Origin of the sequence: Pontibaca salina (assembly GCF_016307205.1) — a bacterium.
Classification (GTDB): Bacteria; Pseudomonadota; Alphaproteobacteria; order Rhodobacterales; family Rhodobacteraceae; genus Pontibaca; species Pontibaca salina.
The window spans coordinates 55439-113109 of record NZ_JAEIJD010000007.1 but is presented as its reverse complement, the minus strand read 5'-3'; the positions used below and the strand labels follow the sequence as shown (position 1 = coordinate 113109).

Here is a 57671-nt window from a genome sequence, read left to right as displayed (position 1 = left end):
TCCGCGATCTTGGGCACCTTGGACATCGTGTTCGGAGAGATCGACCGATGAACATAACGCCCTTGCTTCTTCTTGCCCAAAATATCCCCGCCGGAGGCTCTCACGCCTGCCGCGCGCACAGAGAGACAATCTGATGCTCCGTCGTTTGCACCCCGATCAACCCGATAGCTTTGCCTTTACCCCGGCCAATCGCAAATGGGCCGAGGCCGAAATTACCAAATTTCCCGAAGGGCGGCAGGCCAGTGCGATCATCCCGCTCTTGTGGCGTGCTCACGAGCAGGAGGGATGGCTGACACGTCCGGCAATAGAATACGTGGCCGATATGCTTGGCATGGCCTATATTCGGGCCTTGGAAGTCGCCACATTCTACTTTCAGTTTCAGCTGCAACCCGTCGGAAGCGTTGCAAATATTCAGGTTTGTGGCACCACGACCTGCATGATCTGCGGTGCCGAGGATCTGATCGCGGTCTGTCGCGATAAAATTGCACCAACGCCCCATACCGTAAGTGCTGATGGCAAGTTTTCGTGGGAAGAGGTCGAGTGTCAGGGGGCCTGCGCCAATGCGCCCATGGCGATGATCGGCAAGGATTATTACGAAGATCTGACCGCTGATCGGCTGGCCGAAATCATTGACGAGTTGGCCGCCGGAGCCGTGCCGGTGCCGGGCCCACAGAACGGGCGGTTTTCCTGCGAATCGCTGGGCGGGCCAAGCAATCTGACCGGCCATGTTGAAAACCGCATGGAACATAACGGCTCGGTCGCCCGCGCTGTGGAACTGGGCGATACCGTCAAACGAATCGATGGCACCGAAGTGCCGCTCCTTGCGAAGTGGATCGCCCGGCCAGAGGGTGGCGACAACACGCAGGGCAACGCGGCCCAGCCTGACCGCTCGGAAGGGCGTGCGCCCGACCATACCGGGGCAACCAAACAGGAGGCACCGGAGCAGCCCAAGGGTCATCCGGTGTCCAAAGCAACCCCGGCACCAGACGGGGAAAAGCCGGTAACGCTGGAGCGCGCCCGTGGCGGAACACCTGATAACCTGAAACTGATAAAAGGCATCGGTCCTAAAATCGAGGCGATGCTGAATCAGATGGGCATCTATCATTACGACCAGATCGCCGCTTGGAGTGACGCCGAAATCGCTTGGGTCGATCAAAACCTCGAAGGTTTCAGGGGCCGGATCAGCCGCGACAGCTGGATCGCGCAGGCGGCCAAACTGGCCAGCGGCGAAGAGACTGAATTTGCAAAACGGGCTGGAGAAGACGGCCTTTACGACAAGGATTGACCATAGGCACAAGCGCGTCATGACAGCCGATCAAGATATTGCCATCACCCGAAAGGGACGCCATGTGGCGCTGGTCATTGCGGTGACCATGCTCGTTTGGCTGGTGGCGACGCTGTGGCTGGGGCCAGCGATGGGTCTGGCGGGGCGATACGCGCTGTTGTTTGATCTGGCCGCGCTGGCGGCGCTGGTCTATGCGATGGTCAACATTTATCAACTCTGGCGGATGCGCCGGGACAGACGAGGGTAGCCGCGATGCTGAAGGACGAGGACCGGATCTTTACCAACCTTTACGGGATGAATGATCGTTCACTGCGTGGCGCTCAGGCGCGAGGCCATTGGGATGGCACAGCCGACATTCTCCAGAAGGGTCGCGACTGGATCATTCAGGAGATGAAAGATTCCGGTCTGCGCGGGCGCGGTGGTGCAGGTTTTCCAACGGGTCTGAAGTGGTCGTTCATGCCCAAGGAAAGCGACGGGCGTCCATCCTATCTGGTGGTGAACGCGGATGAATCCGAGCCCGCCACCTGTAAGGACCGTGAGATCATGCGCCACGATCCGCACACCTTGGTTGAGGGGTGCTTGATCGCCAGTTTCGCGATGGGTGCCCATGCGGCCTATATCTATATCCGTGGCGAGTTCATCCGCGAGCGCGAGGCGCTTCAGGCCGCCATTGACGAGGCTTATGATGCCGGGCTGATCGGACGCAACGCCGCCGGATCGGGCTGGAATTTCGACCTTTATCTCAGTCATGGGGCCGGTGCTTATATCTGCGGCGAGGAAACCGCGCTGCTTGAAAGCCTTGAAGGCAAGAAAGGCATGCCGCGCATGAAGCCGCCCTTTCCGGCAGGGGCGGGCCTCTATGGCTGCCCAACGACGGTGAACAACGTCGAATCTATCGCGGTGGTTCCCACAATCCTACGGCGCGGGGCCGACTGGTTTGCCAGCTTTGGCCGCCCGAACAACTCGGGCACAAAGCTGTTCGCCCTGACTGGCCATGTGAACACGCCCTGCGTGTTCGAGGACGAGATGAGCCTGCCGGTGCGCGAGTTGATCGAGAAACATGGCGGCGGCGTGCGCGGTGGCTGGGACAATCTCAAGGCGATCATCCCCGGCGGCGCGTCCTGTCCGGTCCTGTCCAAGGAGGCGCTGGAGGGGGCGATCATGGATTTCGATTGGATGCGCGATAATCACTCATCCCTCGGCACCGGCTGCATGATCGTGATGGACAATGATACCGATGTCATCAAAGCGGTTTGGCGGCTCTCGAAATTCTTCAAACACGAAAGTTGCGGCCAGTGCACGCCGTGCCGCGAGGGCACCGGCTGGATGATGCGGGTGATGGACCGTTTGGTGACCGGCGATGCCGAGGTCGAGGAAATCGACATGTTGCTGGATGTGACCAAACAGGTTGAGGGACACACGATTTGTGCGCTTGGCGACGCTGCCGCGTGGCCAATTCAGGGATTGATCCGACATTTCCGGGACGAAATCGAGGAACGCATCAAACATAAGCGCACGGGACGGGGCGCGAGCGTATTGGCGGCGCAATAGGCGAACCGAACAGGGGAGAGGGCAGCAAAATGAAAAAGACGCTCCGACCGGTGTTGGCGCTGACGATTTTCGGCGCGCTTGTCGCATGTGCTGGCAGCGCGCCCAAGACCTATCCGTTCGACGGGGTCTATTTCAAAGCCAAGGCAGCGGCTGTGAACAAGACGGTGACGCGATCTGTCTTTATCGTGCAGGTGGCCGACGCATCGCAATCGATTACCGGGGCGCGGGAGGCCGGTCGCTATGAGGGCACGCGCTACTGTATTGAGAACTATGGTACATCCGACATCATCTGGGAGATTGGTCCTGACAACCCCGAACTGGTATTGGCCGATGACACGCTGACCCTGAAAGGAATGTGTGACGCATGAGGGGAGATCGGTGGACCCGCGGGGGTAAAGAGATCAAGCGAATTAAGGCCGTTGCAATAGTTGCGACATTCTGCGTGGCCGTGCCAGCGAGCGTCGCAATGGCCAATCCGCCTTTGCGTGAAGTACCCGAGATCGAAGACACCTTGTTCATCGTGGCCATTGCCGATGAGGTTTCCAAAAAATGCGACAGCATTTCGGGGCGTCGCCTCAAGGGGCTCAGCATTTTGCTGAACCTGCGTGCGCACGCCAATCGGCTCGGCTATTCCGACGCCGAGATCCGGAACCAAGTTGAATCGGATGCCGAGAAGAAGCGGATGCGGGCAAAGGGCGAGGCGTATTTGAAGTCACAAGGTGTGGCGATCGGCGAGTCCGAAACCTACTGCGCGTTCGGACGCGCGGAAATCAAGAAATCTAGCGCCATCGGTGCGCTGTTGAAGGCGAAGTGAGTGCCATGTCTGACCTGCGCAAGATCAATATAGACGGAACTGAAATCGAAGTGGACGGGGCCATGACCCTGATCCAAGCCTGTGACGAAGCGGGCATCGAGATCCCGCGTTTCTGCTATCACGAACGCCTCTCGATCGCGGGGAACTGCCGCATGTGTTTGGTCGAGGTGGTGGGCGGCCCGCCCAAACCTGCCGCGTCCTGCGCAATGCAGGTGCGCGACCTGCGCCCCGGACCCGAGGGCGAGCCGCCGATGGTGCGCACCAACAGCCCCATGGTCAAGAAAGCGCGCGAAGGGGTGATGGAGTTCCTGTTGATCAACCACCCGCTGGACTGTCCGATTTGTGATCAGGGCGGCGAGTGTGATCTGCAGGATCAGGCGATGGCGTATGGCGTAGACTTCTCACGCTACCGCGAACCCAAGCGGGCCGTCCAGCCGCTCGATCTGGGGCCATTGGTCGCGACCCATATGACCCGGTGCATTCACTGCACCCGCTGCGTGCGTTTCATGACCGAGATCGGGGGCAGCCCGGAAATGGGCGCGACAGGCCGCGGTGAGGATATGCGCATCGTCACCTATGGCAACGAAATCACGGAATCCGGCGACGATGCGGTCGCCTCTGCCCTGCGCGCCAGCCTGAGTTCTAATATGCAAGGGAATATCGTCGATCTGTGCCCGGTCGGGGCGCTGACATCTAAGCCCTACGCCTTTACCGCCCGTCCGTGGGAATTGACCAAGACCGAAAGCATCGACGTGATGGATGCACTTGGGTCGTCAATCCGTGTCGATACAAAGGGGCGTGAGGTGATGCGCTTCCTGCCACGCAACCACGACGGCACCAATGAAGAATGGATTTCGGACAAGACGCGGTATGTGTGGGACGGGCTGCGCCGCCAGCGGCTGGACACGCCCTATATCCGTGAAGGTGGTAAGCTGCGCAAAGCCAGCTGGCCCGAGGCGCTGACAGCGGCGGCCAAGGCATTGAAAGGCAGCGAGAAAATCGCCGGGATCATCGGCGATTTGACCCCGGTCGAGGCCGCCTTTGCGCTCAAGCAATTGATCGAAGGGCAGGGCGGAATCGTCGAATGCCGCACCGACGGGGCGAAACTGCCCGCCGGTAATCGGTCCGGCTATGTCGGCACCGCCCGGATTGAGGATCTGGATGATGCCGAGATGATTCAGATCATCGGCGCGAACCCCGCCATCGAAGCGCCGGTTCTGAACGCACGTATCCGCAAGGCCTGGCTGCATGGTGCGCAAGTCGGATTGATCGGTGAAAAAGCCGATCTGACCTACGATTACGAATATCTCGGTGCAGATCGCGCGGCCTTGGAAAAACTGTCCTCGCAAACAATTTCGGATGAGGCCAAGGACACGAAATCAGTCGTGATTGTTGGGCAGGGCGCCCTGCAAGAGGCCGATGGCGCCGCCGTACTCGGGCATGCCATGAAGCTTGCGGAGAACTCGAATTCGCTATTCATGGTGTTGCATACCGCCGCCTCGCGGGCGGGTGCGATGGACATCGGTGCCACCTGCGAGGGCGGCATGGAAGCCGTGGGCGCCGCCGAAGTAATCTTCAACCTTGGCGCTGATGAAGTGGATATCGCCGAGGGGCCGTTCGTGATCTATCAAGGCAGCCACGGTGATCGGGGCGCGCACCGGGCCGATGTGATCCTGCCGGGCGCCGCCTATACCGAGGAACGCGGACTGTTCGTAAATACCGAAGGGCGCCCGCAACTGGCGCTGCGCGCCGGCTTCGCGCCCGGAGAAGCCAAGGAAAATTGGGCGATCCTGCGCGCATTGTCGGCCGAAATGGACGCGACGCTGCCTTATGATACGCTGATTCAGTTGCGCAACGCGCTGGTCGAGATGGTACCTTATCTGGCCGATATCGACGAGGTTCCTGAAAACGACTGGCAGCCAGTCGCCGCCGGGGAACTTGGACAGGCGACATTCCGCACCGCAATCCGTGATTTCTGGCTGACCAACCCGATCGCCCGTGCCTCGGAGTTGATGGCCGAAATGTCGGCGCGCGCGCGTGCTCGCGACGAGGCGGGAATCGCGGCAGAATGATGCGCACCGCGCTCATACCGCCCTTGATGCTGATGGCTTGCAGCCCGCAGTCTGCGACGACGGCGTTCGAGCCCGAGTATTTGAGGGCCGAAGCTACGGCGCTTGATGGCGATCTGGTTCAGGTCGATGCGGCCATGCGCGGAGCCCGCACGGTTGCCGATTTGGAAACCTATGTCGAATGCGCGCTGTCGCAGTATGCGCTCAAGCAAGACTATGGTTTCGCCCGACATTTGCGCACGAAAATCAAGGAACGGGGTGGTGTATTGAGCGCAGATGCTGTTTACACCATCTCGCCATCACTGCCCCGCGGGCTGGCGACCATCGACGTAAAAATCGAGGCTGAAAATTGCGCGGAAAACGGAATACCCACGGTGTGAGGACTTATGGCTGATTTCTTTTTCACCAACCCGCTGGGCATTGGTCTGCTGATTGTCGGTCAGATCATGCTGCTGGTGGTGCCATTGCTGCTGGCACTGGCATTCTTGATGTATGCGGATCGCAAGATCTGGGCGGCTGTGCAGTTGCGCCGCGGACCCAACGTGGTCGGCGTATTCGGCCTGCTGCAAAGTTTTGCGGATTTCTTGAAATACATCGTGAAAGAGGTGGTGTTCCCCGCCGGAGCCGACAAGGCGGTATTCCTGCTCGCACCAATGGTCACATTGGTCATGGCATTGGTGGCTTGGGCGGTAATTCCGTTCAACGACGGCTGGGTACTGAGCGATATCAACGTCGCGATCCTTTACGTTTTCGCGGTTTCCTCACTAGAGGTTTACGGCGTCATCATGGGCGGGTGGGCCAGTAACTCGAAATATCCGTTCCTCGGCAGTTTGCGGTCGGCGGCGCAGATGATTTCCTACGAGGTCAGCATCGGCCTGATCATCATTGGCATCATCATTTCGACCGGCAGTCTGAACTTTGGGGATATCGTCGACGCGCAAAGAGGCGATTGGGGTATCTTCAATTGGTATTGGATCCCGCATTTCCCGATGCTGTTCCTGTTCTTCATATCGTCGCTGGCGGAAACCAACCGACCGCCCTTTGATCTGCCCGAAGCCGAAGCGGAACTCGTCGCGGGTTATCAAGTGGAATACTCGAGCACGCCATTTCTGCTGTTCATGATCGGTGAACTGGTCGCGGTGGTGCTGATGTGCGCGCTGGTGGTCCTGATGTTCTTCGGCGGCTGGCTATCGCCGGTGCCGTTTTTGCCGGACGGGATCTTCTGGATGATCCTTAAGATGCTGCTGGTGTTCTTCATGTTCGCGATGGTCAAGGCGATCACGCCTCGCTACCGCTATGATCAGCTGATGCGGGTCGGTTGGAAGGTATTCCTGCCGCTGTCGCTGGGCTGGGTGGTGTTCGTGTCCTTTGCCGCGAAATTCGACTGGTTCTGGGGCGGTTTCGCCCGCTGGACCACAGGAGGCTGACAATGACGCAGATCGACTATGGCCGCGCCGCGAAGTATTTTTTGCTCTGGGATTATTATCTCGGCATGAAGGTCGGGCTGAAATACTTCTTCAAGCGCAAGGTAACGGTGAATTACCCGCACGAAAAAGGGCCGCTGTCGCCGCGCTTTCGAGGCGAACACGCGCTGCGTCGCTATCCCAATGGCGAAGAGCGCTGCATTGCGTGTAAGCTCTGCGAAGCGATCTGCCCGGCCCAGGCAATCACCATCGACGCCGAACCGCGTGAAGATGGCTCGCGCCGCACCACGCGCTATGACATCGATATGACGAAATGCATCTATTGCGGTTTTTGCCAGGAGGCCTGCCCGGTCGACGCCATCGTCGAGGGGCCGAATTTCGAGTTTTCGACGGAAACCCGTGAAGAACTTTACTACGACAAGGCCAAGCTTCTGGACAACGGCGATCGCTGGGAAGCCGAGATCGCGCGCAATCTGGAAATGGACGCGCCTTACCGATGACCGATGATACTCCGCGTAATCCGTTCGATGTGATGATGCAGCAGGCCCAGCAAATGGCCAAGACGCTGAATCCGGCGCTGGAATCTTTCTCGCCCAAGGGCTTTGAAGGGCTGTGGCCCACCATGCCCAAAGAAGCGATGGAGATGATGTTTGGCAATCTGGTCAACAAAGAAGGGCTGGATGCCAAAACGCGGCTGTTGCTTGTTATTGCAGGCTTGACGATGCAGGGCGCCCAGGCCGATACGGCGCTGCGCCAGACCATTCGCCATGCGCTGGCGGCGGGGGCCAAGAAACAGGAGATCGTGGAAACGATCGGCCAGATGTCGGTTTTCGCCGGCCTTCCCGCTATGAACCGTGCGCTGGAACTGGCGCAAGATGTCATGGGCGAGACAAAGGATGAAGAGTCATGATCGCATTTGCCTTTTACCTTTTCGCAGTCAGTGCGATCACCGGTGGCTTATTCACCGTGATTAGCCGCCAGCCGGTGCATTCAGTGCTGTGGCTGATCTTGGCGTTTCTGTCTTCGGCGGGTCTGTTCGTGCTGCTGGGGGCCGAGTTCGTCGCCATGTTGCTGGTCATCGTCTATGTCGGCGCGGTCATGGTGTTGTTCGTGTTTGTGGTGATGATGCTGGATGTGGATTTCGCCGCACTTAAGGCCGAGATGGCCAGATATATGCCGTTGGCATTGTTGATCGGCCTGATCCTTTTGATGCAGTTCGTGATGGTCTTTGGCGTTTGGGAAAGCAATGCCGCTGCAGAAAGCTTGCGGGCGCAGGTGATGCCGGAAGATCGGCACAATATCGAAGCCTTGGGCCTGATCCTTTATGACCATTATTTTCTGCTGTTCCAACTCGCCGGGCTGATCCTGTTGGTGGCGATGATCGGGGCGATTGTGCTTACCCTGCGCCACCGCTCTGACGTCCGGCGCCAGGATGTGCTGGCGCAGATGTGGCGGGATCCGGCGAAGGCAATGGAATTGAAAGACGTGAAACCGGGGCAGGGTCTGTGATGCGGGCACTGGTGAAAAATTTTCCGGGAGGCAAGGAAGTAAGCAATGATCGGACTTGAGCATTATCTGACGGTGGCGGCGATTATGTTCGTCATCGGCATTTTCGGGCTGTTCCTGAACCGCAAGAACGTGATCATCCTGCTGATGAGCATCGAGCTGATCCTGTTATCGGTGAACATCAATCTTGTCGCCTTTTCCAGTTTCCTGAATGATCTGACCGGGCAGGTCTTTACGCTATTCGTGCTGACTGTAGCCGCTGCAGAAGCGGCAATCGGGTTGGCGATCCTTGTGTGTTTCTTCCGCAACCGTGGCTCTATCGCGGTGGAAGACGTCAACCTGATGAAGGGCTAGCGACATGGAAACCATTATCCTTTTCGCGCCGCTTGTCGGCGCCCTGATCTGCGGCTTTGGGTGGAAGCTGATTGGCGAAACCGCCGCGCTTTGGATTTCGACGGGACTGCTGTTCCTGTCGGCGCTCCTGTCTTGGGTCGTGTTCTTTGGGTTTGACGGTGTCACCGAAAAAATCCAGATCCTGCGCTTTATTGAAAGCGGCGCGCTGGCGACAGAATGGGCGATCCGGATGGACCGCTTGACGGCGATCATGTTGATCGTCATCACCAGCGTTTCTGCGCTCGTTCATCTGTATTCGTTTGGTTACATGGCCGACGACCCCCAGTGGAAAGAGGGCGAAAGCTATAAGCCGCGTTTCTTTGCCTATCTGTCGTTTTTCACCTTTGCCATGCTGGCGCTGGTTACTGCCGACAACCTGATTCAGATGTTCTTTGGCTGGGAAGGGGTAGGTGTCGCATCATATCTGCTGATCGGCTTCTATTATCGCAAGCCCAGTGCCAATGCCGCCGCGATCAAGGCGTTCGTGGTCAACCGGGTCGGGGATTTCGGCTTCGCACTGGCGATGTTTGCCATTTTCTTTCTTGTCGACAGCATCAAGTTTGATGACGTGTTCGCCTATGCGCCGACGCTGGCGGAAACCCAGCTAACCTTTCTGTGGACCGAATGGAGCGCGGCGAACCTGATCGCCTTCTTGCTGTTCATCGGTGCGATGGGAAAATCGGCGCAATTGTTCCTGCACACATGGTTGCCCGATGCGATGGAAGGCCCGACGCCTGTTTCGGCCCTGATCCACGCGGCAACAATGGTGACGGCGGGGGTTTTCCTGGTGTCGCGCATGTCGCCGCTCATGGAATTCGCGCCAGAAGCGATGATGTTCGTCACCGTGATCGGGGCCAGCACGGCGTTCTTTGCAGCGACCGTGGGGCTGGTGCAGACCGACATCAAACGGGTGATTGCCTATTCGACCTGTAGCCAGCTGGGATACATGTTCGTTGCCGCGGGCGTCGGTATGTATTCGGCGGCCATGTTCCACCTGTTCACGCATGCGTTCTTCAAGGCACTGTTGTTCCTTGGCGCGGGCTCGGTGATCCATGCGATGCATCACGAGCAGGACATGATGAACTATGGCGGATTGCGCAAGAAGATCCCTTACACCTTCTGGGCGATGATGATTGGCACGCTGGCGATAACCGGTGTCGGAATCCCGCTGACACAGATTGGTTTCGCTGGGTTTCTCTCGAAGGATGCGATCATCGAAAGCGCTTGGGCCGGGGGGAGCGGTTACGGGTTCTGGCTGCTGGTATCGGCAGCGGCGCTGACCAGTTTCTATTCGTGGCGTCTGATCTTCCTGACCTTCTTTGGCAAGCCGCGCGGCGATCAGGAAACCCATGATAATGCGCATGAAAGCCCGATGACGATGCTGATTCCGCTGGGCGCTTTGTCGGTGGGCGCGGTGTTTGCCGGTATGATCTGGTATGGCAGTTTCTTTGGCCACGCGGATCAGGTCGGCAAGTTCTACGGCATCCCGATGGCTGAGGCGGTGGCCGAGGACGGCGCCGGCGCTGCGGATGGGGCGCATCACTACGTCTTTGCCGGTCAACCGGGCGAGGGCGCGCTGTACATCGCTCAGGATAACCACGTTCTGGAAGAGGCGCATGCGGCACCGGTCTGGGTTAAAGTATCGCCCTTTGTCGCGATGCTGGGCGGGCTGATCATGGCGGTCTGGTTCTACATCGTAAATCCGTCGCTGCCGGGCCGTCTGGCCGCAACACAGCGCCCACTATATCTGTTCTTCAAGAACAAGTGGTATTTTGACGAGCTTTACGACGTGATTTTTGTTCGCCCCGCCATTGGCGTAGGTCGCCTGTTCTGGCGGCGCGGTGATGGCAACGTGATCGATGGTTTCCTGAACGGAGTCGCCATGGGGATCGTGCCGTTCTTCACCAAACTTGCCGGGCGGGCACAATCCGGGTTCATCTTTACCTATGCTTTCTGGATGGTGCTGGGCATCGTTGCCCTGGTCACCTGGATGTCGATCGGCGGAGGCGTTCAGTAATGGACAACCTACTTTCCATTGTTACTTTTCTGCCGACGCTAGCGGCATTAATCCTTGCGGTGTTCCTGCGCGGGAATGACGAAGCGGCGAACCAGAACGCTCGCTGGGTGGCGCTGTTCGCGACCACGGCGACTTTCCTGATCTCGCTGCTTATCCTGTTTGGCTTTGACCCCGAAAATACCGGGTTTCAGTTTGTCGAGCAGGCCGACTGGCTGCTGGGACTGCAGTACAAGCTGGGTGTCGATGGCATCAGCGTTCTGTTCGTGATGCTGACCACTTTCATCATGCCGCTGACAATCTTGGCCAGTTGGAAGATCACCGATCGCGTCAAGGAATATATGATCGCATTCCTAGTGCTGGAGACGCTGTTGATCGGCGTGTTCGCGGCACTGGATCTGGTGCTGTTTTACCTGTTCTTCGAGGGCGGGCTGATCCCGATGTTCCTGATCATTGGAATTTGGGGCGGCAAGAACCGGATTTATGCGTCGTTCAAGTTTTTCCTCTATACGTTTCTTGGCTCGGTCCTGATGCTGGTGGCGCTGGTGGGCATGTTTGCGGATGCCGGCACAACCGATATCGAGACATTGCTGAGCCATCAGTTCGGCAGCGAGACCTTCAGCCTGCTGGGTCTGCAGATCATTGGCGGCATGCAAACAATTCTGTTCCTGGCATTTTTTGCCAGTTTTGCAGTCAAACTGCCGATGTGGCCGGTGCACACCTGGCTGCCTGACGCCCACGTCGAGGCCCCCACTGCAGGGTCGGTGGTGCTGGCGGCGGTCCTGTTGAAACTGGGCGGCTATGGCTTCCTGCGCTTTTCTCTGCCGATGTTTCCGGTAGGCAGCGACGTATTGGGGCCGCTGATGCTGTGGCTGGGTGCGATTGCAATTGTCTACACTTCGCTTGTGGCGCTGGTTCAAGAGGACATGAAAAAGCTGATCGCTTATACCTCGGTCGCGCATATGGGCTTCGTGACCATCGGGATCTTCGCGGCCAACCAGCAGGGGATTGATGGGGCCATTTTCCAGATGCTCAGCCACGGATTTATTTCTGCGGCCCTTTTTCTGGTCGTTGGTGTGCTTTATGACCGAATGAAGACACGCGAGATTGAAGCCTATGGTGGGCTTGCCATCCGGATGCCCGCCTTTGCGCTGATCTTTATGTTGTTCACCATGGCCAATCTGGGCTTGCCCGGTACCAGCGGGTTCATCGGCGAATTTCTGACCATGTTTGGTGTCTTTCAGGTCAATACTTGGGTCGCGTTTGTGTCCGCTACTGGCGTTATCCTCAGCGCGTCCTATGCGCTCTGGCTCTATCGCCGTTTGGTGTTTGGGGATCTGACCAAGGCAAGTTTGAAAACCATTGCCGATATGTCAGCCCGTGAGAAGGCGATTTTTGCGCCATTGGTGGCGATGACCGTGCTCTTGGGTGTCTACCCATCCTTGGTCACCGACATCATCGGGCCTTCAACAGCCGCCTTGGTCGCCAATTATGATACTGCGTTGAACGCGGCGGAAACCGCCCTGCAGCACGCTTCGAATTAAGGGATTTTACGGATCATGGACATGTCGATACAGGCCGATCTGAACGTCATTCTCCCCGAAATCGTTCTGGCTATCTTTGCAATGCTGGCGCTGCTGGGCGGAGTCTATACCCGCAAGGATGGCGCGGCACCGATTTTGGTCTGGCTGACCGGTTTGGTAATGGTTGTGCTTGCGGCTTGGATTGCTGCGAACGGAGAGGGCACAAGAATCGCCTTTAACGGAATGTTCATCGATGACGGGTTTGCACGGTTTTCCAAAGTTGCAATCCTGATCGCGGCGGCAATCGTTCTGGTGATGAGCCAGGATTACATGCAGCGGCGCGGATTGCTGCGCTTCGAATTCCCGATATTGGTGGCGCTTGGCACGGTTGGCATGATGATGATGGTCAGTGCCGGCGACCTGATGGCGCTGTATATGGGGCTCGAGCTGCAATCTCTGTCGCTTTACGTGATCGCGGCCTTGCGCCGGGACAGCGTCAAATCGACCGAAGCGGGGCTGAAATATTTCGTCCTGGGCGCGCTCAGCTCGGGGATGTTGCTGTATGGCGCGTCGCTGGTCTATGGCTATGCCGGAACAACATTGTTCAGCGGCATCATCCAGACCGCGCTTGAAGGCGAGGTGTCGATCGGCTTGCTGTTCGGATTGATCTTCCTGATCTCGGGTCTGGCGTTCAAGGTCAGCGCGGTACCGTTCCACATGTGGACACCGGATGTCTATGAAGGTTCTCCGACGCCGGTCACCGCCTATTTTGCAACGGCCCCGAAGCTGGCGGCGATGGGCTTGTTCGCGCGGGTGCTGTTTGATGCCTTTGGCGGCGCAGTCGGTGACTGGCAGCAGGTCATTGCGGTGTTGTCGCTGTTCTCGATGTTCCTCGGCGCGGTCGGCGCCATCGGGCAGTGGGAATTCAAGCGCCTGATGGCCTATTCTTCGATCACCCATATGGGCTTTGCGTTGATGGGGCTGGCCGCCGGAAACGCGTTTGGCGTGCAGGCGATGCTGATCTATATGGCAATCTATGTCACCATGAATGTCGGCACCTTTGCCTTCATCCTGATGATGGAGCGTGACGGGGTGCCGATCACTGATATCCGCGCGCTCAATATGTATGCCCGGCGCGAACCCGGCAAAGCAATGGCCATGCTGGTCTTGCTGTTCAGCCTTGCCGGGGTGCCGCCATTCTTGGGCTTTTTCGGCAAGCTGTATGTGCTACGCGCGGCCTATGAAGGCGGGCTTGTCTGGCTGGCCGTGGCCGGTGTGATCGCCTCGGTAATTGCGGCGTTTTATTACCTGCGCATCGTCTATTATATGTATTTTGGCGAGGAAGGCGAAGTACTTGAAACGAATTCAACCCCGGTTCTGTGGGGCGCACTGATGGTATCGGCAGCGGTGATGTTGCTGGGAATCGTCAACATGTTCGGTGTCGAGACCGCAGCGGCATCGGCAGCAGCGACCCTTGTCAACTGATCGCACATTGGCTTGGTCTGGGTGGCCTCCTGCACGATGACGCAGGGGGCAATCTGGCCGGAAGGCTACGGCCGACGCATATTGGATCAAGTCGATTCGACGCTGGACGAAGCGGCGCGAATAGCGCCAGCCCTGACCGGCCCTGAATGGATCATGGCGCATCGCCAATTGGCCGGGCGCGCGCGGCGTGGGCGCGGCTGGGTCGATCCGGTTGGCAACCTGTCGGCCACTTTGGTCCTGTTTCCCAAAGAACCGTTGACGGTTGCATCGCTGCGCAGCTTTGTTGCGGCGCTGGCGCTTTTGGACACCTGCGTTGCCGTAAGCGGGCGCAGCGACGGATTTGCCTTGAAATGGCCCAATGATGTGCTTCTAAATGGCGGTAAGCTGGCCGGTATTTTGCTTGAAAGTTCGGGACAGGGCGCGCGGCTGGGCCATCTCTCGATCGGTATTGGGGTGAATCTGCTGACGACGCCCGAGGCGGTCGAGCCGGGGGGGCTGTGTCCGGTGTCGCTGTTTTCGGAAACTGGCGCGCAGATCGACCCCGAAACATTTCTAGATTATCTTGCTGCCGCCTATGCTCGCCGCGAGGCGACTTTCATAAGTCAGGGCTTTGAACCCATCCGCACAGCCTGGCTGGCCAGCGCGGCGCGGATCGGGGAAGTGATTACGGCGCGGACCGGCACGACCCAGACACAGGGCAGATTCGAGACAGTGGACTCGGCTGGTAATCTTGTGCTGCAGTGCGCACAGGGCCGGGTGGCAATACCGGCGGCAGAGGTGTTTTTCTGAACAGAAAGGGGCAATCCCCTATGCTATTGGCGATCGATTGTGGCAATACCAATACGGTGTTTTCCGTTTGGGACGGCACCCGTTTTATCTGTACCATGCGCACCTGTACGAACCATGTCCGCACGGCGGATTCCTATTTCACATGGTTTTCGACATTGCTCGATCACTACCAGATCGAGCCGGATATCACCGAGGTGATCATCTCGTCTTCGGTGCCACGTGTGGTTTACAATCTTCGGGTATTTGCTGATCGGTTCTATGATGCGCGCCCGCTGGTTGTTGGAAAACCCGATTGTCTTTTGCCGCAAAATCCGCGTGTCGATGCAGGGACTGCCATTGGCCCCGACCGATTGGTGAATGCCGCAGGGGCGTTTGATCGCCATGGCGGTGATTTGATTGTCGTCGATTTTGGCACCGCGACGACCTTTGATGTGGTTGATACTGATGGTGCCTATATTGGCGGTGTAATTGCTCCGGGGGTCAACCTGAGCCTTGAAGCTTTGCACATGGCCGCCGCCGCATTGCCCCATGTTGATATCACGTCGCCGGAAAAAGTTGTGGGAACCAATACTGTGGCCTGTATACAATCCGGGATTTTCTGGGGTTACGTCGGGCTGGTGCGTGAGATATGTGCCCGTATCAAGGATGAGCGCGATCGCAAAATGAAAATCGTCGCGACCGGAGGCTTGGCGCCGTTGTTCCAGCAAAGCGAGAATCTGTTCGATGCGCTTGAAAGCGACCTAACAATGCACGGTCTGACCGTGATCCACCAATTTAACAAGGATATAATTCCACCACATGACTCGTGAAAGATTGATTTACATGCCGCTTGGCGGTGCCGGCGAAATCGGCATGAACGCCTATGTTTACGGATATGGCGCTCCGGGGGCCGAGCGTCTGATTCTTGTGGATTTGGGCGTCGCATTTCCAGATATGGAGAGCACGCCGGGTGTCGATCTGATTATGCCCGACATGAACTGGCTGATTGAACGGGCGGACCGGCTTGAGGCCATCTTTGTCACCCATGCCCACGAGGATCATATAGGCGGTATCGCGCACTTCTACCGCGCATTGGGCGCGCCGATCCACGCTCGCGCATTCACCGCTAATATTGCCCGCGGCAAGATGGTCGAGCACGGTCATCCACCGGAAGCAATCGTCACCGTGTCGGCATGGCCCGAAACCGTTGCCGCCGGGCCTTTCACAGTGGGTTTTCTGCCGATCTCGCACTCGATTCCCGAAAGTGCAGCATTGGTCATCGACACGCCGGTGGGCCGGCTCATTCATACTGGTGATTTCAAACTTGATCCGACACCATTGGTCGGCGAAGCATTTGACCCCGAACTTTGGGTCGATGTCGCAAGAGATGGGGTAAAAGCGCTAATTTGTGACAGCACGAACGTGTTTTCACCCCATCCGGGAAGATCCGAAGCCAGCCTTGGCCCGGCGATCGAAACTCTGGTTGAGCGGGCCGAGGGCATGGTCGTTGCGACGACCTTTGCCAGCAATGTTGCACGGGTCAAAACCTTGGCCGAAGCGGGCCAAAGGGCAGGGCGGTCGATTGTACTTCTGGGGCGCGCGATGCGACGCATGATTGAAGCGTCGGCCGAAACGGGGGTGCTGAACAATTTTCCACAGGTGGTCAGTGCCGAAGAGGCCCGTGATTTGCCCCGTGATAGTGTGATGCTTCTGGTCACCGGTAGCCAGGGTGAAAGGCGCGCTGCCAGCGCTCAGTTGGCACGGGGTAAATATCAGGGGCTGGAACTGAAAGAAGGTGATCTGTTCCTGTTCTCGTCCAAAACAATTCCGGGAAATGAACGGGGCGTGATCCGGATCATGAACGCGCTGAGTGAAAAAGGCGTTGATGTTGTTGATGACGACACAGGCCAATACCATGTCAGCGGTCATGCCAATCGCCCCGATTTGGAGCGCATCCATGACATCGTTAACCCTGAGATCCTGATCCCGATGCATGGCGAGCACCGGCATCTGCGGGAACATGTGAAACTGGCGGGATCGCGCGGCATGCAAGGTGTCCTTGCGGTGAATGGCACGATGGTCGATTTGACGGATGTTAAGGCAAAAGTCGTGGATTACGTCGAAACCGGACGCAGTTATCTGGACGGGTCGGTACTGATCGGCGCGATGGACGGGGTGGTTCGCGACCGAATCCGCATGGCCCTGAACGGGCATGTTACCGCGACGATTATTTTGGACGAAGAAGACGAACCTTTGGGCGATCCATGGTGCGAGATCATGGGCCTGCCAGATAGCGGCAAGTCAAACGCGCCACTGGTCGAAGTTCTGGAAGCAGATATAGGTCAGTTCCTAAGTCGCGCGAACGAAAAGACTCTGGCCAGCGACGCCACGCTGACCGAATCCTTGCGCCGCACGGTAAGACAAAGCGCACAAAACGAGATCGGCAGAAAGCCCGAAGTGACAGTCGTGATCAGCCGGATGCGCTGACTCGATTGCGCGGCTCTGAACTTAAAAAAAGGCGCGCCGGGTTCAGCTCTCGGCGCGGCGTTCCTCAAAGCTCAACGCAATGAAACTGGGCAGATGATCGCCCATGCCGATCACTTCGCCGCCGTTCTTGCCATTTTTGCCACGCGCCGATGGCTTTCGATTGGCCTTTTGCGAGTTTTCTTCCTCAGCAGCTACGGGTTTGGGGGCCGCGTCGCGCTTCGGTTCGGCTTTTTTCGCCGTGCTCGACCTGCGACTGCGGCTCGGCTGCTTCTCTTCCGCAGGCGCTACTTCTGCTTCAGGTTCGTCGCTCGTCGCCGTTTTTAGCGGATTTTCGATAAGCGGAATTGGCTTTTGCACCAGTAGTTCGATGTCGGCCAGGTTTTTCTCATCGCGCGGAACACAGATCATGATGGCGGCACCATCACGGCCGGCCCGACCGGTCCGGCCAATGCGATGGACATAGTCTTCGGCATGGGAAGGCACGTCAAAGTTGAACACATGGCTCACCGCTGGAATATCAAGGCCGCGCGCCGCCACGTCGGAGGCAACGAGAAAACGTAGATCGCCCGCGCGGAATCCGTCCAAGGTCCGGGTGCGCTGGCTCTGATCCAGATCACCGTGGATCGGTGCGGCGTCGTAGCCGTATTTCTTCAGGGATTTTGCAACGATATCCACATCCGATTTCCGGTTGCAGAAAATGATCGCGTTGGTGCATTTTTCGCCTTCGGCGTCAATCAGAGCGCGCAAAAGCTTGCGCTTCTCGCTGCCCTCGCGGTCTTTGCGCGAGGCCGTGAACATCACGACGCCCTGTTTGATGTTCTCGCCCGTGGTGGCCTGACGCGCCACCTCGACGCGAAACGGGTTGGAGAGGAAGGTGTTGGTGATCCGTTCGATCTCGGGGGCCATGGTGGCCGAGAAAAACAAAGTCTGCCGAGTCAGCGGATTGGTAAAGCCAAAGATCTTTTCGATATCGGGAATGAACCCCATGTCGAGCATTCGGTCGGCTTCGTCCACGACCATGACCTTGACGTCGGACAGGATCAGCTTGCCCCGTTCGAAATGATCCAGCAAGCGGCCCGGCGTTGCGATGAGCACGTCGACCCCTTTGTCGATCAGTTTGTCTTGCTCGCCAAAGCTCACCCCACCGATCAGCAAAGCCTTGGTCAGGTTTACATATTTCGTATAGGTGTCGAAGTTCTCAGCCACCTGCGCGGCAAGTTCCCGTGTTGGGCAAAGCACCAGACTGCGCGGCATCCGGGCGCGGGCACGGCCACGGGCCAGAAGCGTGATCATCGGAAGCACGAACCCGGCGGTTTTGCCGGTACCGGTTTGAGCAATGCCCAACACGTCGCGCCCTTCCAGTGCGGGCGGAATGGCATCCGCTTGAATCGGTGTCGGTGATTCGTAGCCGGCCTCGTTTATGGCCTTCAATACTTTGGGGTTCAGGTTCAGATCTGTGAATTTCGTCATGTATATCCGCATCTTGCGGACTCTGCTCTGGCCCGCACGTCTGGTGTAAACCGGGCCCGTCCGGCCCTGCACTTATGTACAGTCAGGTTTGGGCAGGGTCTTAACAAGAAGCGGAGCAGCGGTCAAACGGCCTGGCGCGAAATCTATACTTTGTGCAGCATTTGTTGCGATGGTGATTATCTACCAAGCAACATTCGAGAAATCCCTGTATCTTTTTGTGGCTGAAGCAAGATTGCAGACCCTCGGCCACAACTTAGAAACATGCGCGCCGCGCTGGTTGGCAGTGTCGGGGTATAATCCGCCGAAAAGCCCATGCAGACCAAGTGTTGCCCGATTTAGCGGACAGGTTCCACGATGTTGCCGCTGGCGACGATTACCAATGAGGAGAATGGCTGGGCTCCGAAACCTCAGACCGCCTGCATTTCCTTAATGGCCGTCAAGCGGACATCCGGGTAGTCGCGCTCGATACGGTCAATGTCCCATTGCAGACGGGTGAGATATACGATGTCGCCATCATTGTCGTGGGCGATATGCTGTTTATTCGCTTCTGTAAATTTATCTACGGCTGGCTTTTCGCCATTCACCCAGCGAGCCGATGTGAACTGGGACGATTCAAAGCGTACGGGTAGGCCATATTCCAGCTCGATCCGGCTGGCGAGTACTTCGAATTGCAGCGGTCCGACCACGCCCACGATAAAGCCCGAGCCGATAGTGGGTTTGAAGACTTTGGCGGCCCCTTCTTCGGCAAATTGCATCAGGGCCTTTTCCAGATGTTTGGACTTCAGAGGATCGTTTGCACGTACCGTTTGTAACAATTCCGGCGCGAAGCTGGGAATTCCGGTTACGCGCAGCATTTCGCCTTCGGTCAGGGTGTCGCCGATGCGCAATTGGCCATGGTTGGGGATGCCAATAATATCGCCTGCCCACGCTTCATCCGCTAGTTCCCGATCTGCTGCCAGAAACAGCACCGGGTTTGAGATCGTCATCGGCTTCTTGCTACGTACATGGGTCAGCTTCATGCCGCGTTTGAACTGCCCCGAGGCCATCCGCACAAAGGCGACACGGTCGCGGTGCTTCGGGTCCATGTTCGCCTGAACCTTGAAGACAAAGCCGGAAACCTTTGTTTCTTCGGGTGAAATCTGTCTAGGATCTGCAGATTGTGGCTGCGGTTCCGGTCCGTATGTGCCGATGCCTTCCATCAATTCCTTGACGCCGAACGAATTGATCGCCGAGCCGAACCAGATTGGCGTCAAATGCCCCTCAAGCACCGATTGCGGGTCCAGGGGGGGCAGCAATTCGCGCGCGATCTCGACCTCTTCGCGCAGTTTCTCCAACAAGTTGGCGGGGATCAACTCATCCAGCTTGGGGTCATCAAGACCGTCAATGCGAACCGATTCCGCGACACGGTTGCGGTCGGCCCGGTCCATCAGCTCAAGACGGTCATTGAGGATATCGTAGCATCCCAAAAACTCGCGCCCAACCCCGATCGGCCAACTGGCCGGCGTGACGTCGATAGCAAGATTTTGCTGAATTTCGTCAATGATGTCAAAGGTATCGCGGCTTTCGCGGTCCATCTTGTTGCAAAAGGTCAGGATCGGCAGATCGCGCAGACGGCAGACCTCGAACAGTTTTTGCGTCTGGCTTTCCACCCCTTTGGCCCCGTCGACCACCATCACTGCCGCGTCCACGGCTGTCAGCGTGCGATAGGTGTCTTCCGAGAAATCCGAGTGGCCCGGTGTGTCGACCAGATTGAACCGGAAGTTATGGAAATCGAACGACATTGCTGATGCGGATACGGAAATTCCGCGATCCTTTTCCATCGCCATGAAATCAGATCGGGTGCGGCGCGCCTCGCCTTTGGCGCGGACCTGACCGGCCATCTGGATGGCCCCACCGAACAGCAAGAATTTTTCCGTTAGGGTGGTCTTGCCCGCGTCCGGATGGCTGATGATGGCAAAAGTGCGGCGCCGAGCAATTTCGGCGGGCAGGTCAGGGCGGTTCAGTTTGGTGTCTAGCATTTGCAGGCCATAGCGGTTGCTCTGCCGGGGGGCAAGCGTGGGGTGGGAGTGCATATGAATATCATGAGGTGGGGCAGATGCCATCGGTCAGCCACATAACAGGCTTTTCAGCGCTTGGTGGATGTTACATCTCTATTCTGAAACGGATGTCTGCAAGATATCCAAAAACCGGTTGATATCAGCAGTGTCGAGAGACCAGTCACAGACCAGTCTTGCGCCCAACATTTCATCAGCGGGCCCATTGAAATCACCGGTCCAAGGGTAGTACTGCGCGCCCGCCGCAAGCAGGCGATGATGGATGCGTCGTGGGAGAGCAGCGAAAACCATGTTGGCATCCGGTCTGTGCAGAATTTCAGCCCCGGCTTGCTCCAACCCTTGCGCCAGACGGCGGGCGTTTGCGTTCGCTTTGAGCGCGCATTCGCGCCACAGATCGTCACGCAGATAGGCGGCCATCTGCGCCGACAGATAGCGATGTTTGGAGAACAGGTGCGCCCCGCGCTTGCGGCGATATTCGAACTCCTGCGCCTTGGCTGGATCGAAAAAGATCACCGCCTCGACGCCCATCAGCCCATTCTTGGTGCCGCCGAACGACACTGCATCGACGCCCAGCTTCCAGGTCATCTGGGCGAGGGTGCAGTCGAGTTTTACCACGGCATTGGCGATCCGTGCGCCGTCCATATGCACCGGTAGCTGGAATTCCTGCGCAATCTCGGTCAGCGCCCGCAGTTCATCCAGATCGTAAACCGTGCCAGATTCGGTGACTTGCGTGATTGAGACCGGCCCGCGCTGAGGCCCATGTACGCCGCGGTTTTCTTCGGCCTTGATGGCGCTACGCAAGGCTTCGGGGCACATACGGTCGCCGCCCGGCACAAGCGTCAGCTTGGCACCGCCGGAATAAAACTCGGGCGCGTTGCACTCGTCTTCCTGAATATGGGCCACTGGTGAGCAGAACACGGTCTGCCACGGCTTGCACATTGTGGCCAGAGCAAGGGCATTGGCGGCGGTACCGGTCGCCACCAGATAGACCGCCGCGTCGGGTGCCTCGAACAGGTCGCGCAAGCGCTGGCGCACCTCGTCCATCAGTTCGTCATCGCCATAGGGCAAAGCGTGGCCGGTATTGGCTTCGTGTAGCGCCGCCATGACCTTGGGGTGCACCGGGCCGGCATTGTCAGAGGCAAAAAACATCAGGTCGGCTCCTCGATGATGTAATCTTCCCAGTCCTCTTCGGGGGTATCGAACTCGGAAACCGTCTGGCCGCGCAGGGAAACGCCGGCACGGTGGACGCTTTCGGGATCGCCCGAGATCAGCGGGTGCCAGTCATAAAGGGGTTTGCCTTCCCACAAAAGCCGGTAGGCACAGGTCTGCGGCATCCAGTACAGGTTCTTTTCCAGGGTGCTGGGGCGCAGCACGATACATTCTGGCACGAACTGGTGGCGGATTTCGTAATGCGCGCAAAGACTGGTACAATCATCGAGCAGACGGCAGGCAACCCGGGTCAACTCGATTTCGCCGGTGTCTTCGTCTTCAAGCTTGTTCAGACAGCATTTTCCGCAGCCGTCGCACAGCGCCTCCCATTCCCGCCGGGTCATACGGTCAAGGGGTTTTCGCTCCCAGAAGCGCGGCGCCAGCCCGTCACGATTGATCGGATCACTCATGTCTGGGCCAATATGGCGCGGGCTTGGGCGCAGTCGTCATCCATTTGCGCGATCAAGGCCTCGATATTATCGAATTTCAGCTCCGGGCGCAGATAATCGACCAGCGCCACAGACAGAGTCGCACCATAAAGATCGCCGGAAAAGTCCAGCAGAAAGGTTTCTAGATTGGCCTGATTTTCCCCGAACATGGGGCGCACGCCGATACTGGCTGCGCCATGGTAGCTGCCCTTGTGGGGGCCATCCAGAACATCGGCCAAGACCGCATAGACGCCAAAGGCCGGTGGGTGCAGCCCGTCGATCGACATATTGGCGGTTGGATAGCCCATGATGCGGCCGCGCTGCTCGCCGGTGATGACACGGCCCTGAATACGGTGCCAATGGCCAAGCATCGCCGCAGCATCACGCGGCCGCCCGTCGCTGAGCGCCTGGCGGATCGCGGTCGAGGACACCGTGACATCTCCATTGCCCAGCAGGGGCGCAAGGGTGACGCCGAACCCCATTTCGCCGCCAAAGCGGACCATGTCGGCCGAATTGCCGCTGCGCCCCTGACCGAACCGGAAATCCTCGCCCACAACCACATGCGCCAGACCCAGACCTTCGGAAATGACATCGCGGGCAAATTCATGCGGCGACATGGTGGCCAGCGCGGTGTTGAAATGCAGTTCATATAACAGATCGACGCCGATTTTCTCCAGCCGGCTGGCCCGCGCCTGTCGTCCCATAAGGCGAAAAGGCGGAGATTGGGGCGCGAAATATTCCCGTGGATGCGGCTCGAATGTCAAAACACCCAAGGGCGCATCGGGTGTCGCATGACGCGCAATGTCGATGACAGATTGATGCCCCAGATGCACACCATCGAAATTGCCGATTGCGGCGCTGGCGCCACGATCTTGCGGTTCGACGAACTGATAGTCACGGATAATACGCATGGCCCTTGCCTAATGCGCAACAGTCAAAGTGTGAAGCGGTTTCGTGTCGAAAACAAGACGCCTCCCAGCGTCGCCTATGAAACCGGTCACGGGGTCCTAAGGTGCGCAGCAGCCATGCAATCCATCGTCAATCTGGGCAAGCCCGCCGCGCGTCAATCAAACTTGCGCGACGGTGCCAGGACCATGGCCTCGCCCACCAGCACCTTCTTGCCGTCAACCTCGCAATGGCAGTCCAGCTTGACGCGGCGCTTGGAGATGTCGATGTCGATCACCTTGACTTCGGCATAGACCATGTCACCGGGGCGCACGGGGCCAAGGAATTTCAGTGACTGGCCCATATAGACGGTGCCGTGCCCCGGCAATTGCTCTCCGATCACCGCCGAGATCAACCCCGCAGTGAGCATGCCGTGGGCGATCCGCCCCTGGAAGATAGTGTCACGGGCATAATCATCATCCAGATGCACCGGATTGCGATCGGTCGAGATCTGCGCGAACAACTCGATATCCGCATCGGTTACGGTTTTTCGCAAATGGCGCGTCATGCCCATTTCGATGTCTTCGATACAGATCGTTCCACGGGGCAGATTGTCCAACATGATTTCCTCGCTCTGATCGCCGCAGCAATTAAAGGACCTCACAGGCCCTGCTTGCGTAACTTTATTGCTTTGCGAGCGCAGAAAATCAAGCCCTAAAAACATCAGCGCAACGCGCCGATGGTGAAGGTCGGCTCTACCTTTTCCTTTTCGAGATAAGACCTTAGTGCAGTTTCATCCGGTTGATGCGTGGTGTTGGTTTCTTTCAGGGCCAGTCCGCCGCTGATGAAAAGAGAATCGATACCTTCACCCATCGCACCCAGAATATCGGTCTGCACGCCATCGCCGATGGCAAGAATCGAACCCGTCTCGACATCGCGCCCCAGCGCAGCCAGACGGCGGCGGGCCAGATCATAGATTGGCGGGTGCGGCTTGCCGAAATAAAAACTTTCGCCACCCATCTCGGTATAAAGCTGCGCCAGCGCCCCGGCGCACCATTCCCGGGTGTCGCCCCGATCGACGACGATATCGGGATTCGCGCAAAGCAGTTTCAGCCCCTTCTGCTTGGCGTAAAGAAACTGGGGCCGGCTTTCTTCCGGTTTGGACTGGTCGGGGAACAGACCGCTGCAAACGATGCCTTCGGCCTCTTCCAGCGGAACCCGTTCGATCGCCACCGGATCACTGATCACTTGCATCGGATCGAAGAAACCGCCGTCGCGCTCCCAATCTCCCATGAACCAGACCTTTTTACCGACAACGCCCTCGAACATGGCGGCACGGGCGCTGTCGCCGGAACTGGCAATGGCGTCCCAAGCATCGTCCGGCACGCCGACCGCCGTCAGTTGCCGTTCGACCCCAGCGCGGGGTTTGGGCGAATTGGTCACCAGAACCACGACGCCGCCGCTTTTGCGGTAGGCCTGCAAGGCCGCGACGGCATCGGGCAGGGCGCGCACGCCATCATGAACACAGCCCCAGAGATCAACGAACATCGCCGGATACTGTGACTGGATCTCGTCAAGAGATTGAATGATTTGTGTCATGCGCTCCTCATCGAAAAAAGCAGGTTGTGCCGCATCACTTCCCATGAATCCGCGCCAGCCACAATGCTGGCGCGGACCTGTATCATGCAAGGCAAGTCGAATTCCGCAACCACCTTAATCTCCCAGCAGAGTGGCCGCTTCATGTGATACACTTACTATAACGGGTATGGCGCTGAGATTAAAGGATAATACGGCGCTCTGCCATGCCTTTTAGCAGGGTGGCGGTATCATCGGCCAGCACGCTCGGCGCGCCCTGAAGAGACAAGGCGCGTTGATAAGCCGATGCAGCGTCATTGTCGCCAATCACCGCAAGCTGTTGACCCAGCCAATAGGGCCGCGCCGCTGCCAGTTCAGCCCCGATCAAAAACCCCAAGAGCTGTGCATATCCGGTCTTGTGGGTCTGCCCAGTCAGGCGGTGTTGTGCCGGGATGGCCGCCAGGCGCGTCGCCAGCCTCTCTGGGCGCGTTAGCGTTTCGTTGACAGCCTCGGCGAAGGCAGGGTCGTCATTCCCGAATTCTGCACCACATCCGGAGATCTGGAGGTCACGCGACAGAGTTTGGATAAGGCCGAGAGTAAGAAAGCTCTGAAAGCTGACGACTTCTCCGGCGCTGACATGGGCCCAGACTGTCTGCGCTCCGGGTAGACAGATTACCCCGTCCCAGCCAGGATTCAGCGACAGAAAGCCGGCAATGTGGGTTTCCGGCCCCTGCATTATTGCCGGTGGTGCGGTCTGAGACAGGCCCGGCAGATATGACAGGGCAACCCGTTTATCCGCTATCGCTGCCGCAACTGCCGATAGTTCGGCCGGTTTGGCGGGAATGGGGTGCAGCGGCGCCTCGCTCGGGCCGCATGCGACCACATCTATTCTAACATTTGCCGTCAACCAGTGACCGATCAATGCCAGTAGCTCGCTCTCCAATCCGCTCTGTGTCCGATTGGCTGTGGAGGAAGCCAAGGCGCGGGTGTCTTTCATGGCCCACGCTTTGAGAGTTTCGGCCCGAATTTCGACTGCGATCCAGTTGACGCCAATATCATTTTTCTGCATCGTTGAATTCATCGCTCTTGTCTGTTGCAATTCTTGATCATCTGTCGGAAATATCAAGCACAGCCAAGGCGAATCTACAACGCACGGGGCGGTTCCCAAGTTGGAGAAGCGTCGCGTTACATGAGTTAGGAAAAGTCGCATAGCTTCTGTACTATTCCTCATCAGGCCGGTGATAAGGTAGTGAATACCCTGCTTGATCGATTCGCCTCTTCATTGTTACCCTGCTCAAGCTGTAAACCGGGTAGAAAGAAAGAGCTTCTAGAGAAAGCATTCCTTACGTATCTGTTGCAGGATGTGACCTTATTCGTAACGGTCACGCAACGCCCTAAAGGTGGAAGAAGGCGCCTAAATACTAGACCAGAGCGCGAAGTTTTATCTGATCGAGGACATGTGCCCAGAGGTATGGTCTCTGGTTAAATTGATTTTAAAAGTGTCGGGCAAGTTTTGCTGTCTTGAGCCCGGACTCCGAGTTGACGGAGATTGCTCTTTGGGGGGCAATTATGAAGAATGTTGATTTTAAGATTGGTCCCACTCCGATTATTGGCTCAAAGGTTGATCTTAGGCGTGACGACGCACCGCTGAGGTTAAGCCCGTCGGGCGAGAACGGCAGCACGGTTTTCGAGTCCGATCGACCTTCAAAGACGCCGATTTCAGATCGACAGAAGATTGTTTTGCGGCGGAGGATCTATCGGTACATCGGTAAACCTGTCCTTGACCTGTTGTTTTTGCTTGCGGCCTTGCCGGTCACGTTACCGATTATCCTGCTGTGCGCACTAGCCTTGTGGATCGAGGGCGGTCAGCCGTTTTATCGACAAGCCCGTTTAGGCAAGGACGGGCGCATCTTCTGGATCGTCAAGTTGCGTTCGATGGTGCGTGATGCCGATCAGCTGCTAGGCCACTATCTCGAAAACGATCCTGTGCTTGCCGAGGAATGGCGCACCACGCAAAAGCTGCGCCACGACCCCAGGGTGACACGATTGGGCGCGGTATTACGGGCTTCCTCCTTGGATGAACTGCCGCAATTGTGGAACGTTCTCAAAGGTGAAATGAGCATTGTCGGACCGCGCCCCATGCTACCGGAGCAGTTAGTGCTTTATGGTGATCCTGAACCATATTTCGCGCTCAGACCGGGTCTGACAGGGCTTTGGCAGGTGTCCGCGCGTAATGAGGGCGAGTTTGCTGATCGCGCGCGACTTGATGCAACCTATTATGCCGACCTATCGTGCCGTGGCGATATGGCGTTGCTGTTGCGCACAGTCGGCGTGGTATTACGCCGGACAGGGTATTGAGGCGGCATGACTTTCGCTTATATCTTGTGGAAGACTTGGGCATAATGCAACGGATGCTTCAGTATGTTGGCACGATTATAAGATCGGATAAATCCATTGGGGGCCACGGTATAATTTGGATATCAGGTAACAGATGACGCAGATGTCGGGCAAAAAACTCTACGATCGACAAAATTATACCGATGCCGAATCTGCCAAGGTCATGCCCTCGAATGATCCGCTGGTGCGGGCCGAGTCGATGGCTTTGCTGCCATTGGACGCGGGGGATCCCGCACGGCACTTTGAGGGGCTGCCGCTGATGCGCCCAGACCGGCGTGGAAACCCCGCGCGCAGGATGCTTTTGGCTGATTTTTTCCGTCCGGATCCCGCCCGCAGTGCATTCGACCTGCTGCGCACGCGGTTATTGCAATCATTGCGGTCGCATGGCTGGAACCGTATTGCGATCGCGGCGCCGACATCGGGTTGCGGGACAACGTTTACGGCAGTTAATCTAGCTCAAAGCATTGCCCGCGTGCCGGGCAGTAGAACGGTCTTGATGGATATGAACCAGCGGAATCCGGGGATTGCCACGGCGCTGGATTTAGCCCGCCATGGCGATCTGCCCGATTTTCTGTCGGGACGCATTGGTATCGATCAACATCTCATGCGCACCAGTGACACGCTTGCTGTCGGGCAGGCATATAAGGTCGATCGCGGCGCGGCCGAGGTGTTTCACGACCCCCGCAGCGCGGACTCGCTGGTGCGCATGAACGCGGCATTGCGTCCTGACGCAATACTCTACGATTTTCCGGCGGTTCTCGAACATGATGATCTGGCTGCATTCCTGCCGCAACTTGACGGGGTTCTACTGGTAACCGACGGCACCCGCACCCTTGCGCGCGAGATTGCTGCTTGTGAACGCATATTGGAGGGACAGAGCCCGTTATTGGGAGTTATCCTGAACCGAGCGCGCCGTTCCGGGTGAGAGAGATAGTCAAAGCGCCGTTTCGCATATGAGTACTTGGTTTTAAGGGTAGAAAGGTCGCAATATGGGGCCGATACACAGCTTTGAAGATATTATAGATCTCGTGCGCAGGCGCGCGATTCTGATTGGTTTGATCGTGCTGTTGGGCTGTCTCGCGTCAGTTTATTTCGCGCTTTCACGTCCTCATGTCTACACGTCATACCAAGTGCTTCAACTGGCCCGGCCGAAGGTCGCAGATGAATTGGCGCGCTCAACTGTCCAGGGAACATCGGCGCGGCGGCTTCAACTTGTCGAGCAACAGTTGATGACGCGTGGCAGTATCTTTGAATTGATCGAAAAACTCGGACTCTACTCAAACCTACCATTAACCCCGAATGAAAAGGTCAATCTCTTCCGCCGTTCGGTAGGCATCGATGTGGTGGCAGCAGCGCGTACCGGATATAGCGATGACGGCGCCATCTCCGTGCTGACGGTCAGTGCCGAAATGTCAAGCCCAGAGCTGGCACAGGCGGTTGCGCGCGAGATCTCTCAGCGCATTATTGAGCTGAGCGTCGATTCGCGGATTCTGCAGGCCCGCGAGACGCTGAAATTTTTTGCGGAGCGGGAACGGGTATTGCGCACGGAATTGGCAGCGCTTGAAGATCGTATCGTTGACTTTCGTAATACGCATGACGTTTCTCTGCCCGGCAGCGTCGAGTCGCGGCGCGCGGAGATCGACGCTATAAATCAGACGCTTCTGGAGATTGACCGTGAAACGATCGCGATCGAACGCCAAGCAGAGCGTGAGATCCGCACTGCGCGGGATGCTACGGCACAGCGTCTGCGTCAAGACTACGATGACGAGTTGGCTATTCTGACGGAACAGCGGAGCCTGCTGGAAAATCGCCGCCACGACCTGATGGCATCGATCGAGACTACCCCGGAAATCGAGCGCGAATTGAATGTGCTGACGCGCGAGCGCGACGACGTGCAGCGCCAACTGGACATGGTGATGGCTCGACAATCCGAGGCTGAAGTCGGCTTTGGGCTTGAAAGCGAACAACAGGCCGAACGGCTTACGGTTATTGAACCTGCGGGATTGCCCGATTACCCCACAGGTGGGAGCCGCAAGAAAGTCGCGGCAATGGGCGGAGTGGCAAGCCTCGGTTTGGCGCTTCTGATTGCCTTTCTGTTAGACTTGCGCCGACCTGTCATTCGCAGCGCGGTGCAGATGGAGCGCGAAACTGGTCTTGAGCCGGTGATATCGATTCCGCATCTTGAAACGGAGCCACGCCAGCGCGGCTGGTTTTGGCGACGGACAAGTTGACGCCTGCCTGTAAGGCGGCAACCGGAGTGTATCAAACGAATTTCCGCATCGCGTCAGAGCGCGCTAGCCATCGCGCTGATCAGGTTCCAGTGCAATATGAGCGCTAGCGCGGTCAATCCTGCACCTAGGGTGAAAAACAGCAAATCGTGCAACGGGTCCCAGACGCGGTGGCGGCGTGATAACCAAATGAGCACAGGATAGGCCAACAATAACGCCAATCCCATTGCGCTGATGGCACCGGTCAATCCGAACAGCGATACGCCCGCCACCAGCAGCGACACCTGTAGAACGGCGCGCGTCGCCGATAGCAAGAAATAAGACCGGCTGTCGCCGGCGGCAAGCGCGGCCTGCTCATAGCTCATACCGATTATTGAAGGAATCTGTGCGCATGCAATCAGCGTCACCATCGGCATCGCCAGCATGTAACGGTCATCGTAAAGAAACTCGACCAATGCCGGCCCAAACAGGGCCATTATTGCAAGCATCGACAACAGTATAGCGCTAAGGCCGAAGCGCATCATGCGCAGCTTACGCTGTCCTGACCCAGTCGCGTCGTGGCAAAGGTCGCGATAGACCGGAATCAATATCTTATGCGTCATGGTATGGCCAAGGATGGTCGGAAAACTGGCCAGGAAATAGCCGATATTATAGAAGCCAAGCGCCTCCAGCGTTAAGAACCGACCAAGGATCGCACGGTCGCCTTGGCTGCTGACAAAAGAGAACGCCGTGGAGAGAAAAATCCACTTGCCAAAGCGGATCAGCTCCTCGGCCGCCGCGCGTTCCCAGCGAAATCGGTTTTTGTGGCCGGGCAGGTTAAAATGAGCCAAGGCTAACATGAAGGCGGCGGATACGACGCCACCAATCACCAGCGCGAGAACTGACTTGATAATCAGCGCCAAGACAACCACGACCACAAGGCTGAGCAGTTGACTGGACAACTCAAGCACGGTCAGTCGGCCCAACAGCAGGTGCCGTTGCGCCGTATGAATCCGAGTTGGGTTAAAACCCGAGATCGCCAGAGAAATTCCAGCCAAAGGCAGATAAAGTGCGAGTTCTGGAGCGTCGTAGAAGCGGGCCACCGGCACCGCAAGCGCCCCGGTAAGCGCCCATAACCCGAAACCGCGCACAACCTGAATCGACCAGGCAGTGTTCAGAAAATCCGGATCGTCTCCGCGCTCATTCTGCGCGATGGCCGGGCCAATACCGACATCCGAAAACAACGCCAGTCCGACCAGCACAACGCTTATCAGCGCCATCATACCAAATGCTTCAGGAAACAGCAGCCGGGTCAGAATAAGGTTGGACGCCAGACGCAGCGCCTGACTGGTACCATAGCCAAACACCACGTATGAAGCGCTGCGCAGCCCGCGCGCCATCAGCCCGTCGCCCCGAAATGCCCCGGTGATTGCTTGCATCAAATCCATGCCCATCGCGGTATTGTGCTCAGGCTAGGCCCGGCACCAAGGGGGGTCAATATGCTGTAGCGCTGATCGGGCGGCCAATATCCTATAGGTATCCCCTGCGATCAGAATACACGGGAAAAATGAAGAAATTACGGCACTTTTCACCGTGCGCGCAAAAGGTTAGCGTTGGCTAATCAAAGTAGGAGACGGTGTGAATATCGCATATATCCTGAACACCTATCCGCAGCCCTCGCACAGCTTTATCCGGCGTGAACTGCGCGCGCTTGAAGCCGGGGGCGCACGGATCGTACGGCTGGCGATGCGGCGCAGCGAGAGCGAACTCGTCGACCCGGCGGATCGCGAAGAGGCGGCGCTGACCGAATATGTTCTCGATCTTGGCGCCTTGGGTCTGTTGCGCGAAACGCTGACTTGCGCTCTGTCCGCGCCACACCGTTTTGGGCGCGCATTACGGCAGGCTTGGCAGATGGGGCGTATATCAGATCCCGGGATTCTGCGACATCTGGTCTATCTCGCCGAAGCCGCCGCCGTTGCGCGGCGATGTGCTAGTGCCGGCATTGATCATATGCATGCCCATTTTGGCACCAATGCCACCGCCGTTGCTTTGCTGGCGCACGAGCTGGGCGGGCCGGGTTACAGCTTTACCATTCATGGACCGGAGGAGTTTGACGCGCCGCGAGCGCTGTCTCTGGGGGCGAAGCTGGACCACGCTGCGTTTGCCGTTGCGGTCAGCCAGTTCGGGCGCAGTCAACTGGCCCGCTGGGCGGCATTCGAGACATGGCCGCGATTGCATGTCGTGCATTGCACTATTGAGCCAGCGCACTTCAATGATCCGCCGCCACTGCCCGACGGCCCTATGCGGCTGGTCAATATCGGGCGGTTCGTCGAGCAAAAAGGCCAGATGTTGTTGGTCGAGGCGATGGCCCGGCTAGGAGATACCCAGTTGGACCTGCACCTGACTCTGGTCGGGGATGGTGAGATGCGCCCCGCGCTAGAGGCCGCAATCATGCGCCACGATCTTGGTGAGCGCATCACATTGACCGGTTGGCTGGACGAGGCGGGTGTGCGCCGCGAATTGGCGTCCGCGCATGGACTGATCCTTCCCAGCTTTGCCGAAGGGTTGCCGATGGTGGTGATGGAGGCGATGGCGATGGCCCGTCCGGTCATTGCCACTTATATCGCGGGGATTCCAGAATTGGTGCGCTCACAGCAGACCGGTTGGTTGGTGCCAGCAGGCGATGTTGATGCTTTGGCGCAAGCGGTGGCGGATATGACAGCGACTCCGCGCGATAAACTGTCGGAAATGGGGCAGGCGGCGCGTCAGCGGGTTCTGGCACGTCATGACGCCGGGCATGAGGCCGCTAAACTGGCCGAGCACTTCACCCGCGCCATCAGAGCTGGCAGCTCCTTCAAGTAAATCAACAACCTGCAGGCAGGTCTGCCGTGAACTGCTCAGCTCCAAAGATTGCATTACTGCGCTGCAAGCACCGCATCCCAGCGCGGGTTGCTATCCGACAAAAATCGCAGCGCCCCCCAACTGCCCCATTTTGTCGGTTTGGACACATCGACAAAGACATTGAATAACTGCCCGCCGGCCTCATGCCAACCAGAAATTAGGTCGCGGTAAAGCTCTCCCATTTCGGGCGTGTAATTCAAATGGATGAAGAAGTCAGTCAACGTTTGGTTATCAACCATCGGTCCGATACCGACGACATGGGTGCCACCTTCATACATGATCAGGTCAAGATCGTGGTCCTGCGCCACTTTTGCATGCCAAGGCACGGTATTGCCCAACAGATCCGCCAGCGTATCTGCGGGATCGCCACTGATCGAACCGTCACGCAATTCTTGCGCTGCAAGCGCGCTGGCGTGACCATAGCGGTGGGCGGCGATGTAATCATCACGTGCGGCATCCCGTAGCCCTTGCGCAGCCGCCGCATCCCTGGCCGCCTGCAGGCTGTCGTCAAGCCAGCCATTGACCAGCCCAAAACGGGACTCGGTGCCTAGAATATGGCCGAAATAGCCGGTGATCGCATAGGCATCAAAGGCCGTATAGGGTGCCGGATTGCCCTCCGCCTGCCAAAGCGGAGCCTCCAGCGCCATTTTCTCAAGCCCCAGCCATCCGGCCTGAGACGAGATCACACGCACCAGCCGCCGGTCGGCGCTGGCACCGAACACATCGGTCCAGATGCCGGCGATCTGCGCGGCGCGCATGCCATAGAATTGCATCCAGGAATCCGTGGCTTTCCAGCGCGCCCGCGCCTGTTCGTCGGCCCATCTGGCTTGCTGGAACTGCCAGTTCCAGACTTCGTTGGAATACTCGACATAGGCGCGTCGATTTTTGTTCAACCCGTCGCGCACGGCACGGGCAAAGCGCAGATTATACGCATCGTCGCTGCGATGGGGCATGGTAAACCACGGATCTGCATCCAGTTCGTTGGCCAGCGCCAGCATGATTTCGACCGGGACCCCGATGCGCGCCCAAGTGTAATCGCTCAACAGTGGCCGGTCACTCCAATGGGCCTGCTCGGAATCGTTGGTCGCCATCCAGTCCATAAAGCGCACTACACCGAAATCACGGATCAGCGCGAGCCAGTCGGGATTGAAGATTGTGCCAGTCTCATAGGCGGAAATTCGGTCTTCGGCGATTACCGTGATGTTGCGGATGTAATCGCCCGTCCCCTTGCGATCGGTGCGTTTGATGCGGACCTCAACACCGCCGGGACCGGGGGTAAAGTCGAACGTGACCTCATTGGGAGCAAAGCGCAGATTCTTCGCCCGTCCACCAACCTCAACGATACCGTCACCCTCAAACTGCAGCCGATACCGCCCTGCCAGCGAAACCGCTGCTTCGGGCAGATCGGTCAGGATCAGGGTCGCAATCGAACTGAGCTCGTGCGGAATTCTGATTGGCCAGCCGTTTTCGTCAAGATGCCCGGCCATTGCCAGTTCATCATAATCCATACCGCCCCATTGGTTCGGCTTATGCCCAATCCACGGGCGCGCGGATTTCATAACGTTAATAAATGGCTGCTGCACGCTCCAGTCGCTGACACCAGTGAGGTTTACCGCCATGGGTTGGGCGTCAACGGCTTCAGGTTCACTGGCCGAAACCGGAGCGGACAGGCCAAAAGCCAACTGGCCGAGCAACACGATCACGCCAAGGCGAGGAACCCAGCTCATTGTGCCACTCCGGTTTTGCGATAGGAGCCGACGACCTCCCACACGGTTTCCTGCATTACCCGTGCGGCCTCGGGCCCCGGCGCATCGGCGGTAGACCCATCCGCGCGTCGCAATTGTCGCGATAAACCGACGGGCGAGCGGTGATAAAACGTGGCGAAGTGGGTCAGTGCCACGAGGTAATTCCCCAAATCGCCCATATGGATGGGATCAAGCTCACCGGAAGGATCGCGGGCAAACAGGGCGGTGCGATCCGTCACATTGTCGATTCCGCCCGCAGTTTCGACCTTGCGCACGAAACGCGCCAGAACCTGTCCGGCGGGGATGACACGCACAGGATTTTTGTTCGCGGGGTCAATTAGGTCGGGCAGCAAAACTCGCCGCTCCCAAAGCTGCGCAAGATCATCGTCCAGCCGCTCCAGCCAGTCGGGATCGGTCAGGCTGTGCCATGTTTCATAAAGATAGATACGCACATCCGGGTTTGCTGTGCGCGCAAGATCAGCCCAACGGCTCAGATATCGCGCACTGTCGTGATAGCGGATCGCGTCGCGCAGTTCGACCATCTCTGTCAGCACCACGGCATCGTAATTTCCCGAGGCGATGGCCTCATGCGCTGCGCGGAAATGCGGATGGGCGTTTTCGGCTTCGAACCCGTTAATCTCGATATCCGGCTCCCAATGTTCGCGCAGCGACGTGCCCCAACCCAACTGGCTGGCATAGTCGTGGCCCTTACCGGCAAATTGCGCCAACATTGCAGGCATATCGCGCCCGACAAGACTGTGCCCAAGGTGAAACACGCGCAACGGCCCTTCCGGCGCGGCAAGCGGTGTCGCATAGGCCGCGGCAACTTTGGCGGCATCCGGAGTGCGCTGGCGCGACATTGCCCAGATAGCGATCCCAGCAAACACCAGAGCGAGCAGAAGCAGGATAAGCGGATAGGAGCGCACAATCATCGCCTTCACCTTATCCGCATGTCAGAAACATGCCGGTCACGATCAGCCCATTGCCAATTCCAAAGCGCCCCATAAGCGCTGTATTGCGGGCAAAGGGGGCAATAGACGCCGTAAACCGTGCTTCGAAATGGCCGATTTTCTGATCCAGCGAAATCTCAAACCCGTCAAATCCGAACAGTCGGCGCGTCACGGTGTACTGACATTTATAGGCGGTTTCCTTGGCGGAAAAAATCACCTTGGCCCAATGTCGGGCCTGCAGCGTTGATTGCTCAGACAGCCATGCGCGTTCGAACGGCGTGCAAATTTCGGCAATCAGATCGTCGCTCAGCGGTGTATCTTCCTCAACATCCAGCCCCAGCGCCCGCGCATCGGTGCGCAGCGCGATGGCGGCAAGGCAGCAGCTCTGGCAATGGCTGATGCTGCCGGTGACCCCTTGGGGCCAGAGCGGAGCCCGGTCGGAAGACATCGGAATCGGGGAATTCGCCAAGCCGCGTTGCGCCATGGCCCGGCGAGCGGCATCGCGCCCGGCGGCAAATTCGCGTTGCCGGGCAGGCACGGCCCGCGCGATTGCCAGCCGCTCTGCAGGATAGAGCGTCGAAGGATCGCCGCCCGGATCACTGGATGCCAATGCCACATTGTTTGGAAACAACCCGCGGGCCAAGGCCAACCCCGCCATGTGGTGGGGGCGCGAGAGGGTGGCAGTCATCCGGTCCTCCGTTGGCGCTCGGCGCGCATGGCGCGGCGTTTTGACATGGTTTCGGCACGGGCTGGAGCGTCGGTTTGCGGTTCCGTTGGGGCGCCGTTCTGTCCGCTCACATGTGCTGCCAGCGCATCCAGCGTGGGGAAACGGAATATGTCGGTGATCGACAGGGTTGGCATTTCCAGCGCGGTGCGGATTTCGCGGTGGGCCTGCACCGCCAGCAGCGAATGGCCCCCAATCTGAAAGAAGTTGTCTTCGGCACGAATATCTTCCAGCCCCAGAATTCGCGACCAGATCGCAGCAATCTGTGCCTTCGGACCGCTGCCGGTGATTGGCGGTGTGATTGCTGGCGCGCGCTGTGGCACCGGATCGGGTAGGGCGTTGCGGTCGATCTTCTTATTGGGAGTCAGCGGCAACGCGTCCAGCCGCGTAATATGTGCCGGAATCATCACCTCGGGAAGGTGAAGCGACAGATGGGTGCGTAACTCGGCCTCGGACAAGTCGCTGTTGGCGGTGTAATAGGCCAGCAATCGTGGGTCTCCGGGCACGATTTCGCGGGCGATCACGACCGCCGCATCGACACGGGAGAAATCGCTGAGCGTGGCCTCGATTTCGCCCAGTTCGATCCGTTGACCGCGGATCTTGACCTGATGATCGGTGCGGCCAAGGTAATCTAGGCTGCCATCGCTGCGCCAGCGAACGAGATCCCCCGTGCGGTAAATTCTCGCCTGTGGATCCAGTGGGTCGCTGGTGAAAACTTCGTCCGTCAGGTCGGGCCGCTGCCAGTATCCGCGCACGACACCCGCGCCGCCGATGAACAGTTCGCCCGGCGCGCCGACCGCACTTGGCTGACCTGTCTCGTCCAGCACGCGCACGGTGGTGTTGGCAATCGGCCTGCCAATCGGCTGTGTACCGGCACTTACATCAGCGACGGCCTGAACGGTGGACCAGACGGTGGTTTCGGTCGGTCCGTACATATTCAAGATCTGCGCCTTGGTGCAGCGTTTCAGATCGCTCACCAATTCACCCGGCAAACCTTCGCCACCTATCAGCATCTGGCGCAGATGCGCCAGAGCCATGCGGGATTCGTCATTTTGGGCAATCATCCGGGCCAGCGAGGGGGTGCATTGCAGATGGGTCACGTCGTGGCGCAGGATCTGGGCTGTCAGCGAGAAATCATCCGCTTCCAGTTCAACCGGCGCATTGGTGCGTTGCAGAACTTCGGCCAGCGGCTTTAGCCCCTCCATCACGATTTCCGGCGCGATGCCATAGTCAATCAGGCAGGCGATTTCATCGACGCCGATACGCTTGAGTTGCTCGGTTCTTGCCAGTGCGTCTTCTACGGTGCCAAACAGGCCGGACTCGTCAAAATAGCGATCGAAAGCGAAATCGAGAATTGCCTCAAGCTCATCCTCGGCCAGCGTGCCCAGATCCATTTCGAACGGATTGGTTACACCCTCAGGTCTTTTGAAAGCCGGAAAGGCCCAGGCATATTGCTTGATCAAGGCGGCTGCGCTGCGCAAATAATCCTTCATCGGCGCGCGCGCGATTTCGCGGGAATTTTCGCGCGTCTCGGCAAGGAATGTGTGCAACATCAGCGTCACAGTGAAATCCGCCGGATCGTGGCCCGCCTTGCGCAGGGCGGCGTGATAGACCTCGATCTTGCCCGCGACCTCGTCAACCGTCTGGCCCAGCAGGTGGGTCAATACATTCGCGCCAATCTCGCCCGCTTCGCGCCAGGTGTCGGGGTTGCCTGCTGTGGTCACCCAGAGCGGCAATTCGGGCGAGACCGGACGCGGCTGGGTGATGACCGCATGCGGTGTGCCGTCGGCCTTGGGAAACTCGACCGCGTCGCCGCGCCAAAGCGCCCGCAGTTTTTCGATGGCCTCATACATCGCTGGCTTGTTCGCGGGCGGTGTGTTTTCTGGGCGCAGCACGAAATCATCCGGCTGCCAGCCACTGGCGATGGCCAGCCCAGCGCGTCCATTGGTTAGATTGTCGATCACCGCCCATTCCTCGGCGATGCGGGCCGGGTGGTGCAGGGGCGCGACGCAACTGCCCGCGCGCACCGAAAGGTTCTTGGTGAGTGCCGCCACCGCCGCGCCGGTGACCGACGGGTTGGGATAGGGGCCACCAAAGGCGTGAAAATGGCGTTCAGGGGTCCAGACCGCGTTAAAGCCGTTTTCATCGGCGAATTTCGCGCCTTCCAGCAACAGTTCGTATTTCTTTGGCCCGGCACCGTCGTCATTGCCCCAATAGAACAGGTTGAAATCAATGCGGCGCTCAGACACCGGACGGGATGCGCCCGCCACGGCTGCACGATTATCATCCCCAAGCAGGACCACCTTGAACCCGCGGGCCAGCGTCCAGAACAGTTCAAGAACCGAAATATCGAAGGACAGGCTGGTGACCGCCAGCCAGACGCTGCCCGTATCGTGGTCGATGCAACCATCCATACCGCTAAAGAAGTTCGAGACATTGCGATGTTCAATCATCACCCCCTTGGGGGTTCCGGTCGAGCCGGAGGTATAGATCACATAGGCCAGATCGCGGGCGGTCGCGCCGCCATCGACATTTTCGGCCTGCTGCGCGTTGGCATCGATTTCGACAACGCGGGCGCTGCTGTTGGGCAGGGTGGCACAAAGCGTGCCATCGGTCAGGATGACATTGGCCCCGCTATCAGAGATGTAATGGGCGATCCGGTCGGCAGGATAGGCAGGGTCAAGCGGCACATAGGCACCGCCCGCCTTCAACACGGCCATCGCTCCGATCACCAGATCAACCCCGCGCGGCAGGCAGATGCCCACATATTGGCCGGGGCGCGTTCCCGCTGCGACCAATTGTTCCGCCACCGCATTGGCGCGCGCGTTCAGCTGCGCATAGGTCAGGCTGCGATCCTCATGGATCAGCGCAACCGCGTCGGGCGTGCGCGCGACCTGCTGTTCAAAAGCGCCGTGCATGGTTTGTTCGGTGTCATAGGGCGTTGCGGTGCGGTTCCATGTCTCCAGCACCAGCTGGCGCTCAGTATCGGCCATGACCGGCAGGTTAGCGATAGGGGCTTGTGGCGCCTTTGCCAACATCTCAAGGCGACCGGTCAACAGCGCGATCGCGGTATCGTCGAGCCTTGTACGATCATGGATCAGCGTGGCACCGTCATCATCCAGCGCGATCGTCAGCGCGCTGCCGGGAACCGGCGCGCTCATGCCCAGAGAGATACCGATCTGCGGCATGGCGGGCACCGTAATCTGCGGATCGCGGGCGATCAGATCAGCGGCGAAACCGCCTTGCTGCTCAAGCTTGTCCAGCGCCTGCTGTATTCTGGTTGCGGTCTGATCGAGCGTTTCGTCGCCACTAAAATGCAAGGGCACCCAAGGAGCGATAATGCCAGAGTGGTCCAATGCCTCTTGCGCCAACCGGGAATCGCGCAGGGCGATGTCGCCTGCCTCAGCGCCTGACGAGCGCAGGGCCAGGGCACCGATCAGTGCGAGCGCCCGCGCGCCTTTCGCGCCGATCGTCAGGTTTTGACTGGCCCATTCTGGCTCTGCGTCGGCCCGCCGGGCAAGCGGCACTTCGATGGGCTGGATTTGCGCCAAAGCGGCGCGCCAGAACGGTTCAACTCCCAAGATGCGCTGTGTCAATCTATCAAGCGCAGCGGATTGGCCGGCCTCGGGGCCGGCCAGAAAGGCGCCGACCTGTATCAAATCGGCTGCGCGCAGGGGCTGGCCATCGGTATCTGTCAGCTTGCCAAGGCGCAGCGCGCCCACGGCGCAGGCAACGCTCAGCGTATCGTCTTCTATCGCCAGAACCGTTCCGGGGGCGGCGCCAACTGTTTCGACCACATCGACAGTGCCAACCAACACAACGCGGGCATCCAGCATGATCTTGGCGCAGGTCAAAGGATTCCAGTAGCCGCCAAAATCAAGACCGCGCACCAGCGCGGCGTTGGCTTCTGCGCTTTGGGTGAAGTCCAGCATCCCGGCACCGGCCGGGCGGGCATCCCTCGCGAAATAGCTGCGCTCGGTCAGATCTTGGGGCTGTCGCTGCAGTTGTCGCCGTTCCAATTGGGCCACCACATCGGCGAAACTCTCCAGTGCTTCGGCATAGCATTTCGAGTTCAGCGAGAACGCGGTCTCATCCGGGGCAATGTCAAACAGCCGCTGGGCCAAAATATCGCCCTCGTCGAGGCCGCCTTCGATCATATGCCAGGTGACGCCATGGTCAGGCTGGCGGTTGATCAGCGCCCAAGCGGGTGTGTTCAGGCCAGCATAGCGCGGCAAAGGACCATCGTGAAAGTTGATGGCGCCATGTTTCGGCAGTGCCAAAATGGTTTCCGGGATCAGCCGCAGATTGGCCATGGAAAGCAACCAGTCAAAGGCTGTGATTTCCAGATCGTTCATGTCGGAAAGGGTCGTTATGCCCTTTTTCGTGGCCCAGCCGAGAACCACCGCATCGCGTGAGATCACGGCCCGCACTGTATGACCCCGCTCTAGCAACATGTCACCGCAACCGATGACCAGCGACTCATCGCCAATCAGAACACAGGAAAATGCAGTCATTGTTTGTCCTCCAGAATACGAGGGGCCAGCGACCCGACAGAAGGGGTGCGGCGAATAAGATTCTTTGTGCCATGCGCAATCAAATCCCGCATGAAGCGAGGCGGCTCGCCCAATGGCGCGCGCGACAGCAACCGGCGCAGCCGCCAAATTGTGCCGCCGGCGATATGGGCCAGCGTGGCAGCGGCCCAATAGACGTGCCCGTGGGACTTGGTAAAATAATGCTGGCGCGAGTCGAACCAGTAGGGCGGCGTGCGTCGCCAGGTTTTCATTCCGGTCGAGACCGATCCGATATGGACCACCTGACTGTCGGGAACATACCAGCATTCCCAGCCCGCGCGCGCGGCGCGGTGACATAGCTCGGTCTCTTCAAAATACAGAAAGAAAGTTTCATCAAACAAGTCGATCTGCTCAAGCATGCTCATGCGTATCATCAGGCTGGCACCGGCCACCCAGTCGACCTGCGTGGGCTCGTCGAAACAGGGCAACGCAACGATGTGTCGCGCCAGCAGCCGTGAAAATATACCGGTGCGCACCGCACCTTCAAATTCGCTGGCGATCGAGGGAAAGCGGAAGGCGGTCTGGTGGTCAACGCCATCATCGCCCCGTATCCCGCTGCCCGCCAGCCCGGCTTTTGGGGTGGCATGCATGAAGTCCAATAGACAACTGATGGCTCCTTGTTCGGGCCATGCGTCGGAGTTCAGCAAATAAACGAAATCCGGGCGCGTTCCATCGGCAAGCCCGGCCTGAATCCCGACATTGTTACCGGCACCAAAGCCGCCATTACGCCCGGCGTCGATCAGACGCACACGATCGTTCCTGCTCCAGCCCTTGCGCGCGATTACCTTGGAGATCTGGTCGAATGACCCGTCTCGCGAGTCATTGTCGACGATCACGATTTCAGCGCGCAGCTGATCGCTGTCGGCCAGAGCGGCACCCGCCGCTTTCAGCGTCAGTTCCGGCGTACGGTAGTTCAGGATCACGACAAGCAGGGTCGGATTTTCAGTCATTTATTGTCACTCCGCAGCCTCGGTGCGCGGCCAATGCGCGGAAAGCCGATCTGCGGGATGGGCGGCCTCAGCGGCGGCAATGCAGGCGCGCAGCCGTTCGGCCAGAACAGCCGCGTTGGGGGCAAGCACCATGCTGTCATGATCGCCGGTTACCTCGAACACTTCGATATTTGGCGCGTGTCGGGACCAGTCGTTGTCGTGAAAGACATATTCGCGTTCGGCGCTGACCCATTGGCCGCCCGATACGCTCCAGTGCCGGTCCAGCCGTGGTCGGAACAGGACCAGCGGCCCGTTCCAGTGCTTCAGTTCGTAATCTTCGATCGCTGTGCGGAACGCGGTTTCGATCTGCAGATCATTGAACGCGATATCGGATGCCACAGCCTCGGCACGCGCATTGGCCCGGCGCCGGCGCTCGAACTCCCAAGCGATCCGATTACCCGCCCATTCGGTGAGGTAGCCAAACCCTTTCTGGCGAAACTCGGCCATTTTGATAAAGGCTTTATCCAAGCGAGACAGTAGTGGCCGACGCGGCAGCGGCGTGTCGATAAAGGCCAGCAGCGACACGGTTTCCCCCGCATCGCGCAATTGCTGCGCCATTTCAAAAGCAGTGATCCCGCCCCCCGAATATCCGCCCAGCATATAAGGGCCGTGCGGCTGTACGCTGCGCAATTCCGCGATGTAATCGCGCGCCGCCGCGACCAGCGAGGTATGTGGTTCTTCACTGCCGATCAGCCCGCGCGCCTGCAGCCCATAAACCGGACGGTTCCTGCCCAGCAACAGCGCCAGTTGACGCAGGTTCAGCACGTTCCCGAACATGCCCGCGACGATAAAAAACGGCGTCCGCTCCGGCGCACCCTTGTGCAGCGCGACCAGATGGCGATGGCGCGGCAGTTCGGGGCTAACTGATATATCGCCCGGCTGTTCCGGAGCATCGACCTCGCCGCGCTCTTGCGTGATCAGTGCCGCCAATTTGTCCACGCTCGGTGCCTCAAACAGCACCGAGATCGGGAACTGCACATCATACAGACGGTTGATCTGCGCGAACAGGCGTACGGCGATAAGCGAATGTCCGCCAAGGTCAAAAAAGCTGTCTTCGACGCCCACCTGCCCGATCCCCAGAAGCGACTCAAACTGGCCCGCCAGCGTTTTTTCAAGTTCGTTGCGCGGGGCGACATAAGAGGTGTCAAGATCGGGCCGCTCGAAACTCTGCCCTGTGTCGCCCGGTGCCTCTGCCGAGCGGTCAGCCTGCGCGATCAGTGCATGCAGATCGAGAGGTGAGATGACGACCTGCGATTGCCCCAGCGCCAGCGCCCGATGCAGGGCCAGCGCGCCTTCGTTGGCGCGGATGCCTTGTGCGATGGCATCATGCAGGCGCTCTTCCTCGGGGGAAAGGGGGGCGGCCGTGACCGGTGCCAGGCCCAGATCGGCTTGTGTGGCGTCGGCTTTTTCAGGGTCGCTTAAGTCCAGACCTTCGGTCATGCGGGTCATCTGAAACCCCGCGATCTCGACGCAGACCTGTCCTTCTGGGTCGCACAGGGTCACATCAAACGACACGAAATCGCTCGACGGCGGCGCGCTTTGGTCAAGCCGAACCCAACTGTAGACCTGCACTGGCAAGGGCGCAAACAGGCTGACGGTGCGGTATGAGACCGGAACCCACAGATATTGCTGCTGGTAGGTTGGAATCAGCCCCATGGCCCAACCGGTTGCCAGATCCATCAGGCCGGGATGCAAGGTGATGTCCTGATCCTGCTGTGCAATCTCTGGCAGATCAAGCCGCGCCAGACCTTCACCGCTGCCAAGGGCTGTTTCGCTTAACACATGCCAGCGCGGGCCAAAATTGAGATGTCGTTCCTGAGGCGATTTGAGGCGGTTGTCGGGCGTTCCTGATACAGGTTCGGCGCAGCGTTCAGCGAGTTTCGCGAGATCAATGGGGGCCGGACGGGCGGCGTTCAACGGCGCGATATGGGCCTGCGCATGCAGGTGATATTCCTTGCTGCCTTTGGCGCGGCTGTACAATTCCATCGCGTCGCCGTCATCTTCGGAGACAAGGCGTAGGATCACCTCGCGGGTGCTGTCATCGGCCACATGCAACGGGCGCAGAAAATAAAGATCGTCGATGCGGAAGGCCGACATGCCGTGCACCTGCATCGCCTCGGCGGCCAGCTCCAGATAACCGGTACCCGGCAGCAATGCCGCGCCCCGTGCCGTGCGATGCTCGTCCAGCAGCCAGCGATCTTTGGTGCGGTAATCGGCAAAGAATAGGCGATTGCCATCCCGATCAAAACCGGATTCATCCAGAAGCGGCAGGTTGGCGGGCGCGCGTTCCAGCGGCACATCCTGTCCCAGACGCGCGGCCATCGCCTCGGCGGCCATGCCGATATCGGACCAGACCCCCCAATCCACGGCAACAACCCGGGTGGCACCACCTTGGCGCGCCCTGGCAAAAGCATTCAGGTATTCATTCGCCGCAACATAGTCGATCTGACCTGCTGGCCGCGTCACCGTACTGGACGAAGAACACAGGACCATCAGATCCAGCGATCCATCGGGAAACAGCGTATCAAGCACCCGCAACCCGGTGATCTTGGGGGCGAATACCTGTTCGATATCCGGGGTGGTTCGGCCCAGGATCGGACCGTCGTCAATGGTGCCGGCGGCGTGGATCACACCGTTGATCGGGCCAAAGCCCTGTTCTGCCTCGTTCACCGCCGCGCGCATGGCGTCGGGATTGGTGATATCTGCCGCCAGCGCCATGACACGGCCTTTGTCGAGATCTTCAAGCGACCTGATCGCCCGGATTGCCCGCGCGACCCGATTGGTCGGACCGTGGCGATCTAGATAGGCATCCCAGTCGTCGCGCGCGGGCAGGGCGGTGCGGGAGGTCAATACGATATTGGCCGCATACCGCTCCATCAGATCTGCGGCGATGCTCTGAGCGATGCCGCCAAAGCCACCGGTCAGCAGATAGGTGCCGCCCTGCCGGAACCCGTTGTCATCGGTCTCGGGCAGGGGCGCGGGGCGGTAATGCCGCTCCATCCGCCGCCCATCCCGCAGCGCGGCGACGGCGTTGGCGGGGCTGGCGAGCAGTTCCTCAAGCAGACGATTGGCAAGGCCGTCCTCGATCGTCTCGACCTCATCCTCTCCGCGCAGTCGGGCCATGAAGCTTCGCGGCGTCGCGCGGTGCGGCAGGTCGATATCGAGCGTGGAACAGGTCATGCCCGGAAATTCGCGCGGGATCACGCCCACCGGGCCCGAGATGGTCGCCTTTTCCGGCCACAACAGCGGCTCTTCCGCGACCTGTGCTGCGCCATTCGTGAAGACCGTTAGATGCGGCTGGGCCGGCAAGTCAGCGCCTGAAAGCGCCTGCGCCAGCCAGGTCAGGCTGTAAAATCCCTGCTCCATGTTGCGATCGAAAAAGCTGCTGCCGGGGCGAAAGCTTTCGTCGCGGGTCAGCAGCCAGAAATGCGCGATCCGCGTCGGCAGGTGTCCGGCCTGTTCCAGATCAGCGATCAGCGCGTCATAGCCGGTTCGCCCTTGTTCTGGCGCCAGTATATATTGCCCCTCGCCAAGCCGCGCATAGGTATCGCCGGCGCGCACCTGCGTGACCGAATGGCCGGCCTGTTGCAACTGTTCGACAAGGCCGGCGGCGATGCCGCTCTCGTCGGCAAAAACCAGCCAGTCTTGCACGGGGGTCTCGGCAAGATCGCGGTGCACGTCAATGTCGCAATCGGCGCTGCGCGGGCGCCATGCCGGCCGCCAGCCCCAGTTCGCGATATCGTCATCGCGCGCCAAGATCGGCTCGGCAAGCAGCTCTGTCGCTTGCCCCGGTTCGATGAAATACCGGCTGCGCTGGAACTGATAGGTCGGCAGGGGCAGGCGGTTGCGACGTGCCTCGCCCCAGATATGGGTCCAGTCGGCATTGACGCCGCAAGCCCAAAGCCGCCCGACCACGCCGAGGAAATAGGCGTCATCGGCCACATCCTGAGCCGGATGGCGCAAGGATGATATGACCTGGGCGGGTTTGACGGCCTCGGCCATCTGCGCCAGCGCACTCAGCGCCTTGCCGGGGCCGACTTCAAGAAACACCCGCGGCGCGCCCTTGGCCAACGACGCGATACAATCGGCAAACAGCACCGGATTGCGCAATTGTCCGACCCAGTAATCGGGGTCGGTCGCCTGTGCGTCGCTGAGCGGCTGGCCGCTGCGGTTCGAGATGACGGGAAGGGTCGGTGGATGCAGGGTCAAACCGCGCAGGAACTCGCGAAAATCCTCCAAGATCGGGTCGAGCATCCGCGAATGGGCGGCAATATCGATTTGCACCCGCTGGAATTCGATTTCCTGCGCAGACAGCTTTTCCGCCAAACGGTCCAACGCCGCCTGCGGCCCCGATACGGTGGTCAATTCTGGTGCGTTGGCGGCCGCGATGTCGAGATCGTCGCCAAGCAGAGCGGCGGCTTTTTCCATCGGCAACGACAGGCTGAGCATCCCCCCCGCCGGCACCGTATCAAACAGCCGGCCCCGCAGCAGGACAAGATCGATGCAATCCTCGAAACTCATGACCCCGGCCAGACAGGCGGCGGTGTTCTCGCCCATTGAATGCCCGACCAGCGCAGCGGGGCGAACGCCCCATGACAGCCACAATTGCGCCAGCGCATATTCGACGATCATGATCAGCGGCAATTGCACCGAGGGACGCTGCAATGCCCGCGAAGCATCGTCACGCGCACCCGCTTCGGGCAGCCACAGCGCGCGCAGGTCGTAATCCAATTGCGGTTGCAAGTGATCCAGCCCGCGATCCATCCATTCGGCAAAGACCGGTTCGGTTTCGTAGAGGTCGCGCGCCATGTCGGGGTACTGCGCGCCGCCGCCGGGGAACATGAACACCGTTTCCGGGGCGGCCCCCAAGAGGTCATGGGTGAACACCCGGCGGCTGTCGCCGCTCTCCAGCATAGCGGCGGCCTCGGTCGGGGTTTCCGCGACCACGACCCGGCGCTTTTCAAAGCCGCGCCGCCCCTTTTTCAGGGTAAAGGCGACATCGGCCAGATCAAGGTCGGGGTTAGCGCGCAGATGCGCGGCCAGCGCGCTGGTATTCGCATCCAGTGCGGCGCGGCTGTGCCCGGAAATGCACAGCACGTGAAATGGCCAGTCAGCCTCGTCCGAGGGGGCGCGGGCAGGGGCCTCTTCCAGCACGACATAGGCATTGGTTCCGCCAACGCCCAACGCGTTGATACCGGCACGCCGCGGCCTTTTCTGCGTTGTCCAGTCGGTCAGGCGATCATTCACCTGAAACGGGCTGGTCTCGAAATCAATTGCCGGATTGGGCTTTTCATAACCAAGCGAGGGCGGGATCTGGCGGTGATGCAGCGCCAGCGTCGTTTTGATCAGTCCGGCCACCCCGGCGGCGGTGTCCAGATGGCCGATATTGGTCTTGACCGACCCGATCCGGCAATAGCCGATATCAGCGGTGGTTTTGCGAAATGCCTCGCTCAGCGCGCTGACCTCGATCGGGTCGCCCAAATAGGTGCCGGTGCCGTGACATTCGACGTAATCGATGGTGTCGGCAGTCACATCGGCATCGGACAGCGCAGTTTCAATCGCCGCCGCCTGCCCGTCGACCGAGGGTGCCAGATACCCGGCCTTGGCCGCGCCGTCGTTGTTGACCGCGCTGCCCTTGATGATGGCCCAGATATGGTCGCCATCGGCCAGTGCATCTGCAAGCCGCCGCAGCGCCACCACCCCGGACCCACTGCCAAACACTGTGCCCTGCGCCCGGTGGTCGAAGGCATGGCAATGCCCATCCGGCGACAGAACTTCGTTCTCCTTGTAAAGATATCCGCGCCCTTGCGGCAATTCGATGGTCACGCCGCCTGCCAATGCCATGTCGCAATCGCGCGCCCGCAGCGCGCGGACCGCGTAATGTACCGCCACCAGCGAGGTCGAGCAGGCCGTCTGCAGGTTCAGGCTGGGCCCTTTGAGATCGAACACATGGCTGGCCCGCGTTGCCATGAAATCCTTGTCATTGCCGGTATGACGCAGGAGGAACATGCCCACGTCATCGACCAAGTGCCGGTTCGAACAGATATTGAAATAGAAATAGCTGCCCATGCCGCAACCGGCAAAAACGCCGACATTGCCATTAACGGTTTCCGGCGGGTGGCCGGCGGATTCCATCGCCTCCCATGCGGTTTCAAGGAATTTACGGTGCTGGGGGTCGAGGATCGCGGCCTCTTTCGGGCTGAAGCCGAAAAACTCGGCGTCGAACATATCAAATCCGTCCAGCGGTGCAGCCGATGGAACGTAATCGCGATGGCGGATCCGGTCAGCGCGTTCCCCTGCATCAAGCAACGCCTGTTCATCCAAAACCTGGATCGACTCGACCCCATTGCGCAGATTATTCCAAAAAGCCGCGGTCGAATGCGCTCCGGGCACGCAGATCGACTGTCCGACGATGGCGATGTCATCATCCCGGAGCGGAGGGCTTACCTCAACTATTTTTGTCATATCCGACAAACAATTCCAATATACTCATTCAAAATACTGCCCTCATGCCAAGGCACACGTTACGGTGGCGGCGCACAAGAATCTCTTTTTCAGATTCTATAAAGTGATTGCGTCAATAGTTTGAAGACGAGCTTGGAATCGTGAGTCATAAAATACGCAACCATGCCCCACGCGATAACAATACGCGGATTCGTGGTCTATCTTCACAATACCAATAACTGTTCAAAAGTCCATGCCTACTGCGCTATCAGAGGATGGTGCGACGTCTCTTTTGCGGACGGCGGCCGCGGTTTCCGGCCGGTTCTCTCGACGCCAGACTCTGCTGCGAACTCTCCGCTTTTTGTGGGGACATCTGCTCGGCGTGCCCAAGAACTGCGCCACCGCAAAGCCATGTGAACGGCACCAATGTGTCGTTGACCAGCAAATCCACCATCGTGGCCGCTACGATTAACCCAACCGCCGAAGCATAAGGAGACATCGCACCGTCAGGCAGGGTGCGCCTGCGCCAGCCCAGCAAAATCAACGGCAGCGCGAAGAGCGAGGTTTCGGCCACATAGCCGACCCAGCCATTGGTGCCAAACAGGATGATCCATCTGCTGTCAGTGACGGTAATCGATTCGCCCGTAGCCCTGTCGCGGACAAGATTGCGCCCCCAGCTGCCCCAGCCAAACCCTGGCTTTTCCTGTGCCCGCGCAATCAACATTTCTTCATTGTCGAAGCGAAACTCAAGGGATCGGGCGCGATCCGCACTGATGGCAGCGGCCTGCGACACGATCGCGTCGAGCGGCAACAGACTGGCATTGCGCAGCATCGGATAGGAAGACGCTACTATCGCGAGTATAATAGCCACGCGAAGCTGCGTCTTGGCGCTGGTCAGCAGCGCAATCGGGGTCAGCAGCAATCCATAGATTATTGCGGCGTAACTCTTGCACAGCACGAGTATCACCGCCAGATAAGCGGTTAGCGCCCGAAATACGCCCCGCGCGTTTCTTGAGTCCCGCGATAGCGCAGCAGCTGCCAAAACCGTCGAGAAAAAGAACAGCGCAACCCACAGGCCGTGGGGCATAAATACAATCGGACGAAACCCGCCGGCACGCATCATCTGGTCAAAGCTGTGCTGGAAGAATCCGTAAACCCAGACGTTGATTTGCGGGCTGAACCGGATCTCGATCAAAGCCGGGATCGAATAAACGACTCCGGCAATCGCCAGCGCAATCAGCAGTTCACGCAGCGCCTTGGCGTTTGCCAAGTATTGCCGTGCCAGAAGATAAGGCAACAAAACGACGATCCGCGCAGCGACCGTCAAAATCATGTCTTTCACACCCAAACCGGGTATCGGCGGCACCGGTTGTCCGAACGCGCCGCCGGAAAAAAACAATGGATCCCCGTTGAACATGGCGGTCGGGACCACACTAAGAACGAAAACAACCATCGCTAACCGTATCAGCGTGGAGCGTGGCCACAAATTGACTTCTTCCTTCAGTACAAACACGCAAATAAACCAAGGGGCGATGCTAGCAATTGCGAATTTGTCCAGTGTCAGAAGTGGCACATCGAATACGGCGATCGGGGGTAGAAACATATAGCCGCCAAGAATGCTCCAGATGATTGCCCGTTCCCGCGGCATGCGGCGGAACATCACCAAACAGATCAGTGGCCAGAGGGCCAGGATCAGATAAGCAAGAGAATTAGGCATTTGTTTTCAGGCGTTGCCTTGGGCAAAGGGTCGGAAATGAACTGCTTTCGACCGGACCGCGAATCGGACCAGATAGTGATTTCTATAGCAAGCCACAGACTCCGCGTCGCGTAACTTCTGGTCGGCTTGCCCCGGACGAACCGCCAATTTTACCTAAACTGTCGCGAAATTTTCTGGTAAAACGTTTTGAAATAATACCCTATACCGGAATAAATCGATATTGAATTGCAGGTTGTCGTCCGGCTGTCTGAGGTTGAGGTTCAGTCGGTTACAGGTAAAGCTACCTCTCATGTGAAGAACCGGAGCCAAGCATTGCAGTTCAGCTTTCACGATCAGACGATCCGGGTCAATATTCCCGATTGGGCGGCGCTTGAAACTGCATTGAAGGCCCGTCTGGGGACGCGTCAGGGTTTTGCGTTGGCGACAGTCAATCTGGACCATCTGGTCAAGATGCGGAACTCGCCGGAATTTGCCAAGGTCTATGCAGGCCACGATTATGTGGTCGCCGACGGACGGCCCATTGTTGCGCTGTCCCAGCTTGCGCACCGCCCGGTACAGTTGCTGCCGGGATCGGATCTGGTGATCCCACTTTGCCACATGGCGGCTGCGGCGGGCGCGAAAGTGGCGCTGGTTGGGAGCACCGAGATGGCGCTGGAGGATGCCCGCGAGGTGCTAAGCGCGCAGGTTCCGGGGCTTGATGTACAGTTGTGTATCTCGCCCTCGGTTCCATTTGATCCGGAAGGCATCGAGGCGGCGAAGATTCTGCAGCGGCTGGAAGACGAAGGTATCGGGCTCTGCCTGCTGGCACTGGGCGCGCCGCGTCAAGAGGCGCTGGCGCTGCGCGGGCGCGCTCTGGCTCCGAGCGTCGGGTTCGCCTCGATCGGGGCGGGATTAGATTTCCTTGGCGGACATCAGCACCGCGCGCCGCGCTGGATGCGGCGGGTGGGTCTGGAATGGCTGTGGCGGGCGCTGTCCAGCCCGCGCCGCCTGATCCCGCGCTATGCAGCTTGCGCCGCGATTCTGCCGCGCGAAATCGCACATGCGCGACGTCTGCGTTGAGCGCCAGTTCCGCATATACGCAAAAAACTGACGATCTGACGCAGGTCGCCGCGGTTATTTTTACCCGACTGCGGCGACCCCTCTGAACAAACGCTCACGCAAAGCCCGCGCGTATCGGGCGCAAACCTAGGGTCAATAATCACGTTCAAAGAACAGGCCCAGCGACGTGTCGCCGGTATTGTCGGCCATCCCCTTGACCGTGAAGCTTTCGGTCACGTCAAAGTTCAGGTTGATTTCGGTTTCGCCCTGCGCGTTGACCGAGAATTCGGTGTAGACGGTGTCAGATAGATAGTTGCCAACGCCCACTTGCCCGGACCCGCCAGCGTCGGTGCCGATATCGAGCTGGTCCAGCCCTAGGTTTTCGCGCAGACGGCTCATGAAACCGCCGCCCTTGCCGCCAAGGGTGGCCAGCGACGACGCCAGTTGCGCAATCTTGACCGGCGAGAGCGAAGTGAACTCATCGCCGAAAACCAGCATCGCCAGCGCCTCTTCGCTGGGCCGTTCGGGGTCGGAGGTGACCTCGATAACAGGCGAGTCGAGCGCGCCCGAGATCAGCAAGGTGGCTGTGCCTTCCGAGGTCGAGGTGCTGGCCGAGAAGTCCATCACTGGCTGTAACCGGCCCTGAAGCGTGATCAGGCCGCGGTCCAATTGCAGCCGCCGGCCGAGAATGTCGAAAGTGCCGCGCAGCAGTTCGACTTGCCCCGACGGCACGACATTTTCCGTGGTTCCGCCGACCCGGATGCCGCCACCCAGTTCAGCTTGCAATCCGCGCCCACGCACGAAGATACGGTTGGGCGCGTCCAGTTGCAGGTTCAGATTATAAACCGGGCCATCGCCACCATTGCCCTTGTTGATTAGGCCCGCATAATCAAGCGTGCGCCGCGCTGCGGCGGGTTGACCGATATGTCGGATCGACGGAAGCGGCGCCGCACCCACGGCTCCGGAAAGCGCGGCAATATTGATTTCAGTCTCGCCAAAGATAATCCGGCCCGACAATGTGCCATTCCCCAGCAGCGGACCGTCAAAAGCAAGCTGGCCATCGGCGACAGATTCCAGACTGACATTATCCGTCAGGACCAGTTGGTTCAGTTGCATCGATAGATTGGCGTCAAGCGGTGGGGTCAGTTCGATCGGCCCGCTGACGCGGAATTGCCCTCCGTCACGCAGCCCCCCCGTGACGTTGATCTGCGCGCTTGCATTGGCCAGTTGTACTGTCGCATTGATGTCGTTCAGCGTCGTGGCCGCAGCGGGCAGGGCGACGCTGGCCCCATTGGTGCTGATCGTGCCACTGAGCGCCTGCAGTGAAGGTTGGCCCTTCAGCGACAGGTCGAACCGCGCCAGACCGCGCGCCGAGTTGGGGGACATGAAACGGTTTGCCGCAGCGAGTTGCAGCTGACCTGTGGCGTTGATGTCAGCGTTCAAATCGGTCTCGTTCAGGGTTCCATTCACCCGCGCCGCAATGCCGGCCGGGCCCGTGGCATTCGTGTCGATGCGCCATGTCGTGCCGTTACGCTGGGCGCTGCCCTTGGCCGTCACGGTTCCCGGCGCCTCGGGCACGAACCGTTCAAAGCGCTTCACTGCCGCGTCGAATTGCAGATCGGCGCTGCCGTCAGGTTCGATCATGCCCGTCAAATCGGCAAAAGATCCGCTCGGGCCATCCAGTCGTGTCGCGACCTGCCACAGTGAACCGTCTGCGCTTTTCGCGCTGCCCGTGGCGGTGACTGTGCCCCTGATTTCGGGCACGAAGCGTTCGAATTGTGTCACGGCAGCGTCGAATGTCACGTCACCGCTGCCATCGGTGCTGTAGCGACCATTGAGGTTTGCAAACGCATCGTTCGGACCCGTGGCCCGGACGGTCCCAGTCCAGTCTGTCCCCTCGTGTTTCAGGTCGCCCTTTACCGTCAGTGGGCCCGAAACTTGAGGCACCACGCGCGCCAGGTCGTCCAAACGGGCGTTGAAGGTCAGGGTGCTGTCTTCGGTGCGCAGATCCGCCTGCGCTTGGGCGTTGAGCGCGGTCCCGTCGATCTGGAACTGCGTGATCCGCATACCGCTTTCATCGCGCACCGCATCCAGTGCCAGGTCGGTTTCGCCCGTGATCAGCGGGTCAAGCTGGTCAATGTCCGCACTCAGATCCTGCGCTTTCGCGTTGAGAGAGATGTCAAAGAAACCGCCCAATGGTGCGCCGTCACCAGTTAGCGTGACCTTGATCGCGCCGCCGAGCGGACGCCCTGCCAGTCCCGAAAACCGAGACAAGTCGCTTGCGGTCACCTCGGCGGAGCCGTCAATCTGAAAACCGCTGCTCAGCCCGTCGATTTCGCCGGACAGGATGGCCGCGTAATCGGTCCCCGCAAGGCGGAAGCCGCGCAGGTTTAGGGCGTTTTTGGCCGGTCGGTCAAAGCGCCCGGTCAATACGATATTTTCACCAACTGCGCGGTTCAGGTCTGCGTCGTTCAGGTCCAACCCCTCAAGCGCGGCATTGACCTGCCCCCGAATATCCAGCCCTTGGCTTTGATCCAAGGTGCCATCAGCGCTGATTTCGGCACGACGCAATTCCAGATCGGGGCGGCCCAGCCCATCGATCGCCAGTTGCAGCATCCATTCCTTGGCGGGTCCATCAACCCGCGCCGCGATATTGGCACTTTGAATGGTGGTCGCCGGGCCCGAGATCGGCAGCACCACGGAATCACCCTGCGGCGGCGTGATGCGGCCCTCTAGGACGACATTATCCAGATTACCGCCCGCTGCGATATCAAGTGCACCCGTCAGGGTCAGCGCATTCGATTCAATGTCGAAGTTCTTGACCGCCACAGTGCCGTCCGCATCGCTGCGCCCGGATAGGTCAAGCCGCGTTTCGGTCCCAAAAAACGTGTGATATTGCGCCGCCATCAGCGGTGTCACATCGCCTGCAAGCTGCGCCTGAAAGGCGATGCTGTCGCGCTGGTCGGAGTCATCAAGCGCATCCGGATCGGGCACGCCGCTCAAATTGACCTGTCCCGATAGCCGATTCTGTCCGTCTGAAGCCAGCGCGATATCGGCGGTAAAATCGCTCACCGGTCCCTGTCCTTTTGCGCTAAGACGCAGGGCAGGGGAGTCGGGGATACTGAGCAATTGCGACAGCAGCCCATCTTGCTCCTCTTCCGCCACCAGATCCAGCGTGATTTCACTGGATTGGTTGCTGTACCCCGCCGTCAGTTCAATCCGGTCCGAGGTCCGGTCAAGTCGGGCGATATTCAGCTGTGACTCGAGCGCGCCCTCGGCCAGCGACAAGGTTCCATCAACCGACAGATCGGCAGCAATGCCGACGACCGGTTCGGCCAGTTCCAATCGCCCAACAGACAATTCGCCGATACGGACCGCCACTGGCAATTCCGGCAGGCGAAACGGTTGCGCCTCGGGTGTGGGGAGTTCAGGGTCGGGCTCCACCGGGGTCGGGGGGCGGGCGACGATAATTTTTTCGGCACTTAAGGTTTTTACCGAGAAATTGCGCCGTAGCAGTGCCAGCCGGCTCCAGTCCAGCACCGCGTTGTTGATTGTGAGCCAAACGCCATCGTCATCCGCGATGGTAATTTGTTCGATCGTGGCGCGCGAACTTAACGCACCCTTCAACCCGACCACATGGATATAGCGGTTGTCGCTGGACAGCAGGTCTTCAAGCAGATTGACGACAAAGCCCCCCGGCTCTTCGGTTTCAACCTCTTGCGCGGCCAAGGGAGCGGCGAGCCACGCCAGAAAGCCCAGAACAAATGCCAGTATCCGCATCAAAATGCCTGCCCTATACCGAGATAAAATTGCAATCCGTCATTGGTGTCACCGCTGACCGGCACCGCGAGATCCAGCCGCAGTGGACCAAGCCCACCCAGATCGTAACGCATACCAAGCCCTGCACCGGCATGGTACGGCGACCCCGAGCTGACGAACTGGCTGCTGTCGACCGCGCCGATATCATAGAACCCGACGAGCGAGATTTTTTCGGTGATCCGCCCGCGTACCTCGGCCGATGCCGTCAGCAATGACCGCCCGCCGGCGATCTGCCCGCCGACCGGAACGCCCAGCGACAGATAGGGTTGGCCTCGCACGGTGCCTGCACCGCCGGAATAGAACAGATAGTCAGGGGAGATCTCGGAAAGCGACGGTCCGAGAACGGACCCCATCTGCACCCGCGCCGCAAGGACGATCCGGTCGGATTGTCCCAGACTGTAGTAGCCACGGGCATCGGCAAGAATATGCGCCCCGGAAGCAGAGCCTGACACGTCGAGGAACGGTGTCACTCCGGCCTCCAGAAAAAAGCCTTCTGTCGCGTTCACCGGATTGTCACGGCGGTCCCATTGCGCCTTGAGCGGTAGCGTTATCAAATCAAAATCACGATTATCGCCGAAGGCGTCGTCGGCCCTGCTTTTGCCAAGCTGGAGCGATGCCTCGGCCCACAGATCATCGGAAAAAACGCGCCGCACCCCGGCACCCACGTAAAGCTGGTTCAGCGAGTAATGAGGTTTGTTTTGTTGTTCCAGTTCGAAGATGTAAAAGACGCTATCGTCTGGTCCGAGTTTCGCCGGCTGATCAAGACGCAACAGAAAAATACCGTCGATATCGTCATCGCCGCCGATATTGCGCAAGCGCCCCTCAAGGCGCAGACGTTCGGCCGCGCCCCAAAGGTTGCGGTGCATCCATGCCGCCGAAAGCTCAACCCCGCTGCGCGACGAGATTTCAGCGCCAAATGAAATTCGGCGCGGCTTTTGGTCTTCTACGTTGACGTCAAAATCCAAGGTGCCATCGCGGTTGGGCTGTTCGGCCTCGCTGAGCGCGACTGCAGAAAAAGCGCCGGTGCGCCGCAGCCTTGTTCCGACGCGCTGGATTTGCTTGGGGCTGTAGACCTCGCCCTCGGGGAACCCGGCGATCCGACGGATCGCTTCGCGCCGCACCGCAGACTCACCGGTGATTATCATGCGGCCAAACCGCAACTCAGGCCCCGGCAGCAGGACAATTTCGGCATCGAGAACGCTTTCAGGATGGTTGGCGACGATGCGCTGGTCGCCAACCTGTGCCTTGGCGTGGCCGATTTCGCGCCAGCCATCGACGGCAGCCCCGGCTGCGTCGCGGATCGCGCCGGTGCTGGCCGTTTCGCCCGAGGCGAATGTCTTCGGAAGTTTGGTATCGGCAGCCAGAGGCGCGACCTGCGCGCGTCCAAATTGGAAGACCGGCCCGGATTGCACGGTTATGGCAATCGTATCAACGCGAGCCGGCGGGCTGAGGGGCGGGATTGTCGCCGCCTCGCGCCCGTTGACCGCGATGCGCACCACGGGGCTGAAATAGCCGTTGTCGTACATTACTTGCACCATCGTGCGGTAATCGGCGTTTGCCGCCGCCAAAAGCTCCTGCACGGTGGTCAGATTGTGGGTTTCCGCCGTCATCACGGACGAGGCCGCTTTCAACCGCTTGGTCAAATCATCCGGTGCTCCGGGCGCGGTCAGGCTCACATCCGCCGCCTGTGCCCAGGCGGGCAGCGTCGCAAGCAGTGTGAAAGTCAGCGTCCGAATCGCTCTGGGAAATCCGGATAACATGAGTCGATTCGCCTGTGTCACATGCTGCCTTTCAAATCCTGTGGCGCTGCCATTGTCGTTACTTATCATGAGAGTGCAGCCTCGTTAACCGGTAAAGCAACCTTTTCGAAGAACATTCCAGCCACCTCTGCACGTTGACAAGCGCCGGCGACACTTTCCGACGAGTGCGGACGCGATGGGGCTTCACATGCGCCCAATTGCGCCTTATGTATACCGATGCATGCGGGAGAACCGGGCTTGAAATCCGGTGCCGAAGGAGCAACCGCCCCGGAAACTCTCAGGCTCAGGGACCGCAGGCACGATACGAACTCTGGAGAGTGGTGTCTGTGGGCACCCGCCGAAGGGATAACGATCTCAGGCGCAGAAACAGAGGGGGCACCTAACCCATGCGCGCGATGCGCAGCCAAGCCGAGGTGCCGAATGTATCAATTATATCGTCAAACCATCTGCCCAGATGTAGTTGCCTGACGGGGTGCGTTTATGAGTGACCTATTGAAAACACCACTGTTCGATCTGCATCATGAGCTGGGCGGGAAGATGGTCGGGTTCGCGGGCTATGACCTTCCGGTGCAATACAAACCCGGCATTATGGCAGAACATTTGCACACCCGCGAAAAGGCCAGTCTGTTTGACGTCAGCCATATGGGGCAGGTGATCCTGTCGGGCGCACCATTCGCGCAGCTCGCTGCGGCGCTTGAGACGCAGATGCCGATGGATGTGGCCGGGCTGGGAGAAGGGCGGCAGCGCTATGGGTTTTTCACCAACGCGGACGGCGGTATTCTGGACGATCTGATGTTCGCCAATCGCGGCGACCATATTTTGCTGGTGGTTAACGCGGCCTGCAAGGCTAAGGATATTGCCCGCCTGAAGTCTGCGCTTGAGCCCGATGTTACGGTCAGCGAGATTACCGACCGCGCCTTGCTGGCGCTGCAGGGGCCAAGCGCCGAGGCGGTGCTGACCGCGTTCGATCCGGCAGCTGCCGGGATGCGGTTCATGGATATTCGCAATCTGACAGTGCAAGGTGCCGAAGCGTGGGTGACGCGCTCGGGCTATACTGGCGAGGATGGCTATGAGATTTCGCTGCCTGTCGCTAAGGCCGAAGCTTTTGCGCGCGCCTTGCTGGCAAATGCGGATGTGCAGCCCGCCGGTCTGGGGGCGCGCAACTCGCTCCGGCTTGAGGCCGGGTTGTGCCTTTATGGCAACGACATTGATGAGACCACCCTGCCGGGCGAGGCGGGACTGGGCTGGGCGATCCCAAAGCTGCGTCGCCGTGATGGCGCACGTGCAGGCGGGTTTCCCGGTGCAGAGCCAGTTCTGCAGCAATTGGAGCAGGGACTAGCGCGCAAACGTGTCGGACTGCGCCCCGAGGGGCGCGCGCCGATGCGCGAGGGAGTTGCGCTATTTGCTGATGAAACTGGCGACGAGCCGGTCGGCCGGATCACCTCGGGTGGGTTCGGGCCCAGCGTCGG

The 57671-nt window shown here is 59.1% G+C and carries 43 protein-coding genes and 1 riboswitch (2 of these 44 running past the window's edge); of the genes, 25 read left to right on the top strand and 18 right to left on the bottom strand.

From position 1 onward, the window contains the following. The 19 genes from JAO82_RS10100 to JAO82_RS10010 form a co-directional block, all read left to right on the top strand. Nucleotides 1–51, top strand: partial view of an NADH-quinone oxidoreductase subunit D gene (locus JAO82_RS10100; RefSeq protein ID WP_198686297.1) — the 3' end only. Its footprint begins 1173 nt before the window's first position; 51 of the gene's 1224 nt are visible here — the last part of the coding sequence; the start codon falls outside the window, past its left edge; the stop codon is at nt 49–51. Between the two features lie 82 nt (nt 52–133). Beyond that, entirely contained in the window at nt 134–1285 is a 1152-nt protein-coding gene (gene nuoE / locus JAO82_RS10095; RefSeq protein WP_198686255.1) for an NADH-quinone oxidoreductase subunit NuoE, read from the top strand. Between the two features lie 19 nt (nt 1286–1304). Beyond that, a complete protein-coding gene (locus tag JAO82_RS10090; protein ID WP_198686254.1) occupies nt 1305–1532 on the top strand; it encodes a DUF5337 domain-containing protein in 228 nt (75 codons plus the stop codon). A 5-nt stretch (nt 1533–1537) separates the two neighbouring features. Next, nucleotides 1538–2836, top strand: coding sequence for an NADH-quinone oxidoreductase subunit NuoF (gene nuoF / locus JAO82_RS10085; protein WP_198686253.1), 1299 nt, complete (start codon nt 1538–1540; stop codon nt 2834–2836). Nucleotides 2837–2865: 29 nt separating this feature from the next. Beyond that, a complete protein-coding gene (locus JAO82_RS10080; RefSeq protein ID WP_232897335.1) occupies nt 2866–3204 on the top strand; it encodes a hypothetical protein in 339 nt (112 codons plus the stop codon). Between the two features lie 98 nt (nt 3205–3302). Then, nucleotides 3303–3650 carry a DUF5333 domain-containing protein gene (locus JAO82_RS10075; RefSeq protein ID WP_232897334.1) on the top strand — a complete coding sequence of 116 codons (348 nt, stop codon included), beginning with the start codon at nt 3303–3305 and terminating at the stop codon, nt 3648–3650. A gap of 5 nt (nt 3651–3655) precedes the next feature. Next, on the top strand, nt 3656–5722 hold the full coding sequence (nuoG, locus tag JAO82_RS10070) for an NADH-quinone oxidoreductase subunit NuoG (protein ID WP_198686251.1): 2067 nt from the start codon (nt 3656–3658) through the stop codon (nt 5720–5722). Next, nucleotides 5719–6099 (top strand): hypothetical protein, encoded by a 381-nt coding sequence (locus tag JAO82_RS10065; protein ID WP_198686250.1) that lies wholly within the window; start codon nt 5719–5721, stop codon nt 6097–6099. The genes nuoG and JAO82_RS10065 overlap by 4 nt, the downstream gene beginning before the upstream one ends. Nucleotides 6100–6105: 6 nt before the next feature. Beyond that, nucleotides 6106–7146, top strand: coding sequence for an NADH-quinone oxidoreductase subunit NuoH (gene nuoH / locus JAO82_RS10060; RefSeq protein ID WP_198686249.1), 1041 nt, complete (start codon nt 6106–6108; stop codon nt 7144–7146). Between the two features lie 2 nt (nt 7147–7148). Next, the gene (gene nuoI, locus JAO82_RS10055) at nt 7149–7643 is read left to right on the top strand and encodes an NADH-quinone oxidoreductase subunit NuoI (RefSeq protein WP_198686248.1); all 495 of its coding nucleotides are present in this window, start codon (nt 7149–7151) and stop codon (nt 7641–7643) included. Further along, nucleotides 7640–8053 (top strand): carboxymuconolactone decarboxylase family protein, encoded by a 414-nt coding sequence (locus JAO82_RS10050; protein ID WP_198686247.1) that lies wholly within the window; start codon nt 7640–7642, stop codon nt 8051–8053. Before nuoI ends, JAO82_RS10050 begins: the two co-directional genes overlap by 4 nt. After that, nucleotides 8050–8652, top strand: a complete 603-nt coding sequence (locus JAO82_RS10045) for an NADH-quinone oxidoreductase subunit J (protein ID WP_198686246.1) — start codon at nt 8050–8052, stop codon at nt 8650–8652. The genes JAO82_RS10050 and JAO82_RS10045 overlap by 4 nt, the downstream gene beginning before the upstream one ends. Before the next feature lie 45 nt (nt 8653–8697). Continuing rightward, nucleotides 8698–9003, top strand: coding sequence for an NADH-quinone oxidoreductase subunit NuoK (gene nuoK / locus JAO82_RS10040; RefSeq protein ID WP_198686245.1), 306 nt, complete (start codon nt 8698–8700; stop codon nt 9001–9003). 4 nt (nt 9004–9007) lie between these two features. Beyond that, complete coding sequence (nuoL, locus tag JAO82_RS10035) at nt 9008–11059, top strand: NADH-quinone oxidoreductase subunit L (RefSeq protein WP_198686244.1); 2052 nt, start codon at nt 9008–9010, stop codon at nt 11057–11059. After that, on the top strand, nt 11059–12600 hold the full coding sequence (locus tag JAO82_RS10030; protein ID WP_198686243.1) for an NADH-quinone oxidoreductase subunit M: 1542 nt from the start codon (nt 11059–11061) through the stop codon (nt 12598–12600). The genes nuoL and JAO82_RS10030 overlap by 1 nt, the downstream gene beginning before the upstream one ends. A 15-nt stretch (nt 12601–12615) precedes the next feature. Beyond that, nucleotides 12616–14064: an NADH-quinone oxidoreductase subunit NuoN gene (gene nuoN / locus JAO82_RS10025; protein WP_232897333.1), complete on the top strand. Its 1449-nt coding sequence runs from the start codon at nt 12616–12618 to the stop codon at nt 14062–14064. Between the two features lie 36 nt (nt 14065–14100). Then, nucleotides 14101–14853, top strand: a complete 753-nt coding sequence (locus JAO82_RS10020; protein ID WP_198686242.1) for a biotin--[acetyl-CoA-carboxylase] ligase — start codon at nt 14101–14103, stop codon at nt 14851–14853. A gap of 20 nt (nt 14854–14873) precedes the next feature. After that, on the top strand, nt 14874–15662 hold the full coding sequence (locus JAO82_RS10015; RefSeq protein WP_198686241.1) for a type III pantothenate kinase: 789 nt from the start codon (nt 14874–14876) through the stop codon (nt 15660–15662). Beyond that, complete coding sequence (locus JAO82_RS10010) at nt 15652–17319, top strand: ribonuclease J (RefSeq protein ID WP_198686240.1); 1668 nt, start codon at nt 15652–15654, stop codon at nt 17317–17319. Before JAO82_RS10015 ends, JAO82_RS10010 begins: the two co-directional genes overlap by 11 nt. Nucleotides 17320–17361: 42 nt before the next feature. Here JAO82_RS10010 and JAO82_RS10005 read toward each other — a convergent pair whose 3' ends face one another. The 8 genes from JAO82_RS10005 to JAO82_RS09970 all read right to left on the bottom strand — a co-directional run bounded on the left by JAO82_RS10005 (nt 17362) and on the right by JAO82_RS09970 (nt 26009). Next, entirely contained in the window at nt 17362–18789 is a 1428-nt protein-coding gene (locus tag JAO82_RS10005) for a DEAD/DEAH box helicase (RefSeq protein WP_198686239.1), read from the bottom strand. A 407-nt stretch (nt 18790–19196) separates the two neighbouring features. Further along, on the bottom strand, nt 19197–20807 hold the full coding sequence (locus JAO82_RS10000) for a peptide chain release factor 3 (RefSeq protein ID WP_198686238.1): 1611 nt from the start codon (nt 20805–20807) through the stop codon (nt 19197–19199). A 132-nt stretch (nt 20808–20939) separates the two neighbouring features. Then, nucleotides 20940–21992, bottom strand: coding sequence for a threonine aldolase family protein (locus JAO82_RS09995; RefSeq protein WP_198686237.1), 1053 nt, complete (start codon nt 21990–21992; stop codon nt 20940–20942). Further along, nucleotides 21992–22462 (bottom strand): YcgN family cysteine cluster protein, encoded by a 471-nt coding sequence (locus JAO82_RS09990; protein ID WP_198686236.1) that lies wholly within the window; start codon nt 22460–22462, stop codon nt 21992–21994. The genes JAO82_RS09995 and JAO82_RS09990 overlap by 1 nt, the downstream gene beginning before the upstream one ends. Continuing rightward, entirely contained in the window at nt 22459–23391 is a 933-nt protein-coding gene (locus JAO82_RS09985) for a bifunctional riboflavin kinase/FAD synthetase (RefSeq protein ID WP_198686235.1), read from the bottom strand. Before JAO82_RS09985 ends, JAO82_RS09990 begins: the two co-directional genes overlap by 4 nt. A 152-nt stretch (nt 23392–23543) precedes the next feature. Next, on the bottom strand, nt 23544–23987 hold the full coding sequence (locus tag JAO82_RS09980) for a MaoC family dehydratase (RefSeq protein ID WP_198686234.1): 444 nt from the start codon (nt 23985–23987) through the stop codon (nt 23544–23546). 101 nt (nt 23988–24088) lie between these two features. Further along, nucleotides 24089–24964, bottom strand: coding sequence for a TIGR01459 family HAD-type hydrolase (locus tag JAO82_RS09975; RefSeq protein WP_198686233.1), 876 nt, complete (start codon nt 24962–24964; stop codon nt 24089–24091). 178 nt (nt 24965–25142) lie between these two features. Then, nucleotides 25143–26009 (bottom strand): 2-dehydro-3-deoxygalactonokinase, encoded by an 867-nt coding sequence (locus JAO82_RS09970; protein ID WP_198686232.1) that lies wholly within the window; start codon nt 26007–26009, stop codon nt 25143–25145. 500 nt (nt 26010–26509) lie between these two features. Between JAO82_RS09970 and JAO82_RS09965 the strand changes: the two genes are divergently transcribed. From JAO82_RS09965 to JAO82_RS09955, 3 genes are all read left to right on the top strand, one after another. Beyond that, nucleotides 26510–27298, top strand: a complete 789-nt coding sequence (locus tag JAO82_RS09965; protein WP_198686231.1) for a sugar transferase — start codon at nt 26510–26512, stop codon at nt 27296–27298. 133 nt (nt 27299–27431) lie between these two features. Continuing rightward, the gene (locus JAO82_RS09960; protein WP_198686230.1) at nt 27432–28262 is read left to right on the top strand and encodes a CpsD/CapB family tyrosine-protein kinase; all 831 of its coding nucleotides are present in this window, start codon (nt 27432–27434) and stop codon (nt 28260–28262) included. Nucleotides 28263–28566: 304 nt separating this feature from the next. Continuing rightward, nucleotides 28567–29568 carry a GumC domain-containing protein gene (locus JAO82_RS09955; protein WP_332872517.1) on the top strand — a complete coding sequence of 334 codons (1002 nt, stop codon included), beginning with the start codon at nt 28567–28569 and terminating at the stop codon, nt 29566–29568. A 53-nt stretch (nt 29569–29621) separates the two neighbouring features. Here JAO82_RS09955 and JAO82_RS09950 read toward each other — a convergent pair whose 3' ends face one another. Further along, entirely contained in the window at nt 29622–30983 is a 1362-nt protein-coding gene (locus JAO82_RS09950) for an oligosaccharide flippase family protein (RefSeq protein ID WP_198686228.1), read from the bottom strand. A gap of 199 nt (nt 30984–31182) precedes the next feature. Here JAO82_RS09950 and JAO82_RS09945 point away from each other — a divergent pair, with 199 nt between their 5' ends. Continuing rightward, nucleotides 31183–32406 carry a glycosyltransferase gene (locus JAO82_RS09945; protein ID WP_198686227.1) on the top strand — a complete coding sequence of 408 codons (1224 nt, stop codon included), beginning with the start codon at nt 31183–31185 and terminating at the stop codon, nt 32404–32406. A 53-nt stretch (nt 32407–32459) separates the two neighbouring features. Here the strand turns inward: JAO82_RS09945 and JAO82_RS09940 are convergent, their stop codons facing one another. The 7 genes from JAO82_RS09940 to JAO82_RS09910 all read right to left on the bottom strand — a co-directional run bounded on the left by JAO82_RS09940 (nt 32460) and on the right by JAO82_RS09910 (nt 49585). After that, nucleotides 32460–34172, bottom strand: coding sequence for a hypothetical protein (locus JAO82_RS09940; protein ID WP_198686226.1), 1713 nt, complete (start codon nt 34170–34172; stop codon nt 32460–32462). Then, nucleotides 34169–35122, bottom strand: coding sequence for a hypothetical protein (locus JAO82_RS09935; RefSeq protein ID WP_198686225.1), 954 nt, complete (start codon nt 35120–35122; stop codon nt 34169–34171). Before JAO82_RS09935 ends, JAO82_RS09940 begins: the two co-directional genes overlap by 4 nt. A 10-nt stretch (nt 35123–35132) precedes the next feature. Further along, nucleotides 35133–35828, bottom strand: coding sequence for a 4'-phosphopantetheinyl transferase family protein (locus tag JAO82_RS09930; RefSeq protein ID WP_232897332.1), 696 nt, complete (start codon nt 35826–35828; stop codon nt 35133–35135). After that, complete coding sequence (locus JAO82_RS09925; RefSeq protein WP_198686224.1) at nt 35825–40378, bottom strand: MupA/Atu3671 family FMN-dependent luciferase-like monooxygenase; 4554 nt, start codon at nt 40376–40378, stop codon at nt 35825–35827. Before JAO82_RS09925 ends, JAO82_RS09930 begins: the two co-directional genes overlap by 4 nt. Next, entirely contained in the window at nt 40375–41385 is a 1011-nt protein-coding gene (locus tag JAO82_RS09920; protein ID WP_198686223.1) for a glycosyltransferase family 2 protein, read from the bottom strand. Before JAO82_RS09920 ends, JAO82_RS09925 begins: the two co-directional genes overlap by 4 nt. 6 nt (nt 41386–41391) lie before the next feature. Further along, nucleotides 41392–47889, bottom strand: a complete 6498-nt coding sequence (locus JAO82_RS09915) for a type I polyketide synthase (protein WP_198686222.1) — start codon at nt 47887–47889, stop codon at nt 41392–41394. Nucleotides 47890–48136: 247 nt separating this feature from the next. Beyond that, a complete protein-coding gene (locus JAO82_RS09910) occupies nt 48137–49585 on the bottom strand; it encodes a hypothetical protein (RefSeq protein WP_198686221.1) in 1449 nt (482 codons plus the stop codon). Nucleotides 49586–49897: 312 nt separating this feature from the next. On the opposite strand from JAO82_RS09910, the gene JAO82_RS09905 reads away from it, so the two are divergent. After that, the gene (locus JAO82_RS09905) at nt 49898–50644 is read left to right on the top strand and encodes a WecB/TagA/CpsF family glycosyltransferase (protein WP_198686220.1); all 747 of its coding nucleotides are present in this window, start codon (nt 49898–49900) and stop codon (nt 50642–50644) included. A 132-nt stretch (nt 50645–50776) separates the two neighbouring features. Here JAO82_RS09905 and JAO82_RS09900 read toward each other — a convergent pair whose 3' ends face one another. Continuing rightward, nucleotides 50777–54403 carry a translocation/assembly module TamB domain-containing protein gene (locus tag JAO82_RS09900; protein ID WP_198686219.1) on the bottom strand — a complete coding sequence of 1209 codons (3627 nt, stop codon included), beginning with the start codon at nt 54401–54403 and terminating at the stop codon, nt 50777–50779. Beyond that, on the bottom strand, nt 54403–56202 hold the full coding sequence (locus JAO82_RS09895) for an autotransporter assembly complex protein TamA (RefSeq protein ID WP_198686218.1): 1800 nt from the start codon (nt 56200–56202) through the stop codon (nt 54403–54405). The genes JAO82_RS09900 and JAO82_RS09895 overlap by 1 nt, the downstream gene beginning before the upstream one ends. 213 nt (nt 56203–56415) lie before the next feature. Further along, a riboswitch (glycine riboswitch) is annotated at nt 56416–56505 on the top strand. A gap of 177 nt (nt 56506–56682) precedes the next feature. Between JAO82_RS09895 and gcvT the strand changes: the two genes are divergently transcribed. Then, nucleotides 56683–57671 carry the 5' portion of a glycine cleavage system aminomethyltransferase GcvT gene (gene gcvT, locus JAO82_RS09890; protein ID WP_198686217.1) on the top strand. 136 nt of this gene lie beyond the right edge of the window, so the window shows 989 of its 1125 coding nt (coding positions 1–989); its start codon is at nt 56683–56685; its stop codon lies beyond the right edge, outside the window.

Coding starts and splice junctions, on each gene's coding strand:
- JAO82_RS09935 (WP_198686225.1), bottom strand. CDS start 35,122: ATGATTGTGCGCTCCTATCCGCTTATCCTGCTTCTGCTCGCTCTGGTG.
- JAO82_RS09910 (WP_198686221.1), bottom strand. CDS start 49,585: ATGCCTAATTCTCTTGCTTATCTGATCCTGGCCCTCTGGCCACTGATC.
- JAO82_RS10005 (WP_198686239.1), bottom strand. CDS start 18,789: ATGACGAAATTCACAGATCTGAACCTGAACCCCAAAGTATTGAAGGCC.
- JAO82_RS10075 (WP_232897334.1), top strand. CDS start 3,303: ATGGCCAATCCGCCTTTGCGTGAAGTACCCGAGATCGAAGACACCTTG.
- JAO82_RS09900 (WP_198686219.1), bottom strand. CDS start 54,403: ATGCGGATACTGGCATTTGTTCTGGGCTTTCTGGCGTGGCTCGCCGCT.
- JAO82_RS09930 (WP_232897332.1), bottom strand. CDS start 35,828: ATGACTGCCACCCTCTCGCGCCCCCACCACATGGCGGGGTTGGCCTTG.
- JAO82_RS10010 (WP_198686240.1), top strand. CDS start 15,652: ATGACTCGTGAAAGATTGATTTACATGCCGCTTGGCGGTGCCGGCGAA.
- JAO82_RS10050 (WP_198686247.1), top strand. CDS start 7,640: ATGACCGATGATACTCCGCGTAATCCGTTCGATGTGATGATGCAGCAG.
- JAO82_RS10065 (WP_198686250.1), top strand. CDS start 5,719: ATGATGCGCACCGCGCTCATACCGCCCTTGATGCTGATGGCTTGCAGC.
- JAO82_RS09990 (WP_198686236.1), bottom strand. CDS start 22,462: ATGAGTGATCCGATCAATCGTGACGGGCTGGCGCCGCGCTTCTGGGAG.
- JAO82_RS10015 (WP_198686241.1), top strand. CDS start 14,874: ATGCTATTGGCGATCGATTGTGGCAATACCAATACGGTGTTTTCCGTT.
- nuoL (WP_198686244.1), top strand. CDS start 9,008: ATGGAAACCATTATCCTTTTCGCGCCGCTTGTCGGCGCCCTGATCTGC.
- nuoH (WP_198686249.1), top strand. CDS start 6,106: ATGGCTGATTTCTTTTTCACCAACCCGCTGGGCATTGGTCTGCTGATT.
- JAO82_RS10030 (WP_198686243.1), top strand. CDS start 11,059: ATGGACAACCTACTTTCCATTGTTACTTTTCTGCCGACGCTAGCGGCA.
- JAO82_RS10045 (WP_198686246.1), top strand. CDS start 8,050: ATGATCGCATTTGCCTTTTACCTTTTCGCAGTCAGTGCGATCACCGGT.
- JAO82_RS10020 (WP_198686242.1), top strand. CDS start 14,101: ATGACGCAGGGGGCAATCTGGCCGGAAGGCTACGGCCGACGCATATTG.
- JAO82_RS10000 (WP_198686238.1), bottom strand. CDS start 20,807: ATGCTAGACACCAAACTGAACCGCCCTGACCTGCCCGCCGAAATTGCT.
- JAO82_RS09980 (WP_198686234.1), bottom strand. CDS start 23,987: ATGTTGGACAATCTGCCCCGTGGAACGATCTGTATCGAAGACATCGAA.
- JAO82_RS09960 (WP_198686230.1), top strand. CDS start 27,432: ATGACGCAGATGTCGGGCAAAAAACTCTACGATCGACAAAATTATACC.
- JAO82_RS09985 (WP_198686235.1), bottom strand. CDS start 23,391: ATGCGTATTATCCGTGACTATCAGTTCGTCGAACCGCAAGATCGTGGC.
- JAO82_RS09920 (WP_198686223.1), bottom strand. CDS start 41,385: ATGACTGAAAATCCGACCCTGCTTGTCGTGATCCTGAACTACCGTACG.
- nuoN (WP_232897333.1), top strand. CDS start 12,616: ATGGACATGTCGATACAGGCCGATCTGAACGTCATTCTCCCCGAAATC.
- JAO82_RS09955 (WP_332872517.1), top strand. CDS start 28,567: ATGACGCGTGGCAGTATCTTTGAATTGATCGAAAAACTCGGACTCTAC.
- JAO82_RS10080 (WP_232897335.1), top strand. CDS start 2,866: ATGAAAAAGACGCTCCGACCGGTGTTGGCGCTGACGATTTTCGGCGCG.
- JAO82_RS09975 (WP_198686233.1), bottom strand. CDS start 24,964: ATGACACAAATCATTCAATCTCTTGACGAGATCCAGTCACAGTATCCG.
- JAO82_RS10090 (WP_198686254.1), top strand. CDS start 1,305: ATGACAGCCGATCAAGATATTGCCATCACCCGAAAGGGACGCCATGTG.
- JAO82_RS09965 (WP_198686231.1), top strand. CDS start 26,510: ATGAAGAATGTTGATTTTAAGATTGGTCCCACTCCGATTATTGGCTCA.
- JAO82_RS09970 (WP_198686232.1), bottom strand. CDS start 26,009: ATGCAGAAAAATGATATTGGCGTCAACTGGATCGCAGTCGAAATTCGG.
- nuoF (WP_198686253.1), top strand. CDS start 1,538: ATGCTGAAGGACGAGGACCGGATCTTTACCAACCTTTACGGGATGAAT.
- nuoE (WP_198686255.1), top strand. CDS start 134: ATGCTCCGTCGTTTGCACCCCGATCAACCCGATAGCTTTGCCTTTACC.
- nuoI (WP_198686248.1), top strand. CDS start 7,149: ATGACGCAGATCGACTATGGCCGCGCCGCGAAGTATTTTTTGCTCTGG.
- JAO82_RS09925 (WP_198686224.1), bottom strand. CDS start 40,378: ATGACTGCATTTTCCTGTGTTCTGATTGGCGATGAGTCGCTGGTCATC.
- JAO82_RS09950 (WP_198686228.1), bottom strand. CDS start 30,983: ATGCAAGCAATCACCGGGGCATTTCGGGGCGACGGGCTGATGGCGCGC.
- JAO82_RS09915 (WP_198686222.1), bottom strand. CDS start 47,889: ATGACAAAAATAGTTGAGGTAAGCCCTCCGCTCCGGGATGATGACATC.
- nuoG (WP_198686251.1), top strand. CDS start 3,656: ATGTCTGACCTGCGCAAGATCAATATAGACGGAACTGAAATCGAAGTG.
- JAO82_RS09995 (WP_198686237.1), bottom strand. CDS start 21,992: ATGTTTTTTGCCTCTGACAATGCCGGCCCGGTGCACCCCAAGGTCATG.
- JAO82_RS09940 (WP_198686226.1), bottom strand. CDS start 34,172: ATGAGCTGGGTTCCTCGCCTTGGCGTGATCGTGTTGCTCGGCCAGTTG.
- JAO82_RS09895 (WP_198686218.1), bottom strand. CDS start 56,202: ATGTTATCCGGATTTCCCAGAGCGATTCGGACGCTGACTTTCACACTG.
- nuoK (WP_198686245.1), top strand. CDS start 8,698: ATGATCGGACTTGAGCATTATCTGACGGTGGCGGCGATTATGTTCGTC.